Origin of the sequence: Amycolatopsis sp. MtRt-6 (assembly GCF_017308975.1) — a bacterium.
GTDB lineage: Bacteria > Actinomycetota > Actinomycetes > Mycobacteriales > Pseudonocardiaceae > Amycolatopsis.
The window spans coordinates 109,668-164,176 of sequence record NZ_JADWPD010000027.1 but is presented as its reverse complement, the minus strand read 5'-3'; the positions used below and the strand labels follow the sequence as shown (position 1 = coordinate 164,176).

Sequence of the window (54,509 nt, the reverse complement as noted above, 5' to 3'; positions counted from 1 at the left end):
GCGCGGCGAAGTCGCCCGCCACCAGGTAGCGGCGGCCGGCCGTCGACATCGTGGCGTAGAAGTGGCGGTCGTCGCGGGTGAACGTGACGCCCCAGAAGTTGAGGTCGGCCGCCTGGTACGGCTTGCCGTCGAGGGTCACCGCGTAGTCCTCCAACGTGCCCGCGAGGTCGCCGGTCGCGGTGTCGAGGATGCCGGCGCGGGTGGAGAACATGCCGCCGTTGTACGAGTCGCCGGTGACGAACACCGTCCACGCGAGCATCCGGCCGCTCGCCGACACCCGCGCCCGGTTCGGCAGCCCGACCAGCGGGATCTCCCGCTGCACCGCGAGGTTCCGGTCGAGCACTGCCAGCTGGTAGGTGGTCAGGTCGCCGTCCTGGCGCAGGCAGAGCCCGGTGCCGCCGGCGGCGTACACCCGTGCGCACGCCAGCGGCGACACCGTGCGCGCACCGCCGGGGTCGCCGGCGGACACCGTGGTGACGTGCCCGCGGTCGGTGTCGGCGGCGACGGCGATCGCGTGGTCCGGGCCCCAGCAGTGCCAGGCGAGTCCGAAGAGGACGGACGAGGCGAAGTACGCAAGCGCCTGCGCGGTCTGGACCAGGGAGATCCCGGTGGTGCGCAACGACTCCGGCAGCAGCGGGCCGGCGAGCGCCATGAGGACGCCGTCGGTCGCCGCGTAGAACGCGCCGTACAACGCGAGGGCTCCCGCGATCAGCGGCCAGCCGGTCACCGGCCCGGCCAGCAGCAGGTAGACCAGCGCCAGCGCGCCGTAGCCGACGAGCACCACCGGCAGCCGGCCGATCCGGTCGGCGAGCACGCCGAGCGGCGCGGCGAGCAGCAGGTAGCCGAGGTTCGTGCCGACGGCGAGCAGCGGGAACCAGCCGGTGGCGATGTCCTCCTTGTGCTGCAGCAGCAGGTAGCCGAACCCGTCGCCGACCGTGGCCAGCCCGAGCACGCAGGCGGCCACCAGCAGCCGTCGCACGCCGCGGCCGCGCAGCAACGCGGCCGCGGCCCGGGGCGAAACCGGGTTCACCGCCGGCTTCGGCGTCCGGCGGTCGCGGACGAACAGCACCAGCAGCAGCACGCCGATGGCGGCGATGCAGAAGCTGACGACGAACACCGCGTCGAACGCCTCCGGGTCGGTCGCGCCGACCGCGGCCAGTACGGCGAGCGCGACCAGCGGCCCGGCGAACGCGCCCATGCTGTCCATCGCCCGGTGCACGCCGAACGCCCGGCCGAGCAGCGGTTCGGGCGCCGACAGCGTGATCAGCGCGTCCCGTGGCGCGGTCCGCAGGCCCTTGCCGGTGCGGTCGAGCGTGATCACCGCGCCGATCGCGGCCGCCGACGCCCCGGCCGCGAGCAGGCCGAGCTTCGCGACCGCGGACAGCGCGTAGCCGGCGCCGGCCACGACCTTGCGTCGCCGGACGCGGTCGGCGACGTACCCGCCGGCGACCCGCAGCAACGCCGTCGCGCCGGTGTAGAGGCCGTCGACCAGCCCGTACGCGGCGGGGCTCAGGTGCAGCCCGAGGACCAGGTACACGGGCAGGACCGCGGTGACCATCTCCGAGGACACGTCGGTGACCAGGCTGACGGCACCCAGCGCGAAGACGTTCGCGCCGACCGCCGAGAGCTTGCCCTTCGCGGCGTGCTCCCGGCGACCGATGGTGGCGAGGTACACGCGGTTACTGCCAGACGTCGAGGATCGGCGACTTGCTCGCGGCGCCGCCGATGCCGGGCAGACCGTAGGCCGCCTCGATGGTGCGCAGCACGGTGTAGTGGTTGATCGATTCGTTGTAGCTGCCGACCTTGACTCCTCCGCCGGTGAAGGTGGTGAAGATCTGGTTGACCGACGTGCCGCTGTCCTCGTCGAACGTGGTGATCAGGAGGCTGTTGTGCGTCTTGGCCCACTGGGCGTAGGCGTCGAGGTTCTGCTTCAGCCAGGTGTCGCCGGTGCCGATCGAGCAGTCGTGCATGTCTGAGCACATATCGGGCGTGACGAACGAAACGGTCGGCAGCTGGGTGAAGTCGGACGGGAAGGTCGAAAACCGGACGTTGCTCGCGGCGGGGGACCGGTTCGTGAGGTGCTGTGGTCCGGTTCGTGAACACCGGGAAACTTCCGGCGGACAACGGAAAGAGTGGGTGAATGATTTCCGGCGTCAACCTCCTTTCGTTGGTGCGCCAGGGCTTTGACAGGTCGTTCCCAGCTCGTTCAAAGGAACGGTGCCGACACTCGGTCGCATGGAACCCCGCATCCTGCCGCCGCACCGGCTCGACCTGGCCGGCCACCGGCGCCGCAACGGCGTCGTGCCGTGGGTCGCCTATCACGGCGATGACGGCCGTGACCGGTTGATCGCCGCTGTCGAGGCGGCCGGCCTGCGCGGCGGCGGCTCTCCCACGGCGACGAAGCTGCGCGCGGCCCGGGCGACCCACTCGATCGTCGTCGCGACCGGGTGCGAGGGCGATCCGCTGAGCCGGAAAGACGTTGCGCTGCTGGCGCTTTCGCCCCACCACGTGCTCGACGGCCTGCAACTCGCCGCGCACGCCATCGGCGCCGCCGAGGCCGTCCTCCGCGTGCACGTGGGAGGCCCGGCGCTGCCGAGCGTCACCGCGGCCCTCGGCGAGCGCGATGACCGGGTGCCGGTACGGGTCGTGGCGGTGCCGCGCCGGGACGTCACCGGCGAGACCGCGTTCGTCCGCGGCCGGCCGGCCCTGGTCTCCGATGTGGAGACACTGGCGCAGCTGGCGTCGGTGGTGCTCCTGGGGCCGCACCACTACCGCGCGTCCCGGACCGAACTCGTCACGGTGACCGGTGCGGTCCGGCGGCCGGGCGTCGTCGAAGTGGCCGCGGGGACGTCCCTGGCCGGCGTGCTGGACGCGGCCGGGGGCGAAGCGGAACCGGTGCAGGCGGTGCTCGCCGGCGGAACGTGGACCGCGGACCTCGGTGCCGGCCGGCCCGGGATCGCGGCGGTCCACGCGCTCCCGGCGCGCGATTGCGGGCTGGAGTACACCGCGCGGATGCTGGCGTTCCTGGCGGCGGACCCGGCCCGGCAGAGCGGGCCGGGTATGGCCGGCCCGCCGTCGATCGTGGCGGACTTCGCGGAACCGGCCTGCCGCCTCCCGCTGCCGCCGGGCCACGGCGCGGCTCGCCTCGTCGCGAGCGCGTTGCGGGTCTTCGACGCCGACGTCCGCGCACACCGGGCGGGCGGCCGGTGCCGGGTCCCGGCCGGTGTCGCGTGAACGGTGTAGGTGGCTCCGGTGCGATCCCAGCGCACGAGAAGACCGGCGTCGTTGATTTCGGTGCGAACAGTGTGACGATCGCTGACATTGTCGCGTACAGCTTCCGCATTCTCATGGTCGGATTCAACCGGGCGCGGCAAGGTGATGCTGGGAAAAAAGGTCAGCTGTCCGGGATGTCAGGGGAGAAGAATGGGAAGCGAACGGCTGTCTGGCGCAGCACTGTTGTTCCGTCCGGCCGATCCCGCGCCGATCGGATGAGGTTCGTGTTCGTGCTGGTAGGTGGCTGGCCTGGGGCGGGCAAGAGCACGCTGGCGGCCGCGCTCGGCCCGCGGTTGGGGTTGCCGGTGCTGGCCAAGGACGAGATCAAGGAAGCGCTCGCGGAGGAGCTGGGACGTCCCCGCACGGTGGAGGAGTCGCGGCGGCTGGGCCGGGCGGCGGTGCTGGCGGCGCTGCGGGTGGCGCGTCGCTGCCCCGGCGCGGTCCTGGACAGCACCTGGTTCGGCTACACCGCGCCCCTGGTGGCGCAGTTGCCGGGCCGGGTGGTGGAAGTGCGTTGTGTGGTGCCCCTCGAGATCGCCCGGGCGCGCTACTACGCGCGTGCCCCGCACCGGCATCCGGGCCATTTCGACCTGGCACGTGAGGAGGCCGAACTGTGGGGCGAACCCGTCCGCCCGCTCGGCGCCGGCCCGTTGGTGGAGGTCGACACCACCACTGAGCCGGACATCCCCGCGGTGGTCGCCGACATCCTCCGCGCGGCCGGGTGAACCCGGACGGAGAAGTGGCGCTGCTAGGAGTCCTGCGGCGTCAGGGCCGCGGCAAAGCGTGACGCGACCTCCGCGACCGCGGCACGCAGCTCGTCTCCGCCCTGGACACGGAAGGCGAACGGCACGGTCGACAGCCACTCCTGCGCGTACATCGCCGGATTGCTGGTGCTGCCGACGAGCACGCAGCCGTCCCCCGAAGGTCGAAGCCGTCCCATGGGCGGCCGGATCCAGGGCGCGACCTCGGCGAGCGGGGCGTCGAACACGACGCGGGTGGGGAATTCCCAGCCCGTGCCCAGGTTCTCCTCCAACGCGGCGACCGGGTCGAGGTCGCCGGGTGGCTCGAACTCGTGCGCGGTCTGCCCGACCGCGCGAACCCGGTCGACCCGGTAGGTGCGGATCGCGTCCGCCCGATGGGAACGGCACAGCAGGTACCAGCGCCCGTGGCGGACCACGACCGCCCACGGGTCCACCTCGGCCTGCCACGCGTTGCCGGACTCGCTCCGGTAGGTGATCAGCACCCGGCGCCGGGCGGCGACGGCGGCGACGAGTGCGCTGGTGGTGGCGGGATCCGGGCGGGCCGAGTACCGGTCGGGCGCGGCCTTGGCGTGCTCGCGCAGGGCGGCCGCCTGCCGGCCGACGTTCTCGGGCAGCGCCTGGATGACCTTGCCGAGGGCCGCGCCGACCGGGTCGTCGGCGTCGGTGGCTTCCGGCTGGCCGTCGAGCACCGCCATGACCAGGCCCAGCGCCTCGGCCTGGGTGAACACGATCGGCGGCAGCCGCGTTCCCCGCCGGAGCCGGTACCCGCCGTGCGGCCCACGGGCCGACTCGACCTGGATGCCGGCCTCGCGGAGGATCCCGACGTAGCGGCGGGCGGCCCGCTCGGTGACGCCCAGCCTCTCGGCGAGCTGGCCGGCCGTCGTGCCGGGGCGCGCTCGGAGGATCTCCAGGGCGCGCAGTGCCCGGGCGGTGGGGCTGAGTTCGCTCGGCACATCGGCAGGCTAGGCGATCATGCCAGGGAACCGGAAGCGGATTGTCCGGAACTGGCTCTAGCGTGAGCCCCGACCGCACGGGAGAAAGAGACCTGATCATGGACATCCTCCTCGTCGCCGGCCTGTGGCTCGACGGATCCGTCTGGGACGGCGTCGCGGCCGCGCTCCGGTCGCACGGCCACCGCCCGGTGCCGCTGACCCTGCCCGGACAGGGCGACGGATCCACCTCCGCCACGCTCGAGGACCAGGTGGCGGCCGTGCTCGCCGCCGTGGACGCAGCCTCCGGAAAGCCCGTGGTGGTCGGGCACTCGGCCGCGGCCACCCTGGCCTGGCTGGCCGCGGACGCGCGTCCGGACAAGGTCGCCAAGGTGGTCCTCGTCGGCGGCTTCCCGGCCGCCGACGGGAAGCCGTACGCCGATTTCTTCGAGTTGCGGGACGGAGTCATGCCGTTCCCCGGCTGGGAACCGTTCGAGGGACCGGACGCGGCCGACCTCGACGAGGAGGCCAGGCGCGCCTTCGCCGCCGCCGCGATCCCCGTGCCCGGCGGTGTCGCCACCGGCATCGTGCGGCTGACCGACGAGCGACGCTTCGGCGTCCCGGTCACGGTCGTGTGCCCCGAGTTCACCCCGGCCCAGGCCCAGGAGTGGATCGGCGCCGGCGACATCCCCGAACTCGCGCGGGTCGGGGACCTCGGCTTCGCCGACCTCGATTCCGGGCATTGGCCCATGCACACGAAGCCGGCCGAACTCGCCCGGCTGCTCGCGGCCGCGGCCGGTCCGAAATGACATCGGCGGCGCCGGGCGGCTCGGACTGCCAGGGCCGCCACGGTGGCGTTGGCGCCACCGCCGATCACCGCTCCGATGCCGAACGGGCCACTGGCCGAGCACGATGTGGACCTCGGCGACGAGCTCCTTCGCGTCGTCCGGCTGCCGCCCAGTCCCGCATCCGCGCAGCCTTCGCCGACGGTCCGGTGCCCGGGCGCAAATCCGGTCGTGCCGCCGCGAGCGGGCCGTTAGCCTTCACCACCATGGACGGCAAGCTGCTCGACCGGCTCCGCGGCGCCCGGCGGATCGCCGTGCTGACCGGCGCGGGCATCTCGACCGCGTCCGGGATTCCCGACTACCGCGGCCCCGAAGGCGTCTGGACGCGCACGCCGAGTGCTGTCAACGCTTTCACGCTCGCGAACTTCATGGCCGACGCCGAGGTGCGTCGCGACTTCTGGCGCACCTACGCGGGGCACGCCGCTTGGCGCGCCGAACCGAACGCGGCTCATCGCGCGCTGGCGGAGCTCGACGGCGCCGGCGTCGCCGTGCGGGTGCTCACGCAGAACGTCGACGGCCTGCACCAGCGGGCCGGCCTTGCCGCGCGCAAGGTCCTCGAACTGCACGGCAGCATGCACACCACGCGGTGCACCGGATGCGCGGCCGGGTTCCCGACCACCGAGATCCTGGCGTCGGGTGACGACGACCCGTCGTGTCCGCACTGCGGCGGGATCCTCAAGCTCGACGTCGTCCTTTTCGGACAGTTGCTGGACGCCGACGTCCTGGGCCACGCGCGGAACATCGCGGCGGCGAGCGGGTTCTTGCTGGCCATCGGCAGTTCGCTGCAGGTGGAGCCGGCGGCGTCGCTGTGCACGGTCGCCGTGCGGGCCGGCGCGACGCTGGTCGTCGTCAACCGCGATCCGACGCCGTACGACGACGATGCCGCCTTCGTGCTGCGGGATGACATCGAGGCCGTCGTCCCGGAACTCTGCGCCGCGGTGGGGAACCGATGATCCGCGAGGCGCGCGACGGCGACTGGCCCGCGATCTGGCCGATCGTCCGCGACGTCGTCACCGAGCAGCGGACGTTCGCCTACGACCCGGCGCTGACCGAAGGTGACGCGCGGCGGATGTGGCTGGTCGCGCCACCGGCCCGGGTGGTCGTCGCCCTCGACGGCGACCGCGTGACCGGCACGGCGAACATGTACGCCAACCGGCCGGGCCCCGGCAGCCACGTCGCCTCCGGCAGCCTGATGGTGGCGAAGGAGGCGCGGGGCACGGGCGTGGGGCGGGCCCTGACGACGGACCTGATCGGCTGGGCCCGGCGGAGCGGGTTCGCGGCGATCCAGTTCAACGCGGTCGTCGACGTGAACGTGGCCGCGGTCCGGTTGTACGAGAGCCTGGGGTTCGTGACGCTCGGGACGGCCCCGGGGGCGTTCCGGCACCCGGACGAGGGGGATGTCGGGCTGCGGATCATGTGGCTGGACCTGCGCTGACCCGGCCGCCGAAGCGCCAAGTGTGCACTTCGATGGCGGCGTACCGATCCCGGGTGAGGAGCGCGTCCGGCGTGGCCGCTCGCGTCAGCGCGGCGGTGCCGAGCCAGGTGGCGCCGTCGTCGGACAGGAGCGGGCCGTAGGCGATGAGGTCGGGCCCGGCCGGGACTCCGGTGTCGGCGGGCGCGCCCTCGGCGAGGCCGAGGACCAGGTAGCCGGCCGGTTCGCCGGGCGAGTCCCACATGGTCTTCCCGAGGGCGTTGCGCCAGCGGCGCAGCAGGACGTCCCGGTACCCGCCGGCCTGGTAGGTGGGTTCGTCGAAGGCGAACGCCCGGGCGGCGGCCGGGTCCGGCAGGTCGAGGACGTGCACGCTGCCGGTGGGGGTGCCGTCCGCGTCCAGGGTCGGGCCGCGGGCGATCATCCGGTCCGCGTAGCCGTCCATGTAGGACCAATGCGCTTCGAGCGTTCGCTGCCGCAGCGCCGATGACCCGGGGCGGTCGCGGTGGTAGCAGAAGAACTCCATGATCCGAGTATCACAGGTCACTCGCCCGCTCGTCCGGGCAATTCTTCGGCGAGGATGGTATCGAGCTTCCGGCTCGCGGACCGCAGTTTCACCACGCTCGCCGCGAGCAGCGCGAACGCTGCCACGGGCACCGCCAGCAGCGCGGGCGGCCACCCGAAGGCGACGACGGAAACGGCGCAGAACAGGGCGATCGTCAGGAAGGCTGCCCGGCCGGCGACCCGCGGCCACGCGGGACGGGGCTTGGCGTGCCGGCCGCTCGGTGTGCGGAAAACCGGCCGCGCGAGGGCAGCGTGGACACTCATCCAGACCTCCGGAAATGTTCGTCGAAGCGCCGGGACGGGATTCCCGGCGGGGGCACCGTGGAGTGAGTCGGCCCGGGGCGGGCTGCGGTTACCCGTCGTTATTGGTTCGAGTCCCAATTCTCGGAATCGAATTACCGGCCATTCATGGTGGATTTGCGCACCAGGGCCGTTCGGCCCGGATTCGCGCGCCGGAGGTCCCGGTCAGGAGTCGTGGCCGGGGCCCTTGCCCTTGGTCTTGCCGGGCGGATCGGTCTTCGGGGGCTTGCCCGATTTGGTGGGCTGCTCGGCCGGCGACGGGGTTTCGCGGGTTTCGGCGGCGGGTTCGAGCGAGGCCGGTTCGCCGGTGCCCGGCTGCGCGCCGGAGCCGCCGGTCCCGCCGGGGCGGGGCGCCCGGGTCCCCGGCTCGGCGAACGGGGTGGACGACGCGGCGGACGTGGCGGAAACGGCGGGCGGGTTCGCGGCCGGCGGCTGCGCGGGCGTGCCGGTCCCGGCTTCCCGATCGACGAGCAGCACGGCCGACAAGGCGGCAACGGCGGCGGCGGTCAGCCCGGCCGCGGCGACCAGCCGCCGGCGGCCTGGGGGGCCGGCCGGGGAAGCGACGGCTGTGGCGGGCTCGCCGTCAGCTGGCACGCCGGGGCTCGCGGCCCCACCAGGGGTGATGGCTGCCTCGTGAGCTGCAGCGCCTCTTGCCGTGCCGGGGTTCGCGGCCCCACCAGGGGTGATCGCTCCAGCGGATCCCGGCTCACCTCTCGCCGGGCTGAGGGCTGCGGTCGTGTCGTGGAGTGCCGCGCCGCCGTGCGCCGGGCTGGGCGACACCACCGCGTCGTGCCGGCCCGCAGCCGCTGCTGAACGGCGACGCCACCGTGGGCTGCGGCCCGGTCGGCTCCACGGCAGCGTCGGCGGCGGGGCGTGCAGCATGTCCGGCACCTTCGCGGCCGTCGGCCGGTCGGCCGGCTCGCGCTGCGTCATCCGGCGCAGCGTGTACGCCAGGGCTGCGGGCACGTCCTCCGGGACGCGGGGTGGCCTGGTCAGCCGGGCCATCGCCGCCTCGACCATCGTGCCCGGGTACTCCCGTTGGCCCGTCAGGCATTCCAGCAGGATCAAGCCCAGCGCGTACACGTCCGCCGGTGGGCCGGCCGGCTCGCCGGACACCTGCTCCGGCGCCAGGTACGCCGCCGTGCCCGGGATCAGGCCCGTGCCCGTGATGTGGGTGGCGTCGAGGGCGTGGGCGATGCCGAAGTCGCCGATCAGCGGGCCGTTCGCGGACAGGAACACGTTGGCCGGCTTCAGGTCGCGGTGCACGATGCGCCGCGCGTGGACGTGGGCCAGCGCCTCGGCGAGCCCGTCGGCCAGCGCCAGCACCTCCGACGCCGGCAGCGGGCCGCTCAGCAGCCGCTCCGCGAGGTTCTCGCCCTCGACGAGCTGCATCACCAGGTACGTGCGGCCGTGCTCGGTGCCGCTGTCGAGCAGCGCCACCACGCCGGGGTGGCTGATGCTGCCCTGGATCGTCATCTCGCGCAGCCGGCGCCGCTGGTCGAGTGCGACCGCGTCGCGGTCGTAGATCTTGACGGCGACCTCGCGGTTCAGCTGGGTGTCGTAGGCCCGGTAGACGCGGGCCGTGCCGCCGCTGCCGATCAGCCTGCCGACCTCGTAGCGCTCGCCGAGCAGTCCCGGCGGCCGCTCGTCGTCGAGGGCCCGGCGCGGGGTGATGGCGAACTCGCCGAGTGCGTATCGACCGCACGTGGCGCCCGCCTCGTCGCCCGTCGGCGGGCGCCCGGTTCTCCCGGCTTCGTCGGCCACGGGCGCCAAGTACCCCGGTCCCGTGCCCGGCAAACGTCGGAAGATCACGAAGAAAGTATCGTCCGCGGGCCCGCCGGCGTGACAGTCAGGGCCGCGCGAACGCGTCCACGCCGGTGAGCTGCGCCGACAGCCTCCACAGGCGCGAGGCCTGCTCGCGGTCGACGGCGTACCCGCGGACCCCGGACTCGGCGAGGCCCTCGGCGTCGTCCGGCGCGAGCTCGGCGACGTCGCAGTCCTCCAGGTACAGCCCGCCGAGCCCGGCCAGCTGCGGCGACGTCGCGGCCCAGACCGTGGTCGCGGCGCCCTGCTCGGGCGTCTTGAACCGCATCAGGTAGTTCCCGGCCTCGTCGATCCAGCCGCGTTCGATCATTTCCGCCCGCGGCAGGTGCCGCTGCAGCGGCGTCATGATGCCGCCGGGGTGCAGCGCGAACGCGTGGACGCCCCTCTCGGCGCCCAGCTCGTCGAGCCGGACGGCGAAGAGCACGTTCGCCGTCTTGGCCTGGCCGTAGGCCTGCCACTTCTCGTAGCCGTTCTCGAAGTGGACGTCGTGCCAGCGGATCGGCGAGTAGTGGTGGCCGCGCGAGGACAGCGAAACGACCCGGGCGCCCTCGGCGATCGCCGGCCACAGCCGGTTGACCAGCGCGAAGTGGCCGAGGTGGTTGGTGGCGAACTGGGCCTCCCAGCCCGGTCCGACGCGGGTCTCGGGGCAGGCCATGATGCCGGCGTTGGCGATGAGGAGGTCGATCCGCCGCCCGGTGGCCAGGAACCGCTCGGCGAACGCGCGGACGCTGTCGAGGTCGCCCAGGTCCAGCTCGTCGACCTCGACGTCGTCGATGCCGGCGAGCGCTTCCCCGGCGGTCTCGCGGCGGCGGGCCGGGACGACGACGTGGGCGCCCGCGCCGGTCAGCGCGCGGGTGGTTTCGAGGCCGATCCCGGAGTACCCGCCGGTGACGACGGCGAGCTTCCCGGTGAGGTCGGTGCCCGCGACGGCTTCGGCGGCCGTGGTGGTGGCGCCGAAGCCCGAACCGATCTTGTGCTGTGCGGTGGTCATGGCACCGACGCTACGAGCTGGAGCGCACTCCAGCGCAAATCGCGGGCGGAGCCGAAACGGGGGACAATCGGGGGAGAGGCGCAGCCGACCCAGGAAGGCTCTGATGTCCGACTACTACGGGAACCAGCCCCAGGACGTCCGCCCGGGGATCGACGCGCGCCGCCTGTGGGCGGGCGGCGTGGCGACGGCGGTGGTCGCGGCCCTGCTCGCGGTCGTCGGGCTGCTGATCGCACGCGGGATCTTCGAGGTCGAAGTGCTCGCCCCAAAAGGCGAAGGCGTCTGGGGCAACGCGAGCACCACGACGTACGCGCTGGTCGCCGCCGCGGTGGCCCTGCTCGCCACCGGGCTGATGCATCTGCTGAGCGTGGCGACGCCGGCGCCGTCGCAGTTCTTCGGCTGGATCATGGTGCTGGTCACGCTGATCGCGGTGGTGCTGCCGCTGACCCTGACGGTCGCGCCGAGCGCGAAGATCGCCACGGCCGTCATCAACCTCGTCATCGGGCTCGTCATCGCCGCGGTCGTCAACAGCATGGCGGCCAGCGCGCGCACCCTGCACCGGCGTCGCAGCCAGCAGAGCGCGGCGCCCCCGCCGCCGACCCGGCAGCAGTGGACCCAGCAGGACCCGCCGACCCGGTACTACGACCGGTGACCGCCGTGGACATCCGGGAGACCAACCGCCGGGTGATCGAGCAGTTCCGCGCCGGCGGCGAGGTCGAGGGCATGCACCGTGAGCACCTGGCCCTGCTGACGACGACGGGCCGGACGTCCGGCGAGCCGTACACGGTCCCGATGATGATCCACCGCGACGGCGCGCGGTGGCTGGTGGTGGCGTCGAACGTCGGCGCGCCCCGGCACCCCGACTGGTACCTGAACCTGGTGGCCGATCCGCGGGTGCGGGTCGAGGTGGACGGCCGGTCGTTCGACGCCGAGGCGCTGCCGCTGCTCGGCGCGGACTACGTGCGGACCTGGACGGAGCTGGAGAAGGAGTACCCGTTCCTGGCCGATCACCAGGCGAAGGCCCGGCAGGCGAAACGGGTGATCCCGATCGTGGAACTGTCCGAAGAGGACTGAGCTAGTCCGCTTCGGACTGTCCTACTTGCTCGCCACCCGGCGGTAGCGCGCCGTCGCCAGCGGGGCGAAGATCGCGATGATCGCCACGCAGCACAGGATCGAGTACAGCGCCGCGTTCTCCGCCGGCCAGCCCGTCGGCGGGGCGCCGAACCGGTTGCCGAACAGGTCCCGCGTCGCGTTGATCACCGCCGTGAACGGGTTCCAGTCCGCGATGGCCTTCAGGAACGCCGGGAGCGTGTCCGTCGGGACGAACGCCGAGGAGATGAAGCTCAGCGGGAACATCCAGATCAGCCCCGCGCTCTGCGCGACCTCCACGCTGCGGGCCGCCAGCCCGATGAGCGCGCCCACCCACGACAGGGCCCACGCGAACATCAGCATCACCAGGTAACCGAGCAGCGCGTCCCAGAAACTGCCGCGGATGCGCCAGCCGACCAGCAGGCCGCACGCCGACATCACGATCAGCGCCACCACGCTGACCACCAGGTCGGACGTCGTGCGGCCGAGGACCACCGCGATCCGGGACATCGGCAGCGAGCGGAACCGGTCGATGATGCCCTTCTGCAGGTCGTTGGCGAAGCCGATGACCGTGAACGCCGAGTTGAACGCCACCGTCTGGGCGAAGATTCCCGCGATCAGGAACTCGCGGTACGCCGCGCCGCCCGCTTCGCCGCCGATCGCGTTGCCGAAGACGTACGCGAACAGCAGGACGAACATGATCGGCTGCAGCGTCGCCGCCATCAGCCAGTCGGGGTTGCGGCGGACGTTCATCAGGTTGCGCCACGTGACGATGCCGCCGTCGGAGATGCTCTTCGCGAGCGCGTTCACTTCGCCACCTCCTCGGCGGAATCGGCCGACGCGCCGTGGCCGGTCAGGGACAGGAAGACGTCGTCCAGCGTCGGCCGGTGCAGGCCGACGTCCTGGACCGTGATGCCTTGGGAGTCGAGCCGCCGCAGCGCCTCGATCAGCGCCTTCGGCCCGGTGTCGACGAGGATTTCGGCACGCCGCGTGTGGTCGTCGCCGGACGGCTCGCCGGTGCCGACCTCGCGCAGCACGTCCAAAGTGGCCGGCAGGTCCGCGGCCGAGGCCACGACCAGCTCGAGGCGCTCGCCGCCGGTCTGGGCCTTCAGCTCGTCGGCCGTGCCGCGCGCGATCACCCGGCCGTGGTCGATCACCACGATCGAGTCGGCGAGCTGGTCGGCCTCTTCGAGGTACTGGGTGGTCAGCAGCACGGTGGTGCCGTCGGCCACCAGCTCCTTGATGACCGCCCAGGTGTCGAGGCGCCCGCCCGGGTCGAGGCCGGTGGTCGGCTCGTCGAGCACGACGACGGTCGGCTCGGCGACCAGCGCGCCCGCGAGGTCGAGCCGGCGGCGCATGCCTCCGGAGTAACCCTTCGCCGGCCGGTCGGCGGCCTCTTCGAGCCGGAACCGCGTGAGCAGCTCCCGGGTCCGCGCACGGGCCGCGGCCTTCTTCCGGCCGTAGAGCCGCCCGACCATGTAGAGGTTCTCGAACCCGGACAGGTTCTCGTCGACGGCCGCGTACTGGCCGGACAGCCCGATCCGCCGCCGCACCTCGTCGGGCTCGGCGAGCACGTCGTACCCGGCCACGTGCGCCGACCCCGAGTCGGGACGCAGCAGCGTGGTCAGGATGCGCACGGTGGTGGTCTTCCCGGCGCCGTTCGGACCGAGCAGGCCGAGCACCTGCCCGGCCGGGATGTCGAGGTCGACGCCGTCGAGCGCACGCGTCGAACCGTAGGTCTTCACGAGCCCGCGTACCCGGACGGCGGCGTCCGGCTCCGGCTGTGGCATGTCGGATCCCCCTTCAGGTGACCCCGACAAGCTAGGCCAAGCCGCCCGATTTGTCCTCCGGGTTTATCCCGGGTTCACCGAAAGCGTGACCGGAAAGCGAAGCGGGGAGGCCGGTTCACCCGGCCTCCCCAGTTTCCGAACGTCAGCTCAGCGTGACGGCCACGTCGTCGATGACGAACGAGGTCTGCAGCGAGCTGTCCTCGGTGCCGGTGAACTTCAGCGCGAGGGTGCCGCCGGCGGCCGACGAGACGTCGATCGTCTTGAGCGCGTACCCGGACGCCTTGTTCAGGTTGGAGTAGCTGCCCAGCGTCGTGCTGCCGTTGGTCACGGTCAGCTTGTCGTAGGCGGTCGAGGTCGTCGTCTCCGCGGAGTCGATGTGCAGGTAGAACGTCAGGCTGGCGTGGCAGCCTGCCGGGATGCTCACCGACTGCGCGATCGACTCGGTGTGCGTGGTGCCGTAGCCGTCCAGCCAGGACGAGTACGTGCCGCCGTGCGCGGCCTGACCCTGCGAGCCCCACTGGCCGATGGAGCCGGTCGTGCCGGTCCAGCTCGTCGCGCCCGATTCGAAGCCGCCGTTGGCGATCTTCTGGCCGGAGCAGCCGCCGGTGGTGCCGACCGTCCAGGAGAACGACGCCGTGCCCGGCTTACCCGCGCTGTCGGTCGCCGTCACCGTCACGCTCGAGGTGCCCGCGGTGGTCGCGGTGCCCGAGATCGTGCCGGTGGACGAGCTGATCGACAGGCCGGCCGGCAGCCCGGTGGCCGACCAGGTGTAGGGCGCGGTGCCGCCGGAAGCCGACAGCGGCAGGTTCACCGAAGCGCCGGTCACGGTGGACTGGTTGCCCGGGTTCGAAACGGTGACCGTGCCGGTCGCCGCGCACGTCGGGTCGGCCGACTGGGCCGGCACGCTGATCGCGTCCCACGCCGCCTTGACGGTGTCGAACTCGGCGCAGCTGCCCGGGAACAGGTTCTTCGCCGCGGTCAGCGTCCAGGTGCGGTACTTCAGGTACGAGCTGCTGGAGGTCTTGAGCAGCATCGCGTTGTAGAAGAGCTTCAGCGCGGTCTGGACACCGAGGCCGGTGATGGTGGAGTTGTTGCACGTGGTGCTGGCAGGCTGCCCGTTGGTCGGGTTGGTGCCTTCGGCCAGCAGGTAGAACCAGTGGTTGCCGGGGCCGGCGGCCGCGTGCACCTCACCGTTGGGAACGCTGCTGTCGTAGCAGTTCTTGTCGCCCAGCGCCGACGGGTTGTACATGTTGCGGATCGGGCCGGAGCCGACCAGGTTGATCGTCTCGCCGACGAGGAAGTCCGGGACGTCGCCGCCGGACGGCTCGTTGGCGAACCACTCGGTCGAGGCGCCGAAGACGTCCGCGACGAACTCCTGGGTGCCCGCGCCCGAGATGCCGCCGGGGGTGTGGTCGTCGATGCCGTGGCCGAGCTCGTGCGCGACGACGTCCAGCGAGCTGATCCACTGACCGTTGGTGTTCTTGCCGATCTGGACCTGGCTGCCGTCGTAGTAGGCGTTCTGGTCGTTCAGGCCGACGCGGATCGGCCAGCCGCCGCCGCTGCCGTCGAAGCCGTTGCGGCCCAGCCACTGCGTGAGCATCTTCTTTTCGGTCTGCGCGGCGAACAGGGCGTCGACGCACCCGGTTTCACGGCTGGTCGCGTTGCCGGTGCCCCACAGGTCGTCCGGCCCGCTGAACGTGGTGTTGTTCGCCGCGTCCTGGCAGGAGACGTTGGTGAGGCTCGGGTCCTTCAGCGAGTACGTGCTGCCGGACTGCGTGGTGTCGAGGTGCACCGGGTTCGGGCGGTTGTACGCGCTGGTGCCGTCACCGTGCATGACGTGCTCCTGCGTGCGCAGCACCTTCCCGGTGACGGCGTCGACGACGACGTCGAGCCGGCTCGGGCCCTCGGCGTCGCGGCCGACGACGGTGCTCTTCCACGCCAGCGTCGGCGTGCCGAGCGCGTAGACGACCTGCTGCGCGGGACTGACGCTGTCGACCGCGGACAGCTGCTGCCGCGCGGTCGCCTCCGCCGCGGCCTTCGAGACCTTCGCCGTGGTGGTGGCCAGGTTGATCGACTGGTCCTGCGCGACGGAGGTGCCGAGCACCCGGCCCGTCGAGTCGGTCGCGACCACGAAGTCGCCGCCCACCACGGCCAGGCCCTTGTAGCTGCGCTCGTAGGGGATGTACTTCAGGCCGTTGGTGGCGGAAATCGCCTGCTGGGCCAGGAAAACGTCGTCCGCGCTCGCGTGCAGCGCGGCGGGCCTGCTCGCCACCAGCCCGGCCGCCGCCGACACGGCCAGGGCCTGGGCGTCCGGGACGGCGTTCGGGGTCGTGGGCTGGGCCTGGGCGGTGGTGGTCGTGCACACCGCGGCGATCAGCGCGCCGCTCGCGGCCAAGACGAAGGGACGTCTCAGGTGCATCGAAGATTCTCCTCCGGGCAGGGCGAACCGGCCCGGGGTCGAGCCGGGCCGAGAACGGGGACGACGGGGAAAATGGTGCGGCTTAGCGGAAATCAGGATCCGGGGTGGAAGCCTCGCGAACAAGCGACGAACGTACGGTCTTATCTGCATGTCGCAATACATCCCAAAAAGGACATTCGCCACTATTGGGATTCGCGATGCTGTCTGTCCAATGAGGACTGAGCTGGGAGCACCGCCGTTCGGGCGATCTTCACTGCGTCCGAGACGACGAAGGGCCCCTTCGCCGGGAATCGGCGAAGGGGCCCTTCGGTGGTGCTGGTGTCAGGCGGTCTTCTCGCGCTTCGGGAGCTTCCAGCCCGGGCGCACGAAGTGGCACGTGTACCCGTTCGGGATGCGCTGGAGGTAGTCCTGGTGCTCCGGCTCGGCCTCCCAGAAGTCACCCACCGGGGCGACCTCGGTGACGACCTTGCCCGGCCACAGCCCGGACGCGTCGACGTCGGCGATTGTGTCCTCGGCGACCCGCTTCTGCTCGTCGTTCTCGAAGAAGATCGCCGAGCGGTAGCTCAGGCCGATGTCGTTGCCCTGGCGGTTCTTCGTCGTCGGGTCGTGCACCTGGAAGAAGAACTCGAGCAGGTCGCGGAACGTCGTCTGCGCCGGGTCGTAGATCACCTCGATGGCCTCGGCGTGCGTGCCGTGGTTGCGGTAGGTGGCGTTGGGGACGTCGCCGCCGCTGTAACCGACCCGGGTCGAGATCACCCCGGGCTGACGGCGGAACAGCTCCTGCATGCCCCAGAAGCAGCCGCCGGCCAGGACGGCCCTTTCGGTTGACGTGGTCACGGCGTCACTCCTTCTCCTCGTGCGGTGCTACCGCCCGTTACAACTTCCCCGGACCCCCGATGATTCCACGCGGGTGTTACGGAAGCCTGACGTCCGGCCATCGCCTCCGGCGGCCCGGCGTGCGACGATGGGGCCCGGGACGGGATGGCTCCCAGGAGGCGCGATGCGCGACGACGACATCGCCTCGGAACGGCCCGGCGTGCTCGTCGTGGAGATGCGCGGCGAGCCGGGCATCGCGACGGTGCTGCGCTGGGCGACGGTCCTCGAGACCGCGCTGTGCGAGCTGCCGTGGCCCCGGCTGCTCGTGATCGACCTCGGCCGGCTCGACTTCCTCTCCGAACGCGGCGTCCGTCGCCTGTGCGAGGCGCTCGAGCGCTGCCGGGACCGGGACCTGCCGGGGTGCCTGGTCGCCCCGCCCGGCACCGGCGTGGAACGGGTGGTCCGCCACACCCGGCTCGGCGACCGCGTGCCGGTGTTCCCGGACCGCCTGGCGACGATCGTCGCCTACCAGCCGCTCGAGGTGCGCTGGTTGTCTTGCTGAGCGTCAGGCGGGCTCGCGGACGAGGTCCGCCGCGGCCTCGGCGAAGGCGCGCACCCGCGCGGACGCCGTGCCGGCCGGCCACACGAGCGCCCATTCGAGGAGTGGTGCGCCGCTGAGCGGCACGTACGCGACGTCGGGCCGCGGGTAGTAGCGGCGGATGTGGGCGCCGACCGGCAGCACGCCCTCGCCGGCGCCGGCCAGGGTGAGCAGCTCCTGGAGGCCGGCGCGCGGCCGCGGCTCGGCGGCCGGGGCGTGTTCGTCGAGCCAGGGGTCCGGCAGCGAGCAGCGCAGCACGGTGACCCGGGCCAGGTCGGCGACCGGCACCGCGTCCCGGCGGGCGAACGGGTGCGCGGCCGCGACGGCGAGGAACCGCAGCTCCCGCACCAGGACCGGGCCGGTGACGAGGTCCGGGCCGTCGAGCGGGAGCCCGGCCAGGACGACGTCGACCTCGCCTTCGCGCAGCCAGGGCAGGACCTCGGCCGGGCGCACCTCCCGGAACTCGACCCGGCAGCCGGGGTCGCGCTGCCGGAACCGCTCGGCCACGCCGGCGAGCAGCTGCCCGCCCGCCGCGTCGCCGAACGCCACGCGCAGCGTGCCGGTGACCCCGCGGCCGGCCTCGACCGCCTTGGCCAGCGCCGCCCCGACCGCGGAGAAGGCCGGCTCCAGGTCGGCGCGGAACCGCCGTCCCACCGGCGTCAGCTCGACGCGGCGGCTGGTCCGGGTGAACAGGGGCACGCCGATCCGCCGTTCCAGCTTGCGGATCGTCTGGCTGACCTGCGCGGTGGAGACGTGCAGCCGCTCGGCCGTGTGGCCGAAGTGCAGCTCCTCGGCCAGCGTGAGGAACGTTTCGAGCTCCCGCCACTCCGGCATGCCGGCTCCCATCGTCAACTTGTGCTTAACGATCGTGGCACAGAAGCGCGTTGATCGGCTTCGCGGGCGTCAGCACGCTGGGGCACACAAGCCACCTCGAAAGGGAGCCTCGATGCCGGACCCGCACGACCGCCTGGAGATCGTCGACGCGCTGTACCGCTTCGCGCTCGGCCAGGACCTCAAGGACCGCGAGCTGTTCGCGTCGTCGTTCGCCGCCGACGCCGAGGTCGACTTCCGGCCGGCGGCCGCGCGGTGGGGCGCGTCGCCGCCGCTGCTGACCGGCCGGGACGCGATCGTGGACACGATCCTGGCGCTGTTCACCGGCCGCGTCGACACCACGCACCAGGTGACCAACCCGCGAGTGACGGTCGACGGCGACACGGCCCACCTGACCGCGCTGGTCGAGGCCCAGCACCTGCTGAGCCCGCACCACCGCACGCACGCGCTGCTGAAGAACCGCTACGACGTCGACCTGGTCCGCGACGGCGACCGCTGGGTGATGCGCCGCGTCGTCATCGAGAACGCCTGGTTCACCGGCGATCCGGTGGCGATCTTCGGTTGAGCGTCAGCCGAGTCCGTAGGTCTGCGGGTAGTCCACCGTGCACACGAGGGCGTCGCGGCGGGCACGGCCGCCGGACGGGGCGATCAGCGGGCTGGCGGTGTGCAGGAACCGGGCGTCCTCGAACACGATGAGCTGCCCCGGTTCCAGCCGCTGCCGGTGGACCGCGGTGTCCGGGGCGTCCGGGCGGAAGAGCGTCGTCTCCGCGCCGGTGCCATCGCGGTCCACGACGTAGACGAAGACGAACTCCTCGCCGTCGGCGTGCGGCCGCGTCACGACGTTGGTGAAGGTGCGGAAGATGTTGACGCCGAACGTGCCCCGCGGCCGGCGGCGGTGTGCGGGCAGCAGGCCGAGCGCGGCGCGGATCCAGGCCGCGAACAGCGGATCGTGGGCCACCGGGGTGCGGGCGTACTCGCGCCGCTCGGGTCGCCCGCCGCGGTCCTCGATGGCGATCTCGGGGTGCTCGGTCAGTGCTGGGGTTTCGCCGTCCCACCGGTATTCGACGACGTCCCGGGCCCGCTCCCGGTCGGCGGGGATGTCGCCGGGGTAGCAGCGGAGGACGTCCGGGGTGAAGTAGGTGCGCAGGAGGTGCTCGCGCAGGCGCGCGCCGGGCAGGCCCAGCTCGTCGTCGGACACGACGAGGTAGCCGTCGGTGTCGAGCCGCTTCCGGTGCAGCCGGAGTTCTTCGGGAACGGGAAAATCCAAAGCCATGCGTGGGTCCCAACGTGAAGGGAAGGGGATCAGCCGAACTGCGCGGTCTGGATTTCGCGGATCAGCGCGCGGCTTTCGTCGGGCTCCAGCGAGGCGGCCACGAGAGCGTCGTGGTAGCCGCGGTAGTGCTCGACCGTCTTGGCGGTCTCGATGTGCCGGAACCCGGCGTGGGTTTCGATGTGCACGATGTCGCGGTCGAGCTCGTTCTCGAACTCGAAGTAGGCGTACATGCAGCTCATCGAGAACAGCGGAGGCTGGGCGAAGGGGAAGACGCGCAGCTCGACGTTCGGCGCGGTGGATCGTTCGACCAGGTGGTCGAGCTGGGCGCGCATGATCTCGCGGGAGCCGACGAACTGCCGCAGGGCGGACTCGTGGGTCACCGCGACCAGCCGCAGCGGCTCCATGTCCTCACGTTCGGCGAGGACATGCTTGCGGTGCTCCCGCAGGTCGACGAGCCGATCGACCTCCTCGGCCGACCACCACGGCTCGTGCGTCGAGTACTGGGCGCGGGCGTAGTCGGGGGTCTGCAGGAGCACCGGCAGCAGCGGGATCGTGTAGATCCGCGCGACCGTCGCTTCGGACTCGTACGCGAGGTGGGCGTCGAGCCCCGGGGTCGCCGTGGTCTGCGAGTAGTCGGTCCACCAGCCCTGCCGCCCGGACGCCTTCACCCAGCGCATCAGCTGCTCGGCCAGCTGCGTGTTCTCGATGCGGTAGAAGCGGATCAGGTCGCGGACGTCCCTGGCCTGCGGGCTGCCTTGGGCGTTCTCGAGCCGGGACAGTTTTGAAGTCGAGATCAGCAGCGCCTCGGCGACGTCTTCGAGGGTGCGGCCGGACTTGTCACGCAGGCGCCGGAGCGTGTCCGCGATCCGGCGGCGCGGCACGATCGGTCCTTGCGTGGGGGCCATGGAACCTCGTTCTGGCGTGGGCCGTCGGGGATGGGAACTCGGTTCGTGGGTTTCCCATCGCGCCGCGACCATACTCCTTCCGCTCACCACCGTCTCTTCCGGCTGGGGTTTTGGCCGGTCGAAGGCGTGTTGCGCCGAACGGGTAGAGCATTCTGGGATCTCTCCGTGAGAATTGCAAAACGGCCTATCCCGGAGTGTCACTTGCAGGACGAGGCCGGAGCCAGGCCCGACGCAGGTGAACGACTGCGGCAGCACCGGACCCGGCCCGGCGGACGGCAGCGAGGGGAAGGAACCGCCATGTTCGTCGTGCTGAGACCGGGTGTGCTCGTCCGGGTGCTGGCCGCCACCGCCTTCGCGGCCGTCCTGCTCTTCCTGCTGCTCGGCGGCCTCGCAACGGGCCCGGCCGGCTCATCCGGAACGTCGCCGCCGAACCCCACCGGGGGCGGCAGCGACCCGCTCGCACGCACCGCGCCGACACCGTACGTCGTCGCCGGGACAGGGAAGAGCGGCCTCAACATCCGGTCCTGCGCGGCCATCACGTGCCGACGGGTCGGCTGGATAGCGGAGGGCGGCAGGTTCGAGGCGGAGTGCTGGACGCACGGCACACCGGCATCCGGCGACGACCGCTGGCTGCGCGGCAACGCCGCCGGGCGCACCGGTTACGCGGCCGCGCACTTCCTGCGCGGCAGCGGGGCACCGGAGTGCGGGACGAGCCCCGCGCGCCGGACGTGACGGCGCGGCAGCGCGCTCGGCGGGAGAGGTGCGGCGCTGACTCGCCGGCCGCGGCTCACTCGGCGCGGGGGCTCTCCGGTCGCGCGCTCGTTCGTCGCCGGCTCACTCGCCGCGCATCGAGCGGCGGATCTCGGCCAGCCGGTCCTTGGCCGCCTGGTCGCGGTCGGCGATCTTCTTGTCGAGGGCCTCGGCCGTGTTCTCGGTGCCGAGGCCGGCGACCTCGGTCGCGCCGAGCGACGTCGTGTAGCGGTTCTCGATCTTGTCGCGGACGAAGTCGAAGCTGGGCACGCCACCTTCGCTGTAGTCGGCTTCCGGCAGCGGCGGCGACGGGATCGCCAGTGCCGCGGTGGGAGTGTCGTCGACGATCTCGCCCTCGACCACGTTCGGGTCGCCGTCGGGTTTGCTCATCTCCCGACCTTAGCGCCGTTGTGGGCAGTCCTGCCGCGACCAGTGGGTAATTCGGCCGTGGGCCCGGCCGTCGCGGCGGGGGATTCTCGACGCGCACAGCCGGTGTCCGGAGGGAGCAGACCATGAGTGCCGGGGCCTACCGCGCCGAAACGGCCGAGATGGGAACGGTCGTCAGGACGGTCGAAGACGTCGGGTCGTCCTTCCTGTCGGCCACGCGCGACCTGGAAGGCCTGGTGCTGGACGCGTTGTCGTTCGCCGGGATCGGCAGCGGGGTCGCGGCCGCGAACGCCGCCCTGCACACGACGCTCGGCAGCGCGCTGCAGAAACTCCTGCGCCTGCTGGTGAACGTGAACCAGAACGTCCAGACGGCCGCGGACGGCTACCGCGCCGCCGACTCCGACGTCGCCCAGGCCTATGGCGGCGGTGGGCAGGGCGGGGGTGCCGCCGCGGCCGCCGCGCCGCAGCAGCTCGACCCCCGCGTCGTCGACTCGATCATGCGGTCCGAAGGCGCGACCGGGGAGCAGGGCGGGGTGCCCGAGGCCTACGGTTTCCGGCAGAACATGCACAACGGCTACGACCGGATCATCGCCGCGCGCGAGCAGTACGGCATCGGCAGCGCCGAGGAACGCGCGGTCGTCGCCGACCTGATGACCGCGAACGCGCGCACGGCGGGCGCGCTCAACTTCACCGATCCCGGCACGCAGGCGGCGATCATGTCCGGCGCCCACATGCGCGGGGCCGGCGGCGTTCGCGCGATCCTCAACCACATGGCGGGCGAGGACATCGTGCGGAGCTCGCGCACGCTGAGCGACGCGGCCGTCCAGCACGTCCAGGGGCTGACGCCGGAGCAGTTCCAGCAGGAGTTCCGGGACGCCCGCATCGAATACGACCGCCAGGTCTACGGCGGCACGACGACCACCCAGGGCGGGCACACGCAGAACTGGTGGGACCGCTACGGCAACGGCCTGACCCGCCGCTACGACCGCGAACAGGCCGAGTTCCTGGGGCTTTCGCAGCCGCAGAACTGATTCGCCGGTTCCCCGGGTTCGAAGATCGCCCGAGTGGGCATTCTCTTTGTGTAGCCGAACGACAACGGGAGGCACACGATGAACCGGAGGATGATCGCACTTCTGGGCGGGGTCGCCGCGATGGCGGGGACCGTGGCGTTCGCGGGAACGGCCGAGGCGGCGGGCACGCCGTGCAGTGCCGAAGCGAAGGCCTGCGTCCAGCGCAGTTCGAATACCGCGTGGCTGACCGACGGCGCCGGGAACGTCACCTACGGCGGCGTCCCGATCACCGTGGGGATGGCGAAGTACCCGACTCCGCTGGGCAAGTTCCACGTGCAGTACAAGGACATCGACCACTACAGCAAGCAGTACAACGGGCCGATGCCGTACTCGGTGTTCTTCACCACCACCGGAGTCGCGTTCCACCAGGGCAGCCTGAAGGTCAAGTCCCACGGGTGCGTGCACCTTTCGCGCGCCGCCGCGGTGAAGTTCTACAACTCGCTGCACCCCGGTGACGTCGTCGAGGTCGTGCGCTGATCCGTCTGATGTGGACGGTCGAGCAGCACGCCGGTGACGGCGCCGAACACCAGGTGGTCCAGGATCTGCGGCCCGCGCGGCAACGCCCGTACGGCGGGGTACGCGCGGGCCGCGATCCCGAGGTCCAGCGCCGCGATGGCCAGCCCGGCGACCGCGCCGCCGCCGGCGCCGAGCCGGTGGCGCCGAGAGACCGCGGCGAGCACGCCGGTCCACGCGGCGGAGACGACGAGGTGCGCGATCAGCCCGGCGGCGACGCCGGGCCGGTGGCGCCGTCCCGGCAGCAGGGTGCCCGCCGCGCGGGTGGCGGCCAGGACGTCACCGCCGGTGAGGAGCGCGTGTACGGTCGACGGTATACCGCTGACCACGGCGGCAACGGCGCCGGCCCGTGCCGGGTTCATCCGTTTCGGGGAGCCAGGTACGCCGCCACCCGGATCCGCAGGCCGCGGACGTGGGGGAGCGCGATGGTGAATGTCCGCGCCGGCCGGTAACCAGGCCACGGGCCGCCGTGGGTGCAAGGGCCGGCGAAGTAGACGAAGCCGTCTTCGTCGTCGTAGCGGCCGGGTGACCAGATCGCCGCGTCACCCGCTTCAGGGTCTCGGGCGAGCCAGTAGGCCTCGTGCTTCATGACGCGACGCAGTTGCGCGGCGAAGCCCGTCAGTTCGGCCTCGGGCAGGCCGAGACCGCGTCCGCTCCACACCCGCGGAGTGCGCTCCGACGTGCGGGCGGGGCAGCCGAAGGTGACCGCGCCGGCGGTGTACTGCCGGGTCCAGCGGGCGGTTTTCGGTGCCTGCGCGGCGAAATCGGGTCCGCCGGCGAGTTCCAGCGTCATGGGGGAACGATAGTCGATCAAGCGGCGACGGGTACCGCCGCGCGGGTGCCGATCACGACTCACATAGTGTATACAGTATCCAGTAGACTGGTAGAGGAGGCCGTTTTGTATACAGTCACCAACCCGGCGACGGGCGAGCTGGTCGACGAAATCCCGAATGCGGCCGACGAGGAGGTCCGCGCGGCGATCGAACGGGTGCATCACGGGTACGCGGCCTGGCGGGCCCGGCCGGTCGCCGAGCGTGCGGCGATCGTGCTGCGTGCGGCGGAGCTGTTCGCCGAGCGCGCCGACGAGCTCGCGGCGATCATGACCCTGGAGATGGGGAAGCGGATCAACGAAGGCCGCGGCGAGGTCGGCGTCGTGGTCGACATCTTCCGCTACTACGGCGAACGCGGCCCGGACCTGCTGGCCGACGAGCCCCTGGCCATCCGCGGCGGCGAGGCGGTGCTGACGAAGGAGCCGATCGGGGCGCTGCTGGGTGTCATGCCGTGGAACTTCCCGTGCTACCAGGTGGCTCGGTTCGTGGCGCCCAACCTGGTGCTGGGCAACACGATCCTCCTCAAGCACGCCTCGATCTGCCCCCGTTCGGCGGCGGCGATCGAGGGGGTGCTGCGCGACGCCGGCGTGCCGCCGGACGTCTACGTGAACGTGTTCGCCTCGAGCAGGCAGGTGCCGTGGATGCTGGCGGACCCGCGGCTGGTCGGGGTGTCGCTGACGGGCAGCGAGCAGGCGGGCATTTCGGTGGCGGCCGAAGCCGGCCGCAACCTGAAGAAGTGCGTCCTGGAGCTGGGCGGTTCCGACCCGCTGATCGTGCTGGACACGGAAGACCTGGACGAAACGGTCAAGGTGACGGCCACGGCCCGGATGCGCAACTGCGGCCAGTCGTGCAACGCGCCGAAGCGCATCATCGTGCTGGGCGAGCTGTACGAGGAGTTCGTCGACCGCTTCGCCAAGCGCGTGACGGAGTACTACGTCCCAGGCGACCCGGCAGACCCAGCGACAACGCTGCCCCCATTGGCCTCCCGCGCGGCGGCGGACGAGGTGGCGGCCCAGATAGAGACGGCAATCCGAGCGGGGGCAACCCTCCGGGCGGGCGGCCACCGAGTCCCAGGCCCGGGCGCGTATGTGGAGGCAACGGTCCTGACGGACGTGACACCGGAGATGGCGGCGTACCACGAGGAGATCTTCGGCCCGGTGGCCCTGGTGTTCCGGGCGTCATCGGAAGTGGAGGCGGTGAAGCTGGCGAACGACACCCCGTTCGGCTTGGGCGCAAGCGTGTTCGCCACGGACCGGGCCCGCGCGGCCCGGGTGGCGAGGGAGATCGAGGCGGGGATGGTGTACGTCAACAAGTCGGGCGGTTCGGAGGCGGACCTGCCGTTCGGCGGGATCAAGCGGTCGGGGATCGGGCGGGAGCTGGGGCCGCTGGGGATCGAGGAGTTCATGAACAAGAAGCCGATACGCCTCTGACCTGCTGTTTTGTTGCTTTTGGTTCCGCCAGGCCGTCGTCAGGCCGTCACGGAATCCTGGGCCGTCTGCGGCGGGCGGCGGGGCTTGAACACCCGGTTGGTCGCCGCCCGAGCCCGCTTGTGGCTCGACGGGACGAGGTGGGTGTAGATCCGGAGCGTGTATCCCGGGTCGTGGTGGCCGAGGTACTCCGCGACCTCCTTGATCGACACGCCGTTGGCGAGCATCGTGGAGGCGAAGAAGTGGCGCATGGCGTGCATCCCGTCCCGGCGTTCGACGTAGTCCAGTCCCGCGCTCGCGAAGGCTGGCCGCCAGACGTGGTACGTGAAATTGGCACCCTTGATCACGTTCCTGATCGGCTGCCCCGCGTAGACGCTGCGCTTGGTCGTCCTGGCGATCAGAACGCGCACGGTCTCGGGCCGGCCGCCTGGTTCGAGCCAGGGGAGCGTCAGCGTGACGGGCTCGAAGGAGGCCATGTAGTCGTCGATGTCGTCGAGCACGCCTTGCCCGAGCGGCACCACACGCGTCTTGCCACCCTTGGGCGGCGAGAACACCGGCTGAGTGCCGATCCACCGGATCTGACGCTGAACGTTGACGATCATTTCGTCCCGGTCGACATCGTCCGGGCTGAACCCGAAGATCTCCATCTGTCGTAGCCCGAGACCGGCGCCGAGCGGCACTGTGACGGTGTACTCGGCGGGCAGGGCGAGCCGCACCGCGCGGACCCGGCTGTCCGGCCACGGGATGACCTTCCGCTGGACGGGCTTGGGCCGCTTGACGCTCTTCGCCCGGCACGGGTTCGCCCGGATCTTCTTGTCCTCGTAGGCCGCCTGGAGGATGGCCGAGACGGTGTCGAAGAGCACCGCGCGGGTGGACGCCATCAGGCCGCGACCGCCTTCGCTCTTCGGCCGTTCCAACCAGTCGAGCCAGTCGCGAATGGTGTCGGTCTTCGCAGCCACCTTGAGCGGCTTGTCCCCGAGGAACGGGAAGATCCCGGTCTTCAGATGATTGCTCACGGTCTGCCGAGTCCCCGCGTCGGCGGACTGACCCTTGCGCCACTGGGCCGTGTAATCGCGGAACTTCTCTTCGCCGGACTCAGCCGAGATGTACTCACCGGCGAGCACGTCGTGTTGCATCTTGGTCAGGAAGGTCTTGGCCTTCGTGAGTTGCTTGTCCGGAAAGGACTTGCTCCGTTCGTTGCCCTCGGGGTCGTAGTAGCGGACCTTGTACCGGTCGCCTTTGCCGAACAGTTCAGTCTTCTCGCGGACCGGGTGACCCTTGGCATTGAAGACCGGCTTACCTTCCGCGTCCTTCTTTTGCCGCCACCACCTGTCTTGCACGTGGCCTTTCATGAACTCGCCTTTCTCTTGCTGTATGGGAGAACTCGCCTACCCCATGCCTCTTGGTTGAGGCATGGGGTAAGTCCTCGTCGTGGGTTGTTGACCGCTATGCGGCTTCTGTCGATCCGTTCAGGTTGTCGATCCACTGGCGCACCGTCTCCGGGTCGTACCGAACGTGCTTTCCCAGTCGCAGCCACTGCGGGCCGTAGCCCTTGAAACGCCAGTCCCGCAGCGTTTTCACAGGAATGCCGAGGAACGTGCCCAGATCATCTGGAGTCCACAGTCCCTCGACGCTGACGACCTTCACGCGTGCTTCCATTGCTTCCCCCTTTGTCATGCCGCGAGTCCAGTTGCCGAAGTTTCTGGAGGTCTCTCCGCCGCCAGTAGCGCCCGGTCGTACTCGGCTTTCCACGTGATCCGTTCCGCGATCGCCCGCATCACCAGGTGCGGCCGGGGCGGGACCTGCGGGTCTCCGGGCTCGACCTTGCGCCAGACCTGCTGTGACCGGTCGGCCTCCGGCTTCTCGATCCCGACCTCCGCGAGTGCTTGCAGCACGAAGGCCCGCCGGTCGGCCTTGTGGTCGACGAGCGTCTTGCCCGACCACTTCCGGGACACCAGGACACGGCGGCCGGGCAGCCCGAGCGTGGTCCGCCGGTGAGCGCGGCCCTTGCAGTGCCCGGGGGTGGTCTTGCCCGTGACGCCCTTGGGCTGGACGCCGTAGAGCAGCCAGACCGCGCAGCGCGGCGAGCACGGAGTGACCGACAGCTCGGCGTGCAGCCGGTCGTGGTGATCGGCCGGGGCCGCGCTGTCCGCCTCGACCACCTCACCCGTGGATTTCGTGAGGTACTTGGTCAGGTAGCCGATGTGGCGGCCGGCCTCGTCGGTGCCGCCGAGGATGCCCTTCGAATGCACCTGCCGACCGAACCGGACGACGTGCGCCGGGTGCTCGACGGCCTCGACCGCGTCGTCCCACCGGGTCAGCGGTTGACGCGTCTCCGGATCGACGAACCCGGCCTCCGGACCGTCCCAGACCGGGCGCCGGTCGACGTAGACGATCTCGTCATGCGCCGGCCACCAGACCTGGTGGTAGGTGGCTTCGGTGACCTGACGGATCACGTCGTGCGGCACCGAGCCCCGAATAGCCGCGTGCAGGTGCGGAGCGGCCCGACGCTGGGGCTCGACAGTGGCGAAGTACTGGGCGTCCCACCCGACGACCCGGCGCAGGTTCTGCCACCACCGGTCCACCAGCGCGGAGAAGTGCACCGCATCCCGAGCCGCCCGCCGGTAGTCATACCGGGATGGGTCGACCGGCGAGCCGTCCCCACGGACCGGCCCATAGCTGTCGCAGGTCAGCGTCACGAACATCGACGGCCGGAACTTCCCCGCGAACTCCCGCCCGACCGTGGTCTTCGCGACCTTCCGGCGAGGCAGGTTCGGCGCGTCCTGCCTCCGACGGGTCGAGCGCTTCACCGCTCGCTTGGTCGGGACGTCGAGTGCGGGCAGCCGGCCCCGCATCCCGAGTTGCCGAAGTTCCGCATCAACCCCGGCGATCTCCTCCCGCAGCTCTTCGGCCTCCGCCTGGTCCTGGTCGACCACCTCTCGGTAGGCCGCCACCAGGTCCGCCCGGTAGGTCAGCAGCTCTTTGTGGTCCTCCGAAGGCGGCTCAGCGGTCAGGTTGGGTTCTTCGGTCAGGTGCCAGCCCTCTCGGCACTGGGCCTGCCGCAGCGCCTTTGCCTTCCGCGCACAAGGCAGGCACACCGATTCCACCGTGGAGCCGCAGGGCACCGGGACGTAACGGAGTTCGCCGGTGGTGGTGTCGCCGACCTCCATCGTGAACGGGCGGACGCAGACGCCGTGCTTCTCCGCCGTCGCCCGTATCACGTCGGCCGCGAGCGGGGTCCGCATTCGCTCCATGCGTGTCTCGCTCATCAGGCCGCCACCTCCCCCGGCGAGGACCAGCCGCGCAGCAGGAACACCGGCATGTCCTGCTTCGCCCCAGCCGGGAGGTCAGGGAACGTGCTCGGCTCGAACGGAACCACGCCGAACACCACGACAGGGATGCCGCAGGGCGTCCGGCCGGTGATCGACAGATGCACCCACCTCCCCTCCCGCAGCCGCCACAACTGGGCCGAGACGTCGTCGAGCGTGTGCGCCCACACCATCAGCGCCCGCGAAACCTCGGGCAGGCCATCCGCGTCGAGCTGGACCTTGATCGGGCTCGACCAAGCGTTGATATCGACCGTGGCGACCGGCGGCAGCTGGTGGGAGTCCAGGTGATCGCGGATGGCGTCGAGGAAGATCATCAGCCGGTTCACGCGGCCACCCCCTCACCGCCGTGTCGCAGATCCGCGACACCCCCGTTGGTCACGTACGCCTCCAGCGCCTTCACCGTGGAGTCAGAGACCCACCCGGCGCGGATACGCAGCGGCTCGCGGATGCCCTCGCCCCACACGTAGCCCACGCCGGCCTCCGAGTCGCCGATGCGGTTCGCCCACGCCCCGCGCTCATACGCGCCATCACCGAGGACCATCCCGACGTGCGTCTTGGAGGTCACGCGCAGGCACACCCGACGGGTGAACAGCTCCCGCACCGGGACGGTGTCCTTGGTGGGCTCCTGCACGTAGCCACGGACCGAGATCCCGAGCGCCCGCCCCTGAGTGGTCAGCAGGGCGACGCGCTCCACAATGGCCTCACGGGTCTTGCGGTCGGTGTACTTCGTGAGCGCGCCGATCTCGTCGAACTCCAACAATTCCAAGGGATACTCCGTGGACACTGGGATAGTCCGGAGTCGACCGGCGAAGGCCCGCTTGCGGGATTCCATCTCCTCCACCAGGCCGTCAAGCAGTTCAACCGCGTCCTTACCGCCCACGGCATAGCGGGCGAAGATTCCGCGCCCGTAGGCCAGTTCCATGCCCTTCGGGTCGATGCCGGACATGCGCACCACCCCAGCGCGGATCGCCGAGGCCGCCGCAACCAGCGGGCACCACATCACGGAGTTCTTGCCCGCACCCGAGGCACCGGCGGTCAAGCAGTGGGCACCGGAGCCTAGAAGCGGGACTCGCCAGTCGCGCCCGTACTCAGTTCGGCCCGCCCAGACATTGCGCAAGTCCACACCGGTCGAGTCGACGCCGTCCGGGACCTGAGGGCCGGCCACACCTCCCGCGAGCAGGTCACGCCGTTGGAAGTCGATGGACACCACGTTGGGGGCCAGCTCGCGGACCTGGCAGCGAGCAACCTTCCGTGCGACGGCCAAGGCCCGGGCGGCGTCGTCGAAGTCCTCAGGCTTCTGCCCGGCCACCAGCTCCACCCGCACCTCATCCCACGAGGCACCCGAGCGAACGCCGAGCACCTTGGGCAGCCGCGCGTTCGGCCGGTTCGACGTCGAGCGGGAGAGGGCCCGTCGACGGCCGACGAGGTTCACGTTCACCACGACCGGCAGCGCCTCGTCCCGCACCGACAGGCCGCAGGCGTGCAGCCACTCCGGCAGCTTCCGCCCGTAGACCGCCCACCGAGCCCACCAGGAGCGCACGAATCGCCAGCACCACTGGTCGAATGAGACGGCGTCGATCGCCCACCACGTCACCAGGAGCACCGCGATGCTGGCCGCGATGAGCGCCAGGGAGAGCCAGCCGAGCAATTGGCACCAGGCGTAGGCCGCGATCACGGTGAGGCTGGTCCGCCACCGGGTCACGACCTGCGCGAGCATCCAGACCACTGCCTTGCACAGCCACCACAGCGCGACGAACACCACGGCCGCCGCAGCCAGAGCTTCCAGGATCGATGCCAGCGCGCGGCCGATCTTGTGCAGCACCCAAACGCCGAGTCCCAGCCCGGCCAGGGCGACCACCGCGAAGCCGGGAGACATCACCGATCACCCCGCTTCACCCGCAGATCCAGGGGCAGCATCCCCGAGCAGGGAGCGCATTTGGTCTCGCCGGGCAGGAGTTTGGCGAAGCGTTTGCAGGAGGCGCAGCGCGTTCGGGTGACCCCCGTTGACGCTCGCCGGTTGTCGTCGTTTAGCGTTGTCATTGTTCACTTCCGCTGGTGGTGGACAGCGCAGGAGCGGCAAGGTTGGTAGCCAGACACCGCTTCTGCGCCTTAACGGATCAAACGCACCCGCAACAGGACGCGCTTCATCGCCACACGTCATAGCGTGCGTTTTTCGCTACTACTGTTGACTTTTCGGTCGTCTACATGCGACTACTCAGCGGGCATTCCTTCCGCCTGGAGTTCCGCCGAGATCTCACCCGCCTTCCGCTCCTCATATCCGGCCCAGTACAACGCCTCGTGGTGATGACCTCGGTCTACGTCCGCGACGGCCTTGTACAGCCGCGCGTTGCCGAGCCGAAAAGCCAGCCACACCGAGGGATTCGCGTCGTTCGGCGGCCGGCGGTCCATCACCACCTCGTGGACCTCCCGCAGCGTCCTCGGCTCACCCCTGCGCACGATCACGCCTCTCCGCGCGGGCTTCCAGCAGCACCGCCAGTTCCTCGGCGTGGTCGCGGAGCCGGCGCAGGAACACCACGCACCCCGTCCACGCGGTCTGGTCCTCCGGCGGCACCAGCGTCACCACGCACAGCCCACCAGCCAGCACCAGAACCGGCGGACACGATGCGCCCGTCCCGGTCTCCTCCACCGCCACCTCGGTACCCGCCCCGACCGTCCACCGCAGCCCCAGCCCGTCCCACGTCGCCGTCATGCTGTTCCCACTCCCGGGCCAAGTCGGCGAACCCCTCGGCCGCCGACTCCAACGCCGCCACACACCACCACGGCAACCCACGCGCCTGCGCCAGCTCGTGCCACGCCCGCGACACCCGCCTCGCAGCATTCGCCGTGTTCGTCGCACTCACCGGCGACAGCACCGCACGGCCGTGCTCCCACGCAGCCATGTAGTCCCGATACGCCTGCTCCCACGCCTCGACCCGCTCGCGGAAGCCCACCACCGTCACGCCGCCTTCGCCGTCTCACCGGACCCACCGGACCGAGATGCCTTGCTCGCGACCTGCTTGAACCCGGTCGCACGGAACACATAGGACTGGTACTTGAACTCACCCTGCCCCGCCACGCGCGGCTCCGCCGTCAGCCCGTCCAACTCGATCGGCCGCATCCCCGGCAACGCCTCCGACGTCGTCGGCACCGGCTGAACGTCAGCCAGAAGCGTGATCTCGAACGAGGCCCGCTTCGCCCGCGTCTCCGCCGGGTCGGTGACCATCACCTTCCACTGCCGCTTACCGGTCGCCTCGTCGACCCGCTGCCGCACCGGGCGATTGGCTGCTCGGTCCTCCCGCGACTGGTACTCGTTGTCCGGCGAGACTTCGCCCACCATCACCAAGCCCTGCGGGAACGCGTCGTCGAAGTCGATCCCGAACCGGTGTCCCTTGTCGATAGCCATGCTGAATTTCCTTTACTTGTATGGGTTTCTGGCGCTTAGTCGCGCTCTTCCGACCACTGGTCGCCGAGAGGGGAGGAGTAGGTGCGCGTGCGGTTCTGCGTCTCGCACCACTCGCCGAACTCGTTCGCGGCCACGGCGAGGCTCCGCGCGAAGCGCGCGGTGTCCATCAGACCGCCGATCCGAGCCGGTACCTGGATCATGATCGCGGTTTCATCGCCCCCGGCCACCAGTTGGCGGACTCCCGGGGAAGGTGACACGACGGCAGCGCCGTATCCGACGAGGGGCTGAATCACCACGTGAATGCCCATGTGCTCTCCCGATGTCTCGGCTTCCGCGCGTCCGATTGGGCGCGCTGGGACCAGGAGACACCCGAGTGGGAGAGATCACCCGGACAAACTGTCCGGGTGGGTTCAGCGGTCGGCCGGAACGGCCTTCTCGATCGCATCCAGCATGGCTGACCAGGGCAGATCCCGGCCAGGAGCGGACCGCGGTTCGTGCAGCGGCCAGACGTCGTCACCGTAGAGCAGGTCCACGCCGACGCGCCGCAGGTTCTCGATGTGCATGGTCCAGAACGGCTGACGCGCGTGGGCCGCGTTGACGCGCGGGAACACGATCACCGGCAGGTTCAGCGCCCCGATTGCCTGGTTGACCTGCGTCAACGCCTGATTGTCGGCGATGCCGAGGGACATCTTCGCGACGAAGTTCGCCGAGGCCGGCGCCACCAGATAGCAGCTCGGGGCCGGGTGGGGGCTCTTCTGCGACGGCGACCGGGGCTCGACCCGCACCGGGTAGCCAGTGGCCTGCTCGATCTCGTCGAGCTGCCCGGTCTCGGCCAGCCACCGCCCGGCGGTGGGTGTCAGGGTGACCGCGACCGTCCAGCCCGCGTCCTGGGCAGGCTTGATCAGGCGCGGAAGCAGGTCTTCGACCCCGCCGGCCCCGGAGGCCACCAGCCCAAGAACACGAGACATGCGGCTACCTCACCGCGCCGCAACGCTCAGCCAGCGCGAGCAACGCCGAGGACTTCCCAGCCGTAGCCGGGGCACGTCGGTACATCGACCGCACGACCTCCCGGACCATGGTGTTGTGCCGGACGATGGTCGGCGACTTCCGCTCAGCCTGCAGAAGGACTTGAAGCGCATCGTCGTCCTTGGCGAGCAGGCTCAGCGCCCGGGCGAAGTCGATCAGGTGCGTGACCTGGCGTTCCACCGGCAGGTGGTCGACGTTGACGCGCGGCGCGGTCTCGATCACCTGGCTGACGTCGCCGAGGTCCAGAGCGGCTGACAGCCGGTGGAGTTCCACGTTGGCCGGCCCGAACCCGGTCTGCCAGTAGTTCGCATCTACGCCCAGCTGGTCAGCGGCGGTTTTCGCGTGTCCGAGGAGGTCGTTCGCGGTGGTCCGGTCCTGGTGTCGCGCCGCCGCGACAGCGGTACGGAGGTAGAGCATCCCGTACAAGCTCAGCGCGGCCGGATCACTCTCGGCCATCCTCGGCAGCAGCCACTTCGCCGCAACATCGCCCAGCTCAAGCGCGTCGTCGAACCGGCCTACGGCCAGGAGTGCGTGAGTGCCGGAGCGGGCAGCCGAGGCCAGGACCAGCGGATCATCGGAGTCGTCCGCCGCCTGCATGGCGCGTTCGGCCGCGATCCAGGCGAGGTCAGCCTCACCGATCTTGCTCAGCGTCGTCGCGGCCAGGTGGTGCACTCGCGCCGAGATGGCCGCGCAGGCCCGCTTGTACCCGGCATCGTCGGCCGAGGCCGCCTCCATCGCCTGTGTGGTCTTGATCAGCCCAGGCAGCGCGGTGACGACCCGTCCCAGGTCGCCTTTCTGGTAGCTCGACCAGGCACCTTCCACCAGTTGCCGAACAGGTTGCGGGTCGATGTACTCGGGCGACATGGCCGACGAGAACAGCGTCCGCGACAGCCGGCGGGGAGCCATCAGCGCATCCCGGATCGCCGGGACGTCATCGTGCTTGTCCTGCTCCTCCATCAGCACCGGTTCGCCGAGCAGGTCACCCAGCGTCACCCGCAACGCCCGCGCGAGGTCAGCCAGCACGTCCAACCGGCGGATGTCACGCTCGCCACGCTCGATCTTGCTCAACCAGTCCTCGGTACGGCCCACCAGGTCAGCAAGCACCGCCTGCGACAGCCCACGACGCCGCCGGTAGAACGCGATCCGCTCACCGATGCTGAGCTGGTCACCCGCACCACGCATGATCCAAGGCTATCAGCCGGTGGCCAGGATGAGCGGATGCACGACGCTCTACCTCGACTGGATCACAACATCGTATCCATCGAAATCTTTGAAGCGGCAAATTTTTCGTTTTTGACGTGTATCCCAGATGACGTGTACGGCGATATCCGATTTTCGGATGCTTTCAACAGTTTGATCGAAGTCCGTCGATTTGATTGTAATTAAGACAGGCGGAGTCAGCTTGTTGACGTCTTCTATGCTGCTAGGACGCAGGTGGAAGTAGTCGCTAACGACAACTTCACCTGAGGGCAGGTCTTCAATCTTTAGTCCAAGCACCTCACTGTACAAGTGCTTGGAGCGTTTCAAATCGCGTACGATGAGTGAAATATGTGATACCGATGTGGTTGCAGTGCTCGACAAGATTGCATTTTGGCGCACTTCTTTGATTAGGGCATCTTCTTCATTGCTGTCCGTGGAGCGTTCGGAACGGTCAACGAAGATGGTTTGGCCTCCTTCGATATTGATGGTCGCACGCCGGGTTAAGGCTGAGGTGCGCCCCTCCAGGTTGGTCAATTTGACCACGGTGAACTCGCGTCCATCGGGCAATCTGCCGGACGTCAGTTCTCCTGAGGTAACACGCCTGCGCCACACTTCAAGATCGCGGCTAGTCGGTCGGCTTGTTTGCTCGGACCAGGGGATTTGTTCAAGTGTTCCCTGTGTGGTTCGGGAACATCGCAGGGAAAGTGACCAAATGTATCGATAATCTTGAACGCTCGGCGCCAGCTTCTCCATCCAGTCAATTCCGTGCAATGCGCCCATTAAGCAGCCGACCATGGATGCAAGGGTGTCGGTGTCTGCGTTGCGTAAAAATGCGGCGCGCACGACTCCTGACATTGGGTTTGCCGCGTAGCGAGCTGACAGATAGAGAGATGCTGCTGCAGTAATCGTTCCGGATCCGTTCCGCGCTTTATCGAAGCATCCCAATTCATTGAGCGTCTCGTGGTCGTCGGCCAGAGAGCCTTGGGCAAGCGATCGATTGCCGATTTCGAGCAGCGCGGAAACCTCTCGTACGACCCCAGCCCATGCATTGCTCGCAGACTCATTCAGCTGCTCTTCGTATGCCAAAAGCCATTCGCTAGGAACATCGCGAAACGCCGTCCCGCCCTCCTGCCAGGATGGCTCATGTATAACAGAATTCAGGAGGTCGCCATATTGTAGAGTTCCCTCCTGGAGAATGAGGTGCCGAACTGCGATAGCGAATACGGCGGCACCAACCAGGGCACGCGGATGGCCGTGCGTCGTAATTCCATCTTTTACTACACGTGCGACTAGTTCGTCTGGTTTATCGTATATTGTTGCTACCGCGTGCGGTGCGATACGCATAGCGACCCCGTTGCCGCCCGCTTGAAAGTATGCGAGCCGATGGTTGCGCTTGGCGTTTTTTGGCTGATCGGCTTGGGACCAAGGCGGTTGTCCCGACGACCACGCACGGGCGGCTCGAATAGTGGCGCCACCTCCACCGCGCTGGTAGTTCAACCAGAACGGCAACTCAAGCTTTGTTAGCCACGAGTACCAGTCGTCGCTTAGGTTGCTTCTGGCGACGGCACATAAGAGCTGAGTGTCGTCACTATATGTTCCGGGGGTGACGTTCTCAACGTATTTTAGAAATTGGCTTCCCGTATACCTTTTCCAAGCCCGAAAACGAGGCTCTGGGTCCACTTCTCGTGCGGATTTGCCGCCAACTATTCCACTGCGTTGCTCTTGTGGCCATCCAAGTGCGTCTCCGACGGCTGCTCCGAGGAATATTCCGCCGGACCGGTATGTAATGTCCCGTGCTGAATTTTGGTTCACGCTACGCCTCCTTGGTTGGGCCATAGCGGAACCCAATTTTCTTCTTCGACTTCCAGTCCTGCATGGAGATTACTTTGCATTGAGTATTTCATGAATAGCTTTGGTGCGATTACCCACTTGAATCTATCGGGCGTGAGACCGGCGATATCTAGTCTCGCGTACTCGTTGCGAGCCTGACTTTCGGACGGAACGGCAATTCCTTGGATGTCTGTTAAATCGATCGGGCCGGGTATCAAAGCTTCGGCCTGTAGATCTGTGGCTGCGAGGGGGTGGTGTCGGGGTTGGCGTGGGTACCCCGTTACGGATGAAGGCGCATAGCATTTTTCGAGTCCCTTGGGGCCTGGCTCTAGGTATGCCCCGTACGCCTTTGCTGCGTTGCATCCACAAAAGAGCGTGCCCTGACGAGACAGAAGAGACACGTTCAAAAACAGGCATACCCAATCTGGATAGTTCGCGAATTGAGGTTTCTTTTGTGCCCTGTCAAGGTAGTAGGCGTTAGGAAACTGAAAGCTGCAGCAAATCATTTCAGGGTGCTGGTCAAAACGCTCGATGTCAGTGGGATCGAAAAACTCCTGTGCGTTTCTCGCCAAGTCGACACTGCTGCGAATGCTCTCGTCGGAGACTATGTGAAATAGGTTCTTCGACGGCGTGAAGTGGGCAAGTCGGGTCAGGCCGATGTCTGCGACTACGTCCGCAACGGTTTTGCTCATAATTCGACCCTGGCCCAGATGTCGGTGGAGGTAGGAAGCAGTGGGGTGACAGTCCCGGTGAAACTTACTATCAGATCAGTTCGTGCTCGTGTTGCTGACACATACAGGAGTCGTCCTTCGCGCGAAGCTGCTTCGTCATTTCCGAAAGCGGCGACGATCTCGGGGTCGGGTACTGTTTGATCGTTGCAAAAAGGCATAAGGACGGCGTCGAATTCTAGGCCTTTGGCAGAGTGGTATGCGCCGCAGTAGATTCCTGGCGTAACGTCCCAATGGGTGAGGTCTTTCGCCAATTCGCGCACGCGAAGGGATCCGCAAGCGCGTCGCGCGTCTGCCCAGGTGCGCGCGAGCACGGCCACGGTTCCTGATTTAGCGAACTGAGCGGCTTGTCGCTGTATTAATGACAGTTCTGCTTGTTCAGACTTACATTTGACTAGAGTGGGTGGTGCTCCTGCTGCGCTAGGCTCGATCGGTTCTACGAGATCATTTAAGTCGCCGGTCATATGCGGCATTTGACTCATTGCGATTGCAACACGCGCGATCTCGGCCGTGTTTCTGTAGTTATTGGCAAATCGTTGAACTGACCGAATATTCAAGCCGCAACTCCGCCAAGAGAGCCCCTCCCCATAGATTTGCTGATGATAATCACCAAAGAAAGATACTGAACCGTTTTCGGGTACGGTGGCTACAAGGGATCGGATGCTTTCTGGCGATAGATCTTGACCCTCGTCAATTATCACATGCTTGTAATGCCTGGGACGGTTGTCGCCCGCGAGCTCTGTCCGTACGCTGCTTGCGATATCGTACCAGTCATATTTGACGTGGTTCTCGGCTCTGATTCGCCGGTACTCGTCCAGGATCTTCCAAACGGCTCGTCTGGCGCTATCTGTCAGAGGTTTCTTTCGTCCAATCCTGTCTGCCTGTATGTACTGGTCACACGATTCGATTCCCATTCCAGTTATCCACTGGAGTTCATCAAGAAAGAATCGGACTTTTCTTTTGAAGAAGTTTGACGGGTTATAGGTTTCCGACACTCGCTGCACTGCGGCGCTTACCCAGGATTCTCGCTGATTGATGGAAGCGATTCCGCCCGAATACGGCATCTTTCCTACGCTTGCAAGATAGCCTCGCGCGAATTTGCCATAGGTTTCGATGGTAATATTTGTGGCGACGGCTGGTGCTAAGTACTTAAGGTAAGTCACTAGGGTGTTGTTATATGTAACTAGAAGAACGCGTCCCGAGCCAGGAGTAATCGGGTGTGCAAGATGTGCGGCTCGCAGCATCGCCATCGTCGATTTGCCTGTGCCGGCAGTGCCTAGGACAACTTGGTGTCGGTCCGGCCGGAGATATACGATATCTGACTGGCGTCCACGAGGCGTGAGTGTTGTCGGCTTTGCAACCACTAGGACTCCCGGTAGGTCGACATGCGAGCGTCGGTCATGTCTCTGACGTCGCTCGTCGCACGGCCAACGCTACACACTGTGAGTCACCGCCCTAGGTCCTTCTCGGTCGTCGCGTAACTGTCCATCGCTCGCCTCGGAGTTTGCGCAGCTTACCCGTAGTGCGGCTGGAACGCTCGCACCACCGCTGACATTGCGGAGCGGAGGGTGAACCTTGCCGAACTTGGCTCTATGGGATCAAGCCGCCGCCGGCGGCGCGCACGTCACCACCCGTGCGGCGGGCCCGCCCGCATGCGACACGGACGGCCTGCCGCTCCGCTCCGGCTGCCGGTCGCAGGGCGGCCCGCCGGAGGGCCGGCCGCGTACGCGCGCCGCCGGGAGCTGGTTGATCCACTCGTCCCCATACGGCCAGAGACGTCGTCGAGTGGATCAGTGTTACGCCGTTCGGCGTCACGATCGGGTGACCGCTCCCTCGTCGGCGATCGTTTAACACCGGCCGACCGCCATCAAGGGCGCCTACGGCGTCGCTGCGCGATGGTCGCAAGCGCCCACCCTTGACACCGGCCCTCCGGCGCTAACAGCGGCAGGGACGAGGAAGACGGGGAAGGGCTGCCGCCAGGCCAGATGAGCACAGGGGCAGCGAGGAGCCAGGCCGTCTACAGGCCGTCAGACGTCCAGACAGGCCCGGACGCGACCGGACCCAACAGACGCAAAAGAGCAGGTCAGAGGCGGTGTGCCCAAGAACGCCCCCAGGCTCACCGACCGCCTGGATAGTTCATGAACAAGAAACCTATACGCCTCTGACCTGCGGGTTTGTTGCTCGGGACGTCCGTCTGGCCGAGCATCTTCGGTGCACCCTTCTTGCAGGGGGCGACGCTCCGGCGGCGGCGTAGTTGTCAGAACTCTGATAATCCCGCTGGATGACCTTCGTCCCTCGGGGTGGTGTCGCTCAACGGTGCTGCTCTGACCTGCAGTTTACCGTCCGTTAGCCTGTTCGGACGATTGCGGTGGAGTCGATCACGGTGTCGAATAATCGCCTACAAGGATTAATCGCCGTGAGGAGCTCGCTGTGCACTGGGGGACCGCGCTCGAAGACGGAGGGGCGGCGGGGCTCGTTCGTCCGTACTTCCGCACCCACGGCCGGACGCGCCCGACGCGCGACCTTCCCGTCGAGACACTGGTCTCGACCACCGCGCGCGGGCGGGCCATGACGCGCGGGAGCACCGCGGAAGAGTCGGAAATCTGCGTGCTGTGCTGCACTTCGCAGTCGGTGGCCGAGGTCGCCGCTCGGCGGCGGCTGCCGCTCGGGGTGGCGCGCGTTCTGCTCTCCGACCTCGCCGATCGCGGTCTCGTCGCCGTGCACACCGCGAAGCGGGGCAACGGCAACCGGCCGAACATGGACCTCATGAAGCGCATCCTCCACGGCCTCAGCCGGCTCTGATCGCCGCCCGGTAGCGTTGTCCCCGGGACATGGAGGGGCGGCGGTGCGGGTACTGGTGACCGGGGGCAACGCGGGGATCGGCTACTTCGTCGCCGAGCAGCTGGCTTCGGCCGGCGTGGAGGTGGTGATCGGCAGCCGCGACCCGGTCAAGGCGCGGGCCGCCGCCGCGTCGATCCGCTCGCGGGTCGCCGGGGCGAAGGCCGGGTGCGTCCGGCTGGACCTGGCCGACCTCGGCTCGCTCGAACCGGACGTGGGGGAACTCGACGCCGTCGTCTGCAACGCCGGTGTCGCGCTCGACGCGCCGCCGCGGCGGGAGACCCCGGACGGGCACGAGCTGATGTTCGGCACCAACCACCTCGGCCACTTCGCGCTGATCGCGCGGCTGCTGCCGGCGCTGACGCCGGCCGCGCGGATCGTCACCACCGGCAGTTTCGCGGCGAAGTCGGCGAGCCTGGACTTTCTTGACCTCCAGAGCGAGCGGGACTACCAGCCGAAGCGGGCCTACGAGCGGTCCAAGCTGGCTCAGCTGCTCTTCGCGCTCGAACTCGACCGGCGGCTGCGGGCAGCGGGTTCACGGCGGGTCAGCGTGCTCGCCCACCCCGGCGGCGCGCTCGACTCGCTGACGCCGTCACGGCCGCCCGTGCACACCCGCACCGCCGGCGCGTGGCTGCGCGGGCTGCCGGCCCGGGTGGTGCTGCACGGCAAGGACGCCGGAGCGCGGCCCGCGGTGCGCGCGGTCCTCGATCCGGACGTCGAGGGCGGGCAGCTGTGGGGCCCGCGCGTGTTCGGCCTGCGCGGCCGGCCGCGGCTGGAACGCCGGTGGGCGAACCTGGCCGACGACGCGGCCGCCGCGCGGCTGTGGAAGGAAAGCGTGGCGCTGACCGGGCTCGAGCCGCTCGGTTAGGACTCGTCGTCCCCGCCGGTGACGTTGCCGACGCTGGCGGGCACGCCCTTGATCATGTCGACCACGGTCTTGCCGGCCAGGCCCGACTTGCCGAACCACGGGTCGGTCATGACCTTGATGGCCGACTCGAACTTTTCGGCGCCTTCCTTGCCGAAGAGCTTGCCGAGCTCGTGCACGGAGAAGTTGCTGATCTTGTCGAACTTCTGCATGATCTCGGGCGTCACACCATCCATTTGGGACAGTTTGGTCTTGATGACGTCGGTCATCTGGTCGGTGAACGGCTTGTGCGGCTTGGGCTCCGGCTTCGGGTCGGGTGTGGTGTCGGGCTTGGGTTCCGGGGTCGTGTCCGGTTTGGTGTCGGGCTTCGGTTCCGGGGTGGCCGACGCGGGCGCCGGTTCGGGCTTGGGCTCGGGTGTGGTGTCCGGCTTGGGCTCGGGTTTGGGGTCCGGGGTGGCTGAGGACGACGATGGCGCCAGCTCGGGCTTCGGTTCCGGGGCCGCCGAGGAGGGCGTGGTGTCGGGCTTGGGGTCCGGTTTGGGCTCAGGCTTCGGCTCGGGGGTGGCCGAGGAGGGCGTGGTGTCGGGCTTGGGGTCCGGCTTCGGCTCGGGCTTGGGGTCCGGTTTGGGGTCGGGCTTGGGTTCCGGCGTGGCCGAGGACGACGATGGCGCCGGCTCGGGCTTCGGTTCCGGCTTGGGGTCCGGCTTCGGCTCGGGCTTGGGGTCCGGCTTCGGCTCGGGCTTCGGCTCCGGGGTCGCCGACGAGGGCGTGGTGTCCGGCTTCGGCTCGGGGGTCGTGTCCGGCTTGGGGGCCGGTGTGGTGTCCGGCTTCGGGGTGGGTGCCGGGGTCAGGCTGCTCGTCGGGGGCTTGGCCGCCGCCAGGTCGTCGCCCGCCTTGCCCAGCTTGGTCAGCGCCTTTAGCAGCTCGCCCAGCTTCTTCGCCAGCTGGGCCAGCTTCGCGCCGATCTTGCCCAGGGCCGTGGCCACCGTGCCGATCGTCGTGCCGATGAAGATCGCGATCGACGCTCCGAACGTCACCGGGGCCAGGGCCGCCGCGATCAGGGCGCCCTTGATGATCGTTGCCAGGAGCATCGCGATCAGGTCGCGGAGGATGCCGCGGAACGCGCCGACGATGCCGCCGGCGATCTTCATGTTCTTGCCGGCCTCGTCGAGGTAGCCGCCGAGGGAGCCCAGCTGCTCGGTGACCGCGTCCATGTCCTTCTTGAACTGGTCCGCGGCCTGCCCGCTCCACTCCTTCATCAGCGTGTCGAGCGCCTGCTGGTGGTCGGCTGACCACTGCTCCAGCTTCTTCTTCTCCGCCGTCAGCGCTTCGCTGGCCGCCGCGATGCCGATCGGGTCGCCCATCAGGATGTCCAGCGGCCACCGCAGGATCGTGATGTGCTCGATGAGCCAGCCGATCCCGGCCGTCAGCAGGCTCCCGATCGGGTCCAGCACGAGACCGATGGTCTCCAGCGCCATCCCCGCCGAGCCGATGCCGATCGCGACCTGGTCGTGCTCCTTGACGGCCTTGTCCAGGCCCGTCGCCGCCTCGAAGAAGCCCGCCCCGGCCGATCGGTTGTCCTCGTTGAACAGTTCCGAACCGTGGAGGCTGACGTCCTTGCTCTTGTAGTCGTCGCCCACTATTCGAACCTCACGATCGAGTTCACGGCGTCTTCTTCGCCCGACTGGTAGCGCTTCGCGGCCTCGGTGACCTTGTCGGCGAACTCGCCGATGGTCTTGGCGTACTCCCCGAACTGGTGGTGCGCCTTGTCGGTCCAGGTGCTCGCGCCGGCGGCCATCAGCTGGCACGCCGGGTTGATGCCGAACATGCCCGGGTCGCACACCATGCCGCCGACGAGGTCCGAAGTGCTCTGGAGGTTCTTCTGCAGCTCGTCGAGGTGCTTGCCGAAGTTCGCGAGTGGCTCCGAAGAGACGCGGAAGCCGCCGCCGGTCACCAGGGGTTCGATTCGTCGTCGGAGCGGTCGTCGGCCACCGGACGGCGGCGCGGCGCGGACGGCGGCGAAGGCGGCGCAGCCGGTGCCGCAGGAGCGGGCGGCGTGGGTTCGGCGCTCTCCGGCGCCGCGAAGTCCCCGTCCGGCGGCGGGTCCGGCGGGAGGAAGGACCGGACCATTTCGGTCGACTCGCCGTCGCCGTTGATGGTGGCGAAGGAATCCGCGACGGCGCGGGCGGTCTGGCGTTGCGCGTCCCGCACCGCACCCATGATCGCCGCGGTCAGCCGGGCCGGGCCCAGCTCGCACGCCCGGTGGCCGAGCTCGAGGTTCGTGAGCGCGCCGTTCGGGGCGAGCGTCACGGTGACCGAGCCGTCGCGGCTGCGGACCGTCGCCCCGGCCGCGGAAAGCGCCTCGTTCAGCGCCGCCGCCTTCGACTGCATTTCCCGGACCTGCCGTTCGAGCAGGAGCTGGAAGTCTTCGCCTGGCCCCAGGTTCGGTTGCACGAAATCGACTCCTCGACACAGCCGGCGCGCTCGGCCGGACCCGTTGAGCGGCAGGCTAGCCCATCACGGCCGGTCGTCCGGCGCGAGCCGGGGACACGGCCTGGTTGTCTCCCCGATAGTGCCCTCGAACGCCCTGGGCGGGGGTTGCCCTGGAGCGCGCTCCAGGCTGCACGATCGGGGCATGACCGAACTGGACGACTACCGGCCGCTGGGCCGTTCCGGGCTGCGCGTCTCGCCACTCGCACTGGGCGCGCTGACCTTCGGGGCCGGCTCCTTCTGCGCCGACGACGCCACCGCCCGCAAGACGTTCCGCGCCTACGTCGAGCGCGGCGGCAACTTCGTCGACACGGCGGACAACTACAGCGCCGGCCGCAGCGAGGAACTGGTCGGCGAATTCCTCCGTGACGTCGGCCGCGACGACGTCGTGCTCGCCACGAAGTACTCCGGGCCCGACTTCAGCGGCGGCGGCCCGCGGTCGGACCCGCGCCGCCGCAGCAACGGCCGCAAGAACATGATCGCCTCGCTGGAGGCGTCGCTGCGGCGGCTGCGCGTCGACCACGTCGACCTGTACTGGCTGCACATCTGGGACGGCTTCACCCCGGCCGAGGAGGTGATGGCGGCGTTCGGCGACCTGGTGCGCGCCGGGAAGATCCGGGCCGTGGGGCTCAGCGACGTCCCCGCCTGGTACGCGACGAAGGCCGCCATGCTCGGCGGGCCGCCGGTGACGGCGCTGCAGCTGGAGTACTCGCTCGTCGAGCGGGCCGTCGAGGCCGAGTACGTGCCGCTGGCGCGGGAGTTCGGCATCGCGATCCAGCCGTGGGGCGCGATCGGTGGCGGGTTCCTCTCCGGCAAGTACAGCCGGGACGGCGGTGCCGGCCGGCTCGCCGATCCGGGTGTCGCCGCCTTCAGCGCGTTGCCCGAGAGCCGGTGGGCGGTGCTGGACGCGGTTCGCGAGGTCGCGGCCGAGGCGGGCGCCACTCCGGCGCAGGTGGCTCTGCGGTGGGTGCTGAGCCGTCCCGCCGTGCCCGCGCCGCTGATCGGGGCCCGGACGCCCGAGCAGCTTTCCGAAACCCTCGGGGCGCTCGCGCTGGACGTCACCGCGGCGCAGCTGGACCGGCTCACCGAGGTCAGCGCACCCGTGTTTCCGTTTCCGCACGGGATCCTGGCTCGGCTCAACGCCGACCTCTGACTACAGTGGACTCTTCGCGGCCTGGGCCGCTCGCTCCACCGCCGCGTGGCGGGCCGCCCAGAACTCCGCGTCGCGGTGGCCTTCGGAGGCGACCGAGCCGTCGAGCTGTTCACGCAGGATGTCCGCGTGGCCCGCGTGGCGGTTCGTCTCGGTCAGGACGTGGACCAGGATGTTGAACAGCAGCACGTCCGGGCGGGGCCACCACGGCACGTGGCCCGGTGCGTCGATGGCGAGCTCGGCGATCGTCGCGTCGGAGTGCTGCCACGCCCGCCGGTAGCCGTCGACGATGTCCGCGCGTGTCTCGTGCTCGGTCGCCCACATGTCGCTGCCGCGTGCTTCGAGGTCGTCCCACCGGGGCATCGGCTCGGGGTACGGCCGGCCGAAGATGTCGCCGAAGTAGCGTGCCTCGGTCAGGGTCAGGTGCTTGATCAGGCCGAGCAGGTTGGTGCCCGTCGTGGTCAGGGGACGGCGGATGTCGTACTCGCTCAATCCGTCGAGCTTCCCGACCAGCTCCTCGCGGACCTCGCGCAGGTCGCCGTGCAGGTAGTTCTTCGCGAACTCGTCGATCATGGCAGCCAGACTGTCAGACCAGCGGCACTCCGCGCACCGAAACCGGACCGCGGGTCGGGTCCAGCTCCAGCTTCTGGTCCACGCCGGACGGCGTCAGCACGTCGAACGCCTTCGGGGCCGTGGCCGGGTCCGCCGTGCAGATCGGGGCCGTCCCGCCGGCCGCGCAGAGACCGAACGTGTACTGGCCCGCCGTGGGGGTGAACGGGCGGGCCTGGTCCGGCGAGTTGCCGTCCTGGCCCGTCAGCACCACGGCGAACGTCCAGCCCCGGCCGGGCGTCCCGAAGGCGGTCTTCGGCACGCTGACCGTGATGTACCGCGTTGCCTGCGACGCCTGCACGGACGGCGTTGCCGGCGAAGCGCCCGAAGCGTCGACGAGCGCCGGCTCGGCGAAGCCCTGGACCTCGATGCGCCTGCTCCACGCGTCCTGCGGCGCGATCGTGTACGCCCGGCTCGGGTACGGCGCCGCGGTCGAGGTCGCCGTCGCGGCCGGGTCGTGGGCGTAGATCGTCAGCAGCTGGGCGCCCAGGGGTGAGCCGAACGTCGGGGACAGGTCACGGACCTGCGTCCGGAAGACCAGGGTGCTGCCCGAGTCGATGATCTGGAACCGCTGCAGGTCGAACGCGCCCGCGTGGAAGTCGCCCGCCGTCGGGTAGGTGTACGTGCCCGGGCCGTTGTCGTCGCCGTCCGGGTCCGTGGTGTCCAGCAGGACCGTGCCGGTGACGAAGTCCGAGCTGATCGTCTTCTGCGCGTACCCGGTGCCCGCGCCCGTGGCGGCCGCCGTGACGACGTTCGCGCCCAGCGGCGTCGGCACCGTGGTGCGGAACGTCCCTGCCGCCGAGGCCCGGGTCGAGAGCACCGTGGTCGTGCCCCCGTCGGTGGCCGAGACGGCGAGGTCGACGCGGCTGCCCGCGGGCGCGGTGCCGGTGACCTCGGCGGTCGCCGTGGACACCGACGCGGGCGCGTCGAGCGTGACTGCCAAGGCCGCGGGAGGCGCGGTGTAGCGCGAGCGGACTTCGGCGGGTTGCTCGGGCAGCCGTCCGTCGGCCAGGGCCCTGGCCAGCCGGACCGACTGCGCCTGCGCCCAGCTCAGCGGCGCCACCGAACCGACCGACTGACCCGGTGTGAAGCCGATCGACGCCGTTCGCGGGTCCGAGCCGTACGGGGACGGGGGCAGCGCCGGGTTCTCCCAGATCTGCTCGGGGATCAGGCCGGTTCCGTTGGTCTGGGCCCACATCGCGCGCAGCAGCGCCGCCGCGCCGGCCCGGTCGCCGGTCTGCACCGCCTGCTCGCCGCGTTCGCCGGCGAGCACCGGCCACAGGTGCCCCGACCCGCTGTTCGTCGACGGCCAGGGCGCGCCCGTGGGGCCGCAGTTCGTCGGGTCCGGCTCGTAGCAGTCGCCGTAGCCGTCTTCGCTGCCCGGCGCCGACGTCCCGTAGCGGTACCAGCCCGGTCCGGCCGGGGTGTCCCGCTTGATCACGCGATCGACCACGCCGAGCGACGCGGCCACGTCCGGGTCGTCCGCGGGTAGTACGCCCAGGCGCGTCAGCTCGAGGAAGCCGGCGTCGACGACCGCGCGCTGGTCGGCGTCGACCGAGCCGTTGCCCAGGTTGTAGAACCACTCGGAGTCCGGGTCGCCGTTCTTGGTCAGCCGCAGGAAGTACCGGCCGCCGTACGGCCCGTTCGAAGTCACCGTCCAGCCCTTGACGCTGCGCTGGAAGTGGTCGGCGGTGGCGCGGTAGACGTTCGCGCGCGCCCGGTCGCCGTTGCGCTCGGCGATCACGCCCGCGGCGACGAGCCCGGCGATCTCCGCGGCGATCGTCGAGGGGGAGTAGCCGCCCTGCTCCTCCCAGCGTTCCGAGCCGAACGCCGGGCCGTGCGCGACGACGAAGTCCGCGGCCGCCCGGATGTGGTCGGTGTAGAGCGTGCGGTCGCGGTCCAGGCCGGCCTGCAACGCCATCAGGATCGGGTACGCGCTCTCGTCGAGCTGGTCACCGCCGGAGTCGGGGGCCTTCTTGCCGTTGAGCAGCGAGTTGCGCGGGAAGCGGCCGTCCGGCTGCTGCTGCCGGGTGAACAGCCAGCGGACGCTCGCCCGCGCCGTCTCGCGGTCGCCGGCCGCCAGGAGACCGGAGAAGCTTTCGTACAGGTCGCGGGCGAAGATCTCGCGGTAGGAGCCGAAGTAGACCGGCTTGCCGCCGGGCGCGTCGCCCGCCGGTACCGCCTGGCCCCACGGGCTGCCGAGCGAAGCGACGACCGCGCCGGGGAACGTCTTGTCCTCACTGGCCTTCAGCACGTTGACCGACTGGTAGTACGCCTCGGCGTCCTGGCCCCGCAGCGGGATCAGCCCGTTGTCGTAGTCACGCCACTCGCGCGCGTACTGGCGGTAGCTCGCCTCGAACGGCGTGCGCAGGCTCGCGCCGGCCGTGGCGACGGCGGTCCGCGCGTCCGCGCCGAAGCCGAGCGCCAGCACGACCGGGCGGCGCGGCTGGAGGTCGAGCCGCGCGGTCTGGACGACGTTGCCGTTCACTGCCGACGGCGTCGTGTCGGTGAGCCGGTGGTCGCGGTCCAGCTGGGTGAGCCCGTCGCCCGCGGTGCCCGCGAAGCCGCTGCCGGTGGCCAGGAACCGGCGGTCGGCGCGCAGCGCGGCGGCCAGCGGGGTGCCGTAGTCGCGGGCCGGCGCGCTCGACACCGTGTTCGGATCGGCGCTGACCAGCGCGGACGTCGCCGCGTCGACGGTGGCGGTGTCGCCGCCGCCGTTGGCCGGGCCGCCCCCGCCGTTGCCGTTGACGCTCGCGTCGAACCGCACGTAGACCTGCAGGTCCCGGCCGGAGCCCCGCAGCGGTTCCAGCCGGGTGCGGATGAGCACGCCGGTCCGGGCCGGGTCGGCCAGGTACTCGGTGACCAGCCGGTAGCGGCCGCTGCGCGCGGTCGACGTCACCTCGCAGGCCATCCCGCCCGCGCTCGTGCGGACCGTGTAGGTCATGTCCCGCGCCTGCAGGTCGGTGAAGCTGCGGCCGTCGGTGACGGCGAACTGCAGCGTTTCGACGTTCGTGTTGTCGATCACCGGCGCGTAGACGTCGGACAGCACGCCGTTCGCCACGGTGAACCACGCCTTGCTCGTCGTGTTCCGGGCGGTGCCCAGGCAGTCCTTGCGGGCCAGGCCGAAATGCGAGACGGCGCCCGGTCCCGGCGCCGCCGCGGCCGCGTTGGCCGCAGGAGCGGGCACGAGGGTCGCGGCCAGCACCGCGCACAGCACCACGGACGACGTCGACCGAATCATCCGCCCATCCGATCACGCCCGCCCGGGGCGCACCAGGTCCGAACGGCGCCAGAGAACTCATTACCGGTGATTGAGAATCCGAACCCGTGGGTAGCAAACCTGGTGTCCCCCGAGGAGGTGAACGTGGAAGAGCTGGGATCGGACGGATGGCGGTACCGCGGCACGATTTCGCCACGGACGCTGCCGAGCCTGCGCCGGCACCTGGTGTCCTGGTTGCGGCGGCGCGCCGGTGACGAGGTCGGGCGGCAGGCCGACGACGTCGTGCTGGCCTGCTGGGAAGCGATGGCCAACGTGCTCGACCACGCCTACCACGGCCGGCCGGGGCTGATCGACGTCCGCGCCCGGATCGACCAGGACGTGCTGATCGTCACGGTCGCCGACCAGGGCCGCTGGGCGACACTGGCCGAGCGCGCCGACGGCGGCCGCGGGCTGCGCCTGATCCAGGCCCTGGTCGACGGGCTGGACCTCCGCTCGACCGACGGCGGCACGGTCATCACGCTCACCTGGCCGTTCCCGGCCCGCCACACCGCCTGATTCAGCGGGTTCCGGCCGAGGACAGGTCTTCGACGAACCGGGCGGCGACGTCCCGCAGCTTCACGTTGGTCCGCTGGGACTCGGTGACGAGCAGCTTGATGGCGTCGTCGGCGCTGATCCGGTGCACCGCCATCAGGATGCCCTTGGCCTGCTCGATCACCGCCCGCGAGCGCATCGCCGCTTCGAGCTCGACGGTCCGCTGCCGGGCCTGGTGGTAGCGCCGGGTGGTGCGCAGCCCGAACGAGACGACCGTCGTGTACAGCTTCAACAGCTGCGAATCGGTTTCCGCGAAGCCGTGGTCGCCGTAGCCGAAGAGGTTCAGGGCGCCGGACAGGCGGTCGTCGACGCGCAGCGGCGCGGCCAGGTAGCTGCCGACGCCGAGTTCCTTGGCGCGTGCGGTGAACTCGGGCCACGCCGCCCCGGCCGTGGCGAGCGGAACCCGGACGATCTCACCGGTCTCCGCGGCCTGCAGGCAGGGGCCCGCGCCCGCGGCGTACTGGGCCCGGTCGATCTCGACCGCCCGCTCGTCCGTGCAGGCAGCCGTCGTCGGTTCCCCTTCGCGGATCGCCGTGATGCTCGCCATGTCGGCGCCGGGCACGGCCCGGACGGCTTCGGCGCACACGGCGTCGAGGATCTCCGCTTCGGCTGGTTCGGTTTCCAGGGCGCCCGTGAGGTCCGCCATCGCGGCGGTCAGCTCGTCGAGGTGCTCGGGCAGGATCGGCTCACCGGTCACTCGGTCATCTCCGTCCCGGACGCTGCGGCTCGTGCCGAACCGCTGCTGCTTCAACGGAACGGCAAAACCCTACTCGCGTCCGCAACACCCGGACACCGGGAAAGCGGTGGCTCCGGCCCGGCGCTCGCTGTTGAACGTCGTGGGTTGCGCGCCGGCGCCACCTGGCGACGGCCGGCAGCACAACCCACCCGACGCACCGTCGCTGCGGCCCGCTTACCCGGTGTACCCCGGGTCAACCGTTCAGCGGATCACGACCTTCGTGACCTGGGTGAGCCCGGAGACCCGCAGGACGCGGTCGAGCAGCCGCGGCGCGACCAGCCGCAGGTCGTGCTCGCCCGCCCGGTCGAACAGCACCGCGACGCCGGCGCTGTCGAGGTAGGCGACCCCGGTGAGGTCCACGGTGACGGCGGTGCCCGCCGCCAGCTCGCGGTCCAGCGCCGCACCGAAGTCCGCGGCGTTGCTCATGTCGATCTCACCCGTGACGGTCAGGACCCGGTCGCCATCGTCGCCCGGGCCGCTGACCAGCGTGAGTGCCGTCGTCACGAACCGATCCTCCATTCCAGCGTGACGGTGGTCCCGGTCGCGTCGCGCCGGATGGCGACCGCGTCGGCCAGCGCTTCCATCATCGGCACGCCGCGGCCGCGCAGCACGTGGTTGTCCGGCGGCGGCTGCTTCCAGTGGCCCCGGTCGGTCACCGTGACGACCAGGTGCGCGCCGGTGAGCCGGGCCGCGAGGTGCGCGGTCGCCCCGATGACGTCGCGGTAGGCGTGCTCGACGGCGTTGGCGCAGGCCTCGCCCGCCGCGACGAGCACGTCCTGGGCGAGGTCCGGTTCGAGGGCCGCGTTCTCCAGCCACCCGCGCAGCCAGCGGCGGGCCGAGGCGAGGTGGTCGGGGTGCGCCGCGAACTCGAAGTCCAGCGGCGGGATCGACCGGCGGTAGAGCAGCAGCGCGACGTCGTCCTCGTAGCCGTCCGCCGGGCGGAGCCGGTCCATCAGGGCCGCCGCCAGGTCGCCGAGCTCCGCGTCCCGCGTGTCGTGGGCGGCCGAGGTGGCCCGGTCCATGCCCTCGTCGAGGGCCTCGCGGCGGCGTTCGACGAGCCCGTCGGTGTAGAGCATCAGCAGCGAACCGGCCGGCACGACCGCCGTGGCCTCCGGACGCGGTGCCGAGACGCGGACCGCGAGCGGCAGGCCGCCGCCGGAGTCCAGGAACTCCGCCGTGCCGTCGCGGTGCACGAGGGTGGCGGGCGGGTGCCCGGCGCTGCTGTAGGTGAGCGTGCCGGTCGCCGGGTCGAGCACCCCGCAGAAGACGGTGGTGCACAAGGCACCCGGCAGCCGGACGGCGAAGCGGTCGAGCGCGGCCAGGGTGTGCGCCGGGCCGCGGGCTTCCAGCAGCAGCGCGCGGCAGGCGCTGCGGAGCTGCCCCATCACCGCGGCCGCCGGGAGCCCCCGGCCGACGCAGTCGCCGACGACGATGCCGATCCGGTCGCCGGCCAGCGGGACGACGTCGTACCAGTCGCCGCCGACTTCCAGCGGCGGGTTCGCCGGCTCGTAGCGCACCGCGAAGCCGCCGGGGAGCCGGGCCGGGCCGAGGATCGAGCGCTGCAGCGCGAGGGCGACCTCCCGCTGCCGGTCGTCGCGGTGGGCGCGGCGCAGGGCGTGCGCGAGCGTCCCGGCCAGCAGCGCCAGCAGCGTCCGGTCCTCGGTGCCGAGCGGGCGGCCCGGTGCCGGGTCGACCCAGAGCGTCAGCCGGCCGCCGGGGTGGTCGACGGTGGTGCCCGCGCCGCCGTCCGCCGGGGCCGCGTGCAAGGCCGGGAGCGTGCGGAGGTGGGCCAGGGTCGCGCGCAGCGGCGCGGCGAGGTCCGCCCAGAGCCGGTCGGCGGGCTCGGTGGACGCGAGCTCCGGCTCGCCGTCCCGTGGCCAGGTCACCGCGAGCGCGCGCCGGCCGTCCCACAGCTCGCGCAGCAGCTCCAGCCCGGCACGCAGCACCGCCGGGACGCCGCTGATGCCGGCCAGGCGCTGGTTCATCGCGGCGAGCGCGCTTTCGCGCTGCACGGCGTACCGCTCGGCCGTGACGTCGCGGACCGTGCCGACCACCCGGCGGCGGCCCTCGTCGTCGCGCAGCTGGTTGTAGGCGATCGCGATCCACACCCGGTGCCCGTCCTGGTGCCGCATCGGCAGGACCAGGCTGCCGGTGGGCTCGTGCCACGCGCGTTCGGACGCCTCGGCGACCTGGCGGTGGGCGTCGGCGTCGGTCTCGCGGTCCGGCCACCACGGGAACGGCGGGGCGTAGGGCAGGCCGCCGGCCCCGAAGCCCAGCAGCTCGGTGAACGCCGCGTTGATCTCGACGACCCGGCCTTCGGCGTCGCAGACGAAGAACCCTTCCTGCAGCGACTCGATCATCGCCGCGCGCCACCGGGCGTGCTGCGTCCGCAGCCTCGCCAGCTGGACGGTCGTGCGGACACGGGCGAGCAGCTCCCGCGCCGAGAACGGCTTCACGAGGTAGTCGTCGGCCCCGGCGGCCAGCCCGTCGACGGCGGCTTCCTGCCCGGCCCGCGCCGAGAGCAGCAGCACGGGCACGGCGGCGGTGCGCGGGTCGCCGCGCAGCTCGGCGAGCAGGCCGAGGCCGTCCAGCCGCGGCATCATGACGTCGCTGATGATCAGTTCCGGCGGCTCGGCGCAGGCCGCGGCGAACGCCTCGACGCCGTCGCGCACCGCGGTCACCGCGTAGTCGTCGCGCAGCAGCCGGACGAGGTAGTCGCGCATGTCGGCGTTGTCGTCGGCCACCAGCACGCGGGCACCCGCGGGCGCGGGCCGGGCGGGCTCGTCCTCGTCCGGCAGCCAGCGCAGGGCCTCCTGTACGTACGGTTCCGCGGCCTCGGCGATGAGCCCGCCGCCGGTGGGCTCGGTGGCGACGTGCTCGGCGGACAGGTGCGTGGTGCCCAGCGGCAGCCGGACCCGGAACGTCGTCCCGGCGCCCGGCTCGCTCTCCACGGCGACGCTGCCGCCGTGCATGCCGACGAGCTCGCGCACCAGCGCCAGGCCGATGCCGCTGCCCTCGTTCGACCGCGCCCGCGCCGACGGGATCCGGTGGAACCGCTCGAACAGGCGCGGCAGCTCGGCGGCGTCGATGCCGATCCCGGTGTCGGACACGGCGACCACGGCGTGCCCGCCGTCGACCGTGCTCGTCACCCGGATCGCGCCGTCGAAGGTGAACTTGACCGCGTTGGACAGCAGGTTGAAGACGACCTTCTCCCACATCCCGCGGTCGAGGTGCACCGGCTCGGCCGACGGGCGGCAGTCGACCTCGAACACCAGGCCGGCCCGCTCGACGGCGGCGCGGAAGACGCTCGCCAGCTCCGCGGTGAACGTCCCGAGGTCCACCGGTTCGAAGCGGGCCTGCATCCGGCCCGCTTCGATGCGGGAGAAGTCGAGCAGGTTGTTCACCAGCCGCCCCAGCCGCAGCGCGTTGCGCTCGATGACGTCGACCTCTTCGCGCACCCGCTCGCCGGCGTCGGCCAGCGTTTCCCGCAGCTCGGCGGCCGGGCCCAGGATCAGCGTGAGCGGCGTCCGGAACTCGTGGCTGATGTTGGCGAAGAACGTGGTCTTCGCCGCGTCCAGCGCGGTCAGCTCCTCCGCGCGCCGCTGCTGGACCTGGTAGGCGATCGCGCCGTTGACCAGCGCCGCCGTCTGCTGCGCGACCAGCCCGAGGAACGTCCGGTAGGACTCGTCGAGCGCGCGCCCGCCGCTCGCGGCCAGCACGATCACCCCGGTGGCCGCGTCCCCGGCGTCGCCGGGCAGCGGCAGCACCACCGCTTCGGTGGGCGGGGTGGACCAGCCGCCCGGCGGCAAGTCGCCGAAGACCTCGCTCGGCACCGTCCGCGGGACGCCGTCGGCGAGCACGTCCTTGAGCGGCCACGCGGTCGCGTCACCCGCGCCTTCGCCGCCGGGGGTGACGGCCGCGAGGGCGAGACCGCCGTCGCCGTCCCGGGTGTGGATCGCGGCGTAGGGGACGTCGGCGCCGGCCCGGCCCAGCACGCCGGCGACCAGGTCACAGGCCTCGCCGACACTGCGGGCGAGGCCGGCCTGGGCGCTGAGCTCGCGCAGCGTGGCCAGCCGCCGGGCGCCGATCACGCGCTCGGTCGTGTCGGAGACCGCGGTGAACACCGCGCGCACCGCGCCTTCGTCGTCGTAGACCGGGCTGTAGGAATACGTCCAGTAGGTCTCTTCCCAGTAGCCGTGCCGGTTCATCGGCAGCAGCAGGTCTTCCGACCAGGTCGCCTCGCCGGTGGTCATCACGCTGTCGAGCATCGGCCCGATGATGTGCCAGATCTCGCCCCAGACCTCCGCGCCCGGCTTGTCCAGCGCCGGGTGCTTGGTGCCCAGCAGCGGCAGGTAGGCGTCGTTGTAGAGGAACCGCAGCTGCGGGCCCCACCAGACGATCATCGGGAAGCGGGAGGTGAGGCAGATGCGGACCGCCGTCGCCAGGCTCGGCGGCCAGTCCCGGGGCGGCCCGAGCGGGGACGACGCCCAGTCGAAGTCCCGCATCCGGGCGGCCATCCTGCTGGTCCCGGGAAACACGGCGCGGTGGCCGGCCTCTTCCCCGACGCTCATCACACTCCAGGTTCACGCGGCCCCGGCAGAGCCTACTCGCCCGGCGGCCTGGTCGCCGGGCGTGCGAACCGCCGCGTCCGGGTGAGTCAGCCGGTCAGCCAGGTCATGGTGACCGTGGTGCCGTCGTCGCGGTGCACCTGCGCGCAGTGGTCGGCGAGGGTGTCGATGAGCAGCAGGCCGCGGCCCCGCAGCCCGTTCGAAGCGGCCGGTGGCCGCCAGGTGCCGTAGTCGGTGACGGTCACGATCAGCCGTCCGGGCAGCGCTTCGGCCCGGACGTCGACCGGGCCCGCCGCCCCGCCGGGGTAGGCGTGC

Annotated in this window: 55 protein-coding genes and 3 pseudogenes (2 of these 58 cut by a window edge); 17 read left to right on the top strand and 41 right to left on the bottom strand. The window is 70.3% G+C overall.

Annotated features, from left to right (window positions below; all coding sequences use genetic code 11):
* From I4Q55_RS51075 to I4Q55_RS35820, 3 pseudogenes are all read right to left on the bottom strand, one after another.
* Positions 1 to 496 (bottom strand): annotated as a pseudogene (locus tag I4Q55_RS51075) (hypothetical protein) (its annotated part extends 308 nt beyond the left edge of the window); the annotation flags it as partial.
* A pseudogene (locus I4Q55_RS35825) lies at positions 497 to 1,675 on the bottom strand (MFS transporter); the annotation flags it as partial. It abuts the pseudogene before it with no gap.
* 4 nt (positions 1,676 to 1,679) lie between these two features.
* Positions 1,680 to 2,063: pseudogene (locus I4Q55_RS35820) on the bottom strand (alkaline phosphatase family protein); the annotation flags it as partial.
* Between the two features lie 172 nt (positions 2,064 to 2,235).
* On the opposite strand from I4Q55_RS35820, the gene I4Q55_RS35815 reads away from it, so the two are divergent.
* Positions 2,236 to 3,234: an SLBB domain-containing protein gene (locus I4Q55_RS35815; protein WP_206794560.1), complete on the top strand. Its 999-nt coding sequence runs from the start codon at positions 2,236 to 2,238 to the stop codon at positions 3,232 to 3,234.
* Positions 3,235 to 3,488: 254 nt separating this feature from the next.
* Positions 3,489 to 3,998 carry an AAA family ATPase gene (locus I4Q55_RS35810; protein ID WP_206794558.1) on the top strand — a complete coding sequence of 170 codons (510 nt, stop codon included), beginning with the start codon at positions 3,489 to 3,491 and terminating at the stop codon, positions 3,996 to 3,998.
* Positions 3,999 to 4,021: 23 nt separating this feature from the next.
* Here I4Q55_RS35810 and I4Q55_RS35805 read toward each other — a convergent pair whose 3' ends face one another.
* On the bottom strand, positions 4,022 to 4,987 hold the full coding sequence (locus I4Q55_RS35805; protein WP_206794556.1) for a YafY family protein: 966 nt from the start codon (positions 4,985 to 4,987) through the stop codon (positions 4,022 to 4,024).
* A gap of 98 nt (positions 4,988 to 5,085) precedes the next feature.
* On the opposite strand from I4Q55_RS35805, the gene I4Q55_RS35800 reads away from it, so the two are divergent.
* The 3 genes from I4Q55_RS35800 to I4Q55_RS35790 all read left to right on the top strand — a co-directional run bounded on the left by I4Q55_RS35800 (position 5,086) and on the right by I4Q55_RS35790 (position 7,243).
* On the top strand, positions 5,086 to 5,772 hold the full coding sequence (locus I4Q55_RS35800; RefSeq protein WP_206794554.1) for an alpha/beta hydrolase: 687 nt from the start codon (positions 5,086 to 5,088) through the stop codon (positions 5,770 to 5,772).
* A gap of 242 nt (positions 5,773 to 6,014) precedes the next feature.
* Positions 6,015 to 6,761 (top strand): Sir2 family NAD-dependent protein deacetylase, encoded by a 747-nt coding sequence (locus I4Q55_RS35795; protein ID WP_206794551.1) that lies wholly within the window; start codon positions 6,015 to 6,017, stop codon positions 6,759 to 6,761.
* Positions 6,758 to 7,243 carry a GNAT family N-acetyltransferase gene (locus I4Q55_RS35790; protein WP_206794549.1) on the top strand — a complete coding sequence of 162 codons (486 nt, stop codon included), beginning with the start codon at positions 6,758 to 6,760 and terminating at the stop codon, positions 7,241 to 7,243. Before I4Q55_RS35795 ends, I4Q55_RS35790 begins: the two co-directional genes overlap by 4 nt.
* Here the strand turns inward: I4Q55_RS35790 and I4Q55_RS35785 are convergent.
* The 4 genes from I4Q55_RS35785 to I4Q55_RS35770 form a co-directional block, all read right to left on the bottom strand.
* Complete coding sequence (locus I4Q55_RS35785; RefSeq protein ID WP_206794547.1) at positions 7,221 to 7,763, bottom strand: YciI family protein; 543 nt, start codon at positions 7,761 to 7,763, stop codon at positions 7,221 to 7,223. The genes I4Q55_RS35790 and I4Q55_RS35785 overlap by 23 nt on opposite strands.
* 17 nt (positions 7,764 to 7,780) lie before the next feature.
* Positions 7,781 to 8,065, bottom strand: a complete 285-nt coding sequence (locus I4Q55_RS35780) for a hypothetical protein (protein ID WP_206794545.1) — start codon at positions 8,063 to 8,065, stop codon at positions 7,781 to 7,783.
* 201 nt (positions 8,066 to 8,266) lie between these two features.
* On the bottom strand, positions 8,267 to 9,913 hold the full coding sequence (locus I4Q55_RS35775; protein ID WP_307793405.1) for a protein kinase: 1,647 nt from the start codon (positions 9,911 to 9,913) through the stop codon (positions 8,267 to 8,269).
* 37 nt (positions 9,914 to 9,950) lie between these two features.
* A complete protein-coding gene (locus I4Q55_RS35770) occupies positions 9,951 to 10,916 on the bottom strand; it encodes an SDR family NAD(P)-dependent oxidoreductase (protein WP_206794543.1) in 966 nt (321 codons plus the stop codon).
* Positions 10,917 to 11,019: 103 nt separating this feature from the next.
* Here I4Q55_RS35770 and I4Q55_RS35765 point away from each other — a divergent pair, with 103 nt between their 5' ends.
* A complete protein-coding gene (locus I4Q55_RS35765) occupies positions 11,020 to 11,565 on the top strand; it encodes a DUF6069 family protein (protein ID WP_091314851.1) in 546 nt (181 codons plus the stop codon).
* A complete protein-coding gene (locus I4Q55_RS35760) occupies positions 11,562 to 11,987 on the top strand; it encodes a nitroreductase/quinone reductase family protein (RefSeq protein WP_206794541.1) in 426 nt (141 codons plus the stop codon). The genes I4Q55_RS35765 and I4Q55_RS35760 overlap by 4 nt, the downstream gene beginning before the upstream one ends.
* Before the next feature lie 21 nt (positions 11,988 to 12,008).
* On the opposite strand, the gene I4Q55_RS35755 is transcribed toward I4Q55_RS35760, so the two are convergent.
* From I4Q55_RS35755 to msrA, 4 genes are all read right to left on the bottom strand, one after another.
* Positions 12,009 to 12,812 carry an ABC transporter permease gene (locus I4Q55_RS35755; protein WP_206794539.1) on the bottom strand — a complete coding sequence of 268 codons (804 nt, stop codon included), beginning with the start codon at positions 12,810 to 12,812 and terminating at the stop codon, positions 12,009 to 12,011.
* Positions 12,809 to 13,792, bottom strand: coding sequence for an ATP-binding cassette domain-containing protein (locus tag I4Q55_RS35750; protein WP_206794536.1), 984 nt, complete (start codon positions 13,790 to 13,792; stop codon positions 12,809 to 12,811). The genes I4Q55_RS35755 and I4Q55_RS35750 overlap by 4 nt, the downstream gene beginning before the upstream one ends.
* 142 nt (positions 13,793 to 13,934) lie before the next feature.
* On the bottom strand, positions 13,935 to 16,211 hold the full coding sequence (locus tag I4Q55_RS35745) for a M4 family metallopeptidase (RefSeq protein WP_206794531.1): 2,277 nt from the start codon (positions 16,209 to 16,211) through the stop codon (positions 13,935 to 13,937).
* Positions 16,212 to 16,532: 321 nt separating this feature from the next.
* Entirely contained in the window at positions 16,533 to 17,048 is a 516-nt protein-coding gene (msrA, locus tag I4Q55_RS35740; RefSeq protein WP_206794529.1) for a peptide-methionine (S)-S-oxide reductase MsrA, read from the bottom strand.
* A 163-nt stretch (positions 17,049 to 17,211) separates the two neighbouring features.
* Here msrA and I4Q55_RS35735 point away from each other — a divergent pair, with 163 nt between their 5' ends.
* Positions 17,212 to 17,589 (top strand): STAS domain-containing protein, encoded by a 378-nt coding sequence (locus I4Q55_RS35735; protein WP_206794527.1) that lies wholly within the window; start codon positions 17,212 to 17,214, stop codon positions 17,587 to 17,589.
* 3 nt (positions 17,590 to 17,592) lie between these two features.
* Here I4Q55_RS35735 and I4Q55_RS35730 read toward each other — a convergent pair whose 3' ends face one another.
* On the bottom strand, positions 17,593 to 18,459 hold the full coding sequence (locus I4Q55_RS35730) for a LysR family transcriptional regulator (RefSeq protein ID WP_206794524.1): 867 nt from the start codon (positions 18,457 to 18,459) through the stop codon (positions 17,593 to 17,595).
* A gap of 112 nt (positions 18,460 to 18,571) precedes the next feature.
* On the opposite strand from I4Q55_RS35730, the gene I4Q55_RS35725 reads away from it, so the two are divergent.
* On the top strand, positions 18,572 to 19,021 hold the full coding sequence (locus tag I4Q55_RS35725; RefSeq protein ID WP_206794522.1) for a nuclear transport factor 2 family protein: 450 nt from the start codon (positions 18,572 to 18,574) through the stop codon (positions 19,019 to 19,021).
* A 3-nt stretch (positions 19,022 to 19,024) separates the two neighbouring features.
* Here the strand turns inward: I4Q55_RS35725 and I4Q55_RS35720 are convergent, their stop codons facing one another.
* Both I4Q55_RS35720 and I4Q55_RS35715 read right to left on the bottom strand, forming a co-directional pair.
* A complete protein-coding gene (locus I4Q55_RS35720; RefSeq protein ID WP_206794519.1) occupies positions 19,025 to 19,729 on the bottom strand; it encodes a 2OG-Fe dioxygenase family protein in 705 nt (234 codons plus the stop codon).
* 29 nt (positions 19,730 to 19,758) lie between these two features.
* Positions 19,759 to 20,634: a helix-turn-helix transcriptional regulator gene (locus I4Q55_RS35715; RefSeq protein WP_206794517.1), complete on the bottom strand. Its 876-nt coding sequence runs from the start codon at positions 20,632 to 20,634 to the stop codon at positions 19,759 to 19,761.
* A 297-nt stretch (positions 20,635 to 20,931) separates the two neighbouring features.
* Here I4Q55_RS35715 and I4Q55_RS35710 point away from each other — a divergent pair, with 297 nt between their 5' ends.
* A complete protein-coding gene (locus tag I4Q55_RS35710; protein ID WP_206794515.1) occupies positions 20,932 to 21,366 on the top strand; it encodes a hypothetical protein in 435 nt (144 codons plus the stop codon).
* A 102-nt stretch (positions 21,367 to 21,468) separates the two neighbouring features.
* On the opposite strand, the gene I4Q55_RS35705 is transcribed toward I4Q55_RS35710, so the two are convergent.
* The gene (locus tag I4Q55_RS35705; protein WP_206794513.1) at positions 21,469 to 21,774 is read right to left on the bottom strand and encodes a hypothetical protein; all 306 of its coding nucleotides are present in this window, start codon (positions 21,772 to 21,774) and stop codon (positions 21,469 to 21,471) included.
* Between the two features lie 122 nt (positions 21,775 to 21,896).
* Here I4Q55_RS35705 and I4Q55_RS35700 point away from each other — a divergent pair, with 122 nt between their 5' ends.
* Positions 21,897 to 22,802, top strand: a complete 906-nt coding sequence (locus tag I4Q55_RS35700; RefSeq protein ID WP_206794510.1) for a hypothetical protein — start codon at positions 21,897 to 21,899, stop codon at positions 22,800 to 22,802.
* 90 nt (positions 22,803 to 22,892) lie between these two features.
* A complete protein-coding gene (locus I4Q55_RS35695) occupies positions 22,893 to 23,318 on the top strand; it encodes a L,D-transpeptidase (protein WP_374194513.1) in 426 nt (141 codons plus the stop codon).
* On the opposite strand, the gene I4Q55_RS35690 is transcribed toward I4Q55_RS35695, so the two are convergent.
* Together I4Q55_RS35690 and I4Q55_RS35685 are read right to left on the bottom strand one after the other, a co-directional pair.
* Entirely contained in the window at positions 23,273 to 23,716 is a 444-nt protein-coding gene (locus I4Q55_RS35690) for a hypothetical protein (RefSeq protein WP_242547356.1), read from the bottom strand. The genes I4Q55_RS35695 and I4Q55_RS35690 overlap by 46 nt on opposite strands.
* Entirely contained in the window at positions 23,713 to 24,147 is a 435-nt protein-coding gene (locus I4Q55_RS35685) for a hypothetical protein (RefSeq protein ID WP_206794506.1), read from the bottom strand. Before I4Q55_RS35685 ends, I4Q55_RS35690 begins: the two co-directional genes overlap by 4 nt.
* 105 nt (positions 24,148 to 24,252) lie before the next feature.
* On the opposite strand from I4Q55_RS35685, the gene I4Q55_RS35680 reads away from it, so the two are divergent.
* Positions 24,253 to 25,614 (top strand): NAD-dependent succinate-semialdehyde dehydrogenase, encoded by a 1,362-nt coding sequence (locus tag I4Q55_RS35680; protein WP_206794504.1) that lies wholly within the window; start codon positions 24,253 to 24,255, stop codon positions 25,612 to 25,614.
* 38 nt (positions 25,615 to 25,652) lie between these two features.
* Here I4Q55_RS35680 and I4Q55_RS49700 read toward each other — a convergent pair whose 3' ends face one another.
* From I4Q55_RS49700 to I4Q55_RS50740, 14 genes are all read right to left on the bottom strand, one after another.
* The gene (locus I4Q55_RS49700) at positions 25,653 to 26,963 is read right to left on the bottom strand and encodes a tyrosine-type recombinase/integrase (RefSeq protein ID WP_242547355.1); all 1,311 of its coding nucleotides are present in this window, start codon (positions 26,961 to 26,963) and stop codon (positions 25,653 to 25,655) included.
* Positions 26,964 to 27,057: 94 nt separating this feature from the next.
* Complete coding sequence (locus I4Q55_RS35665; protein ID WP_374194512.1) at positions 27,058 to 27,258, bottom strand: helix-turn-helix transcriptional regulator; 201 nt, start codon at positions 27,256 to 27,258, stop codon at positions 27,058 to 27,060.
* 26 nt (positions 27,259 to 27,284) lie between these two features.
* On the bottom strand, positions 27,285 to 28,880 hold the full coding sequence (locus tag I4Q55_RS35660) for a replication initiator (RefSeq protein WP_206794500.1): 1,596 nt from the start codon (positions 28,878 to 28,880) through the stop codon (positions 27,285 to 27,287).
* A complete protein-coding gene (locus tag I4Q55_RS35655) occupies positions 28,880 to 29,266 on the bottom strand; it encodes a hypothetical protein (RefSeq protein WP_206794497.1) in 387 nt (128 codons plus the stop codon). The genes I4Q55_RS35660 and I4Q55_RS35655 overlap by 1 nt, the downstream gene beginning before the upstream one ends.
* On the bottom strand, positions 29,263 to 30,816 hold the full coding sequence (locus I4Q55_RS35650) for an FtsK/SpoIIIE domain-containing protein (protein ID WP_206794495.1): 1,554 nt from the start codon (positions 30,814 to 30,816) through the stop codon (positions 29,263 to 29,265). Before I4Q55_RS35650 ends, I4Q55_RS35655 begins: the two co-directional genes overlap by 4 nt.
* Before the next feature lie 335 nt (positions 30,817 to 31,151).
* Positions 31,152 to 31,403, bottom strand: a complete 252-nt coding sequence (locus I4Q55_RS35645; protein WP_206794493.1) for an AMED_5909 family protein — start codon at positions 31,401 to 31,403, stop codon at positions 31,152 to 31,154.
* Positions 31,384 to 31,650 carry a hypothetical protein gene (locus I4Q55_RS35640; protein ID WP_206794491.1) on the bottom strand — a complete coding sequence of 89 codons (267 nt, stop codon included), beginning with the start codon at positions 31,648 to 31,650 and terminating at the stop codon, positions 31,384 to 31,386. The genes I4Q55_RS35645 and I4Q55_RS35640 overlap by 20 nt, the downstream gene beginning before the upstream one ends.
* A gap of 246 nt (positions 31,651 to 31,896) precedes the next feature.
* Positions 31,897 to 32,343, bottom strand: a complete 447-nt coding sequence (locus tag I4Q55_RS35635; protein ID WP_206794490.1) for a hypothetical protein — start codon at positions 32,341 to 32,343, stop codon at positions 31,897 to 31,899.
* 35 nt (positions 32,344 to 32,378) lie between these two features.
* Entirely contained in the window at positions 32,379 to 32,651 is a 273-nt protein-coding gene (locus I4Q55_RS35630) for a hypothetical protein (protein WP_034286343.1), read from the bottom strand.
* A 102-nt stretch (positions 32,652 to 32,753) separates the two neighbouring features.
* On the bottom strand, positions 32,754 to 33,311 hold the full coding sequence (locus I4Q55_RS35625) for a flavoprotein (RefSeq protein ID WP_206794488.1): 558 nt from the start codon (positions 33,309 to 33,311) through the stop codon (positions 32,754 to 32,756).
* A gap of 4 nt (positions 33,312 to 33,315) precedes the next feature.
* The gene (locus I4Q55_RS35620) at positions 33,316 to 34,551 is read right to left on the bottom strand and encodes a helix-turn-helix domain-containing protein (protein ID WP_206794486.1); all 1,236 of its coding nucleotides are present in this window, start codon (positions 34,549 to 34,551) and stop codon (positions 33,316 to 33,318) included.
* A gap of 48 nt (positions 34,552 to 34,599) precedes the next feature.
* On the bottom strand, positions 34,600 to 36,405 hold the full coding sequence (locus I4Q55_RS35615) for an ADP-ribosylglycohydrolase family protein (RefSeq protein ID WP_242547354.1): 1,806 nt from the start codon (positions 36,403 to 36,405) through the stop codon (positions 34,600 to 34,602).
* Positions 36,378 to 37,091 carry a DarT ssDNA thymidine ADP-ribosyltransferase family protein gene (locus tag I4Q55_RS35610; protein ID WP_206794482.1) on the bottom strand — a complete coding sequence of 238 codons (714 nt, stop codon included), beginning with the start codon at positions 37,089 to 37,091 and terminating at the stop codon, positions 36,378 to 36,380. Before I4Q55_RS35610 ends, I4Q55_RS35615 begins: the two co-directional genes overlap by 28 nt.
* A complete protein-coding gene (locus I4Q55_RS50740) occupies positions 37,088 to 38,491 on the bottom strand; it encodes a 3'-5' exonuclease (RefSeq protein WP_206794480.1) in 1,404 nt (467 codons plus the stop codon). Before I4Q55_RS50740 ends, I4Q55_RS35610 begins: the two co-directional genes overlap by 4 nt.
* A 1,066-nt stretch (positions 38,492 to 39,557) precedes the next feature.
* Between I4Q55_RS50740 and I4Q55_RS35600 the strand changes: the two genes are divergently transcribed.
* Together I4Q55_RS35600 and I4Q55_RS35595 are read left to right on the top strand one after the other, a co-directional pair.
* Entirely contained in the window at positions 39,558 to 39,929 is a 372-nt protein-coding gene (locus tag I4Q55_RS35600; protein WP_206794478.1) for a DUF742 domain-containing protein, read from the top strand.
* 43 nt (positions 39,930 to 39,972) lie between these two features.
* On the top strand, positions 39,973 to 40,833 hold the full coding sequence (locus I4Q55_RS35595) for an SDR family NAD(P)-dependent oxidoreductase (RefSeq protein WP_206794476.1): 861 nt from the start codon (positions 39,973 to 39,975) through the stop codon (positions 40,831 to 40,833).
* Here I4Q55_RS35595 and I4Q55_RS35590 read toward each other — a convergent pair.
* The 3 genes from I4Q55_RS35590 to I4Q55_RS35580 are packed head-to-tail and all read right to left on the bottom strand — an operon-like array spanning position 40,830 to position 43,284.
* Positions 40,830 to 42,470 carry a WXG100 family type VII secretion target gene (locus I4Q55_RS35590; protein WP_206794474.1) on the bottom strand — a complete coding sequence of 547 codons (1,641 nt, stop codon included), beginning with the start codon at positions 42,468 to 42,470 and terminating at the stop codon, positions 40,830 to 40,832. The two genes, I4Q55_RS35595 and I4Q55_RS35590, sit on opposite strands and share 4 nt — an antisense overlap.
* Complete coding sequence (locus I4Q55_RS35585) at positions 42,470 to 42,784, bottom strand: hypothetical protein (protein WP_206794472.1); 315 nt, start codon at positions 42,782 to 42,784, stop codon at positions 42,470 to 42,472. The genes I4Q55_RS35590 and I4Q55_RS35585 overlap by 1 nt, the downstream gene beginning before the upstream one ends.
* Positions 42,781 to 43,284, bottom strand: a complete 504-nt coding sequence (locus tag I4Q55_RS35580; protein ID WP_206794470.1) for a YbaB/EbfC family nucleoid-associated protein — start codon at positions 43,282 to 43,284, stop codon at positions 42,781 to 42,783. The genes I4Q55_RS35585 and I4Q55_RS35580 overlap by 4 nt, the downstream gene beginning before the upstream one ends.
* Positions 43,285 to 43,465: 181 nt before the next feature.
* On the opposite strand from I4Q55_RS35580, the gene I4Q55_RS35575 reads away from it, so the two are divergent.
* Positions 43,466 to 44,473 carry an aldo/keto reductase gene (locus tag I4Q55_RS35575; protein ID WP_206794468.1) on the top strand — a complete coding sequence of 336 codons (1,008 nt, stop codon included), beginning with the start codon at positions 43,466 to 43,468 and terminating at the stop codon, positions 44,471 to 44,473.
* Here I4Q55_RS35575 and I4Q55_RS35570 read toward each other — a convergent pair whose 3' ends face one another.
* A complete protein-coding gene (locus I4Q55_RS35570; protein ID WP_206794466.1) occupies positions 44,474 to 45,043 on the bottom strand; it encodes a DinB family protein in 570 nt (189 codons plus the stop codon).
* Between the two features lie 13 nt (positions 45,044 to 45,056).
* A complete protein-coding gene (locus I4Q55_RS35565; RefSeq protein WP_206794464.1) occupies positions 45,057 to 48,320 on the bottom strand; it encodes a glucodextranase DOMON-like domain-containing protein in 3,264 nt (1,087 codons plus the stop codon).
* Positions 48,321 to 48,443: 123 nt separating this feature from the next.
* On the opposite strand from I4Q55_RS35565, the gene I4Q55_RS35560 reads away from it, so the two are divergent.
* Positions 48,444 to 48,854 carry an ATP-binding protein gene (locus I4Q55_RS35560; RefSeq protein WP_206794462.1) on the top strand — a complete coding sequence of 137 codons (411 nt, stop codon included), beginning with the start codon at positions 48,444 to 48,446 and terminating at the stop codon, positions 48,852 to 48,854.
* Between the two features lies 1 nt (position 48,855).
* On the opposite strand, the gene I4Q55_RS35555 is transcribed toward I4Q55_RS35560, so the two are convergent.
* From I4Q55_RS35555 to I4Q55_RS35540, 4 genes are all read right to left on the bottom strand, one after another.
* Positions 48,856 to 49,587, bottom strand: coding sequence for a GAF and ANTAR domain-containing protein (locus I4Q55_RS35555; protein WP_206794460.1), 732 nt, complete (start codon positions 49,585 to 49,587; stop codon positions 48,856 to 48,858).
* Positions 49,588 to 49,827: 240 nt separating this feature from the next.
* The gene (locus I4Q55_RS35550) at positions 49,828 to 50,130 is read right to left on the bottom strand and encodes an STAS domain-containing protein (protein WP_206794459.1); all 303 of its coding nucleotides are present in this window, start codon (positions 50,128 to 50,130) and stop codon (positions 49,828 to 49,830) included.
* Positions 50,127 to 54,197 carry a SpoIIE family protein phosphatase gene (locus I4Q55_RS50340; RefSeq protein ID WP_206794457.1) on the bottom strand — a complete coding sequence of 1,357 codons (4,071 nt, stop codon included), beginning with the start codon at positions 54,195 to 54,197 and terminating at the stop codon, positions 50,127 to 50,129. Before I4Q55_RS50340 ends, I4Q55_RS35550 begins: the two co-directional genes overlap by 4 nt.
* Before the next feature lie 86 nt (positions 54,198 to 54,283).
* On the bottom strand, positions 54,284 to 54,509 hold the 3' portion of the coding sequence (locus tag I4Q55_RS35540; RefSeq protein ID WP_206794454.1) for an ATP-binding protein. Its footprint extends 191 nt past the window's final position; 226 of the gene's 417 nt are visible here — the last part of the coding sequence; its start codon lies beyond the right edge, outside the window; it ends in the stop codon at positions 54,284 to 54,286.

Coding starts and splice junctions, on each gene's coding strand:
- I4Q55_RS35815 (WP_206794560.1), top strand. CDS start 2,236: ATGGAACCCCGCATCCTGCCGCCGCACCGGCTCGACCTGGCCGGCCAC.
- I4Q55_RS35810 (WP_206794558.1), top strand. CDS start 3,489: ATGAGGTTCGTGTTCGTGCTGGTAGGTGGCTGGCCTGGGGCGGGCAAG.
- I4Q55_RS35800 (WP_206794554.1), top strand. CDS start 5,086: ATGGACATCCTCCTCGTCGCCGGCCTGTGGCTCGACGGATCCGTCTGG.
- I4Q55_RS35795 (WP_206794551.1), top strand. CDS start 6,015: ATGGACGGCAAGCTGCTCGACCGGCTCCGCGGCGCCCGGCGGATCGCC.
- I4Q55_RS35790 (WP_206794549.1), top strand. CDS start 6,758: ATGATCCGCGAGGCGCGCGACGGCGACTGGCCCGCGATCTGGCCGATC.
- I4Q55_RS35785 (WP_206794547.1), bottom strand. CDS start 7,763: ATGGAGTTCTTCTGCTACCACCGCGACCGCCCCGGGTCATCGGCGCTG.
- I4Q55_RS35780 (WP_206794545.1), bottom strand. CDS start 8,065: ATGAGTGTCCACGCTGCCCTCGCGCGGCCGGTTTTCCGCACACCGAGC.
- I4Q55_RS35770 (WP_206794543.1), bottom strand. CDS start 10,916: ATGACCACCGCACAGCACAAGATCGGTTCGGGCTTCGGCGCCACCACC.
- I4Q55_RS35765 (WP_091314851.1), top strand. CDS start 11,020: ATGTCCGACTACTACGGGAACCAGCCCCAGGACGTCCGCCCGGGGATC.
- I4Q55_RS35750 (WP_206794536.1), bottom strand. CDS start 13,792: ATGCCACAGCCGGAGCCGGACGCCGCCGTCCGGGTACGCGGGCTCGTG.
- I4Q55_RS35745 (WP_206794531.1), bottom strand. CDS start 16,211: ATGCACCTGAGACGTCCCTTCGTCTTGGCCGCGAGCGGCGCGCTGATC.
- I4Q55_RS35735 (WP_206794527.1), top strand. CDS start 17,212: ATGCGCGACGACGACATCGCCTCGGAACGGCCCGGCGTGCTCGTCGTG.
- I4Q55_RS35730 (WP_206794524.1), bottom strand. CDS start 18,459: ATGCCGGAGTGGCGGGAGCTCGAAACGTTCCTCACGCTGGCCGAGGAG.
- I4Q55_RS35725 (WP_206794522.1), top strand. CDS start 18,572: ATGCCGGACCCGCACGACCGCCTGGAGATCGTCGACGCGCTGTACCGC.
- I4Q55_RS35720 (WP_206794519.1), bottom strand. CDS start 19,729: ATGGCTTTGGATTTTCCCGTTCCCGAAGAACTCCGGCTGCACCGGAAG.
- I4Q55_RS35715 (WP_206794517.1), bottom strand. CDS start 20,634: ATGGCCCCCACGCAAGGACCGATCGTGCCGCGCCGCCGGATCGCGGAC.
- I4Q55_RS35710 (WP_206794515.1), top strand. CDS start 20,932: ATGTTCGTCGTGCTGAGACCGGGTGTGCTCGTCCGGGTGCTGGCCGCC.
- I4Q55_RS35705 (WP_206794513.1), bottom strand. CDS start 21,774: ATGAGCAAACCCGACGGCGACCCGAACGTGGTCGAGGGCGAGATCGTC.
- I4Q55_RS35700 (WP_206794510.1), top strand. CDS start 21,897: ATGAGTGCCGGGGCCTACCGCGCCGAAACGGCCGAGATGGGAACGGTC.
- I4Q55_RS35695 (WP_374194513.1), top strand. CDS start 22,893: ATGATCGCACTTCTGGGCGGGGTCGCCGCGATGGCGGGGACCGTGGCG.
- I4Q55_RS35690 (WP_242547356.1), bottom strand. CDS start 23,716: ATGAACCCGGCACGGGCCGGCGCCGTTGCCGCCGTGGTCAGCGGTATA.
- I4Q55_RS35685 (WP_206794506.1), bottom strand. CDS start 24,147: ATGACGCTGGAACTCGCCGGCGGACCCGATTTCGCCGCGCAGGCACCG.
- I4Q55_RS49700 (WP_242547355.1), bottom strand. CDS start 26,963: ATGAAAGGCCACGTGCAAGACAGGTGGTGGCGGCAAAAGAAGGACGCG.
- I4Q55_RS35660 (WP_206794500.1), bottom strand. CDS start 28,880: ATGAGCGAGACACGCATGGAGCGAATGCGGACCCCGCTCGCGGCCGAC.
- I4Q55_RS35650 (WP_206794495.1), bottom strand. CDS start 30,816: ATGTCTCCCGGCTTCGCGGTGGTCGCCCTGGCCGGGCTGGGACTCGGC.
- I4Q55_RS35640 (WP_206794491.1), bottom strand. CDS start 31,650: ATGACGGCGACGTGGGACGGGCTGGGGCTGCGGTGGACGGTCGGGGCG.
- I4Q55_RS35635 (WP_206794490.1), bottom strand. CDS start 32,343: ATGGCTATCGACAAGGGACACCGGTTCGGGATCGACTTCGACGACGCG.
- I4Q55_RS35630 (WP_034286343.1), bottom strand. CDS start 32,651: ATGGGCATTCACGTGGTGATTCAGCCCCTCGTCGGATACGGCGCTGCC.
- I4Q55_RS35625 (WP_206794488.1), bottom strand. CDS start 33,311: ATGTCTCGTGTTCTTGGGCTGGTGGCCTCCGGGGCCGGCGGGGTCGAA.
- I4Q55_RS35620 (WP_206794486.1), bottom strand. CDS start 34,551: ATGCGTGGTGCGGGTGACCAGCTCAGCATCGGTGAGCGGATCGCGTTC.
- I4Q55_RS35615 (WP_242547354.1), bottom strand. CDS start 36,405: ATGGCCCAACCAAGGAGGCGTAGCGTGAACCAAAATTCAGCACGGGAC.
- I4Q55_RS35610 (WP_206794482.1), bottom strand. CDS start 37,091: ATGAGCAAAACCGTTGCGGACGTAGTCGCAGACATCGGCCTGACCCGA.
- I4Q55_RS35575 (WP_206794468.1), top strand. CDS start 43,466: ATGACCGAACTGGACGACTACCGGCCGCTGGGCCGTTCCGGGCTGCGC.
- I4Q55_RS35570 (WP_206794466.1), bottom strand. CDS start 45,043: ATGATCGACGAGTTCGCGAAGAACTACCTGCACGGCGACCTGCGCGAG.
- I4Q55_RS35565 (WP_206794464.1), bottom strand. CDS start 48,320: ATGATTCGGTCGACGTCGTCCGTGGTGCTGTGCGCGGTGCTGGCCGCG.
- I4Q55_RS50340 (WP_206794457.1), bottom strand. CDS start 54,197: ATGAGCGTCGGGGAAGAGGCCGGCCACCGCGCCGTGTTTCCCGGGACC.